We start from the raw sequence: 57,671 nt of genomic DNA on the forward strand, positions 1-57,671 counted from the left end.
CTCATTTCGTCGGTCACGCTGGGTTGCCTGTATGCGTACCTGACCTACCAGTCGACATGGCGCCGGGTGCTGTTCATCGTCGTCGCCCTCGCGCTTCCGGTGCTGGCCAACGGCTTGCGCGCCTACATGATCGTGATGATCGGCCACTCCAGCAACATGACGCTGGCCGTCGGCGTCGACCACCTGATCTACGGCTGGGCATTCTTCGGCCTGGTGATGCTGCTGCTGTTCTGGATCGGCAGCTTCTGGCGCGAGGAGGCGCCGGCCGTTGCCGCGTCGGCAAACGCGATCCCCCGGCTCTCGTCCGCGTCGCCGGCACGGGTCGCCGCGGCCGTGCTCGGCGTGGCGGTGTGCGCTGGCGTGTGGCCGGCCTACGGCTGGTATATCGAGCGCGGCAACGCAACGCCACCTGCGGCCGAGCTGGCGACGTTCGCGGCCCGGGCCCCTGCCGCGCCGGCATTCACCGAGTGGCAACCGGATTTCGCGCCAGCCAGCGCGACCTTGCGCAACTTCTACCAGGTCGGCACCCAGCCGGTGGGCTTCGTGCTCAAGTACTACCGCGACGGCAATGGGGGCAAGCTGATCAGTTCCACCAACCGGCTGACGGCGCAGCGCAGTGGCTGGCATGAGACCGGTATGGCGATCCGGACCGAAACCATCGCCGGCCGGCCGCTCGTCATGCGGGAAACCACGCTGATGGGACCTGGCGGACGCGTCGTCGTCTGGCAGTGGTATGACATCGGCGGACGCCCGACGACCAGCAACTACGTGGGGAAATTGTTGCAGACGAAACAAAAATTTCTGACTGGCAGTGACGATGGTGCAGCCTTGATGCTATTCTCGCCATACGACGAGGATCCGGCCACGGCGCGCCCCGCGCTGCGCACTTTCCTGCAGGCCCATCTCGCCTCGATCGACGCCGTGCTTGCCGCCAATGCGCGACAGTGAACCCATGAATGACGCTCCGCTCATCGTCCACCTGATCTATCGGCTCGATTTTGGCGGGCTGGAATCGCTGCTGGTCGAACGGATTAACCGGATGCCAGCCAGTGCCTACCGGCATGCGATCGTGTGCCTGACCGATTCCAACCCCGCGTTCGCCAGGAAAATCACCCGTGCCGGCGTGGCGATCCACGCGCTGCACAAGCAGCCCGGCCAATCGCCGGGAACGCACGTGGCACTGTGGCGCCTGCTGCGCGAACTGCGTCCGGCAGTGCTGCATTCATATAACCTGTCCGCTGTCGAATACGGCCCTGCGGCGTTGCTGGCCAGCGTCCCGGTGCGCATCAATGGTGCCCATGGCCGGGATCACGACGATCCGCACGGCACCAACCGGAAACACAATGCGCTGCGCCGGCTGATGGTGCCCTTCTATGACTGCTGCTATGCGAACTCGGCGGCCATGGAGCAGTGGAACCGGGACGTGATCCGCGTGCCCCCGCACAAGAGCCGGATGCTGGCAAACGGCATCGATGCCGAGCGGTTCCATCCCGGCCTGCCGGATGAGACGGTGCGGCCGGACGGCTGGCCGTTCGACCCGGCGCACTTCGTGATCGGCACGGTTGGCCGCGTGCAAGCCGTGAAGGATCATGCCACCTTGTTCGCCGCTTTTGCACTGCTGCGCGAGCGGCGCCCGGAGCTGCCGTTGCGGCTGGCGATCGTGGGCGACGGTCCGCTGCTCGAATCGATGCGCGCCAGGGTCGCGTCGCTCGGCCTGCAGGATGCGGTCTGGCTGCCGGGGGCGCGCACCGACATCGCGCAGGTTCTGCGCCGCCTCCACGTGTTCGCCATGTCGTCGATCGCCGAGGGCACGCCGGGTTCCGCGCTGGAAGCGATGGCAAGCGGCTTGCCGGTGGTCGGAACGCGCGTGGGCGGCATTCCGGAAGTGGTGGATGAAGGTGTCACGGGCCTGCTCGTGCCGCCATCCGATCCGGGCGCGATGGCGGCCGCATTCGAGCGATACGCCGGATCGCCTGAGCTGGCGGCACGGCACGGTGCCGCGGGCCGCGAGCGGGTGCTCCACAAATACAGCATGACGGCGATGGTCGCGGCCTACCAGGGCATGTACGACAGCCTGTGCGAACGAAAGATCAAGACCAGAGGGGCGGTGACATCATGTGCGGAATAGTGGGCATACTGGATACGCGTGGCCGGCGCGACATCGACGAAGCACTGCTGCGGCGAATGAACGATACCCAGTTCCACCGGGGGCCCGATGAAGGCGACATCTACCGCGAACCCGGCGTCGGTTTCGGCCACCGCCGGTTATCCGTGATCGACCTGTCGCTGGGCCAGCAGCCGCTCGGCAATGAAGACGGCAGCGTGATGGTCTGCTACAACGGCGAGATCTACAACTACCGCGAGTTGACGGCCGAGCTGAAAGCGCTGGGCCACGTGTTCAGGACGAACAGCGACACGGAGGTGATCGTGCACGCGTGGGAAGAATGGGGCGAGGCCTGTGTCGAACGCTTCCGCGGCATGTTCGCCTTCGGCCTGTGGGACCGCAACCAGCAGCTGATGTTCCTGGCGCGCGATCACATGGGCGTCAAGCCGATGTTCTACACGATGCTGCCGGATGGACTGTTCGCGTTCAGCTCCGAACTGAAAGCCCTGCGCTCGCTGCCCGGCCTGCCGCGCGAGATCGACCCGCGCGCCGTCGAGGATTATTTCGCCTACGGCTACGTGCCGGAACCGAAGACGATCTACAAGGGCGCATTCAAGCTGTCGCCGGGTTACCGGCTGGTGCAGAAGGTAGGGGCGCCGCTGGCCACGCCGCAGCGCTGGTGGGACGTGCCGTTCAAGCTCCACCATGCGATGACGGAAAGCGACGCGCAAGGCGAGCTGGTCGAGCGGTTGCGCGATGCGGTGCGCAGCCAGCTGGTGGCCGAGGTGCCGCTGGGGGCTTTCCTGTCGGGTGGCGTCGATTCCAGTGCCGTGGTGGCGATGATGGCTGGCCTGAACAATGCTCCCGTGAATACCTGTTCGATCGGCTTCCGCGACCGCGCGTTCGACGAATCCGCGTACGCGGCGCAAGTGGCGCAGCAATACCGCACCGACCACCATGTGCAGACAGTCGATACCGACGACTTCGGCCTGCTCGATACCCTGTCCGACCTGTACGACGAACCGTATGCCGACAGTTCGGCGATCCCCACCTACCGCGTGTGCCAACTGGCGCGCCAGCGCGTGACCGTGGCGTTGTCCGGCGACGGCGGCGACGAAAACCTGGCGGGTTACCGACGCTATCGCTACACGATGGCGGAAGAACAGGTACGTGGCCGGATTCCGTCCGCATTGCGCCGTCCGCTGTTCGGCACGCTGGGCCGCTATTACCCGAAGGCCGACTGGGCACCGCGCGTGTTCCGTGCCAAGAGCACCTTCGAATCGCTGTCGCGCGACCTGGTGGAAGGCTATTTCCATGGCGTGTCGATCATGACGGATGCGATGCGCTCGCAGCTGTTTTCAGACACGTTCCGCGCCGGCCTGCAGGGCTATCGCGCGATCGACGTGATGCGTGGCCACGCGAACAATTCGCCCACCGACGATCCGCTGTCGCTGATCCAGTACCTGGACATGAAGACCTACCTGCCGGGCGACATCCTGACGAAGGTGGACCGCGCCAGCATGGCGCATGCGCTCGAGGTCCGCGTGCCACTGCTGGATCACCAGCTGGTCGAGTGGATCTCGGGCCTGCCGCCGGAGATGAAGCTGAAAGGCAGCGAAGGAAAATACATCTTCAAGAAAAGCATGGAAAAGTACCTGCCGCACGATATCCTGTACCGGCGCAAGCAGGGCTTTGCGGTGCCGCTGGCCGCGTGGTTCCGCGGGCCGTTGCGCGAACGCGTGCGAACTTCGCTGCTGGGCCCGAACCTGGCCGCCACCGGGATGTTCAATGCCGCCTTCCTGGCCGAGATGGTGGAACACCACCAGTCGGGCCGCCGCGACTACAGTGCGCCGATCTGGACGCTGCTGATGTTCGAAGCCTTCCTGAAAAAAGAAATGCAGGCGTAACATGGGTACTTCCGACATTGCCGGTATCGCCGATATCGCCGCGCGCCCGCTGAAAATCCTGCACGTGCTGGATCATTCGATCCCGCTGCACAGCGGCTATACCTTCCGCACCCGCTCGATCCTGCAGCAGCAGCGCGCCCTGGGCTGGGACACGCACCACATCACCAGCCCGAAGCACGCGGCGGCCAACGGCAGCGCCGGCGACACACATGAAACCGTCGACGGCCTGTGCTTTTTCCGCACCGAGCCGGCGCACGGCATGCTGTCGCGCATGCCGGTGCTGAACCAGCTGGCCGTGATCGACCGGCTGGCCACGCGCCTGCTGCAGGTGGCGCGGGAAGTGAAGCCGGACATCCTGCATGCGCATTCGCCGGCGCTGAACGCTGTCGCGGCGCTGCGCGTGGGCCGCAAGCTGGGCATTCCCGTCGTGTATGAAATCCGCGCCTTCTGGGAAGACGCGGCGGTCGACCATGGCACCAGCAAGGAATGGGGCATGCGCTACCGCCTCACCCGTGCCATGGAAACCTGGGCATTGAAGCGTGTCGATGCGGCCACCACGATCTGCGAGGGATTGCGGACCGAGATCGTCGGCCGGGGCATTCCCGCGAAAAAGATCGCAGTGATCCCGAACGCGGTCGATATCGGCGATTTTTCGGTGGGCGGCGTGCGCGACGAGGCGCTGGCGCGCGAGCTGGGCCTGGAAGGAAAAACCGTGCTGGGCTTCATCGGCTCGTTCTACGCCTATGAAGGCTTGAACGTGCTGCTCGACGCCCTGCCGGCCATGCTGGCGCGGCGGCCCGACTTGCGCGTGCTGCTGGTGGGCGGCGGCCCGCAGGACGGGGCGCTTCGGGCGCAAGCCGGGGCGCTCGGCATCGGCGCGCAGGTGGTCTTCACGGGCAGGGTTCCGCACCAGGAAGTGCAGCGCTACTACAACCTGGTGGACGTACTCTGCTATCCGCGCCTGAAGATGCGGCTGACGGATCTCGTGACGCCCCTGAAGCCGCTGGAAGCGATGGCGCAGGGCCGCCTGCTGGCCGCCTCCGACGTGGGTGGGCACCGCGAACTGATCGAGGACGGGCGCACGGGCGTGCTGTTCACCGCGGGCGACGCAGCCGCCCTGGCGAAGCGCGTGCTGGACTTGCTGGCCGCACCGGAGCAGTGGCCGCAGCTGAAGGAGCAGGGCCGGCGCTTCGTCGAGAATGAACGCAACTGGACGGCCAGCGTGGCGCGCTACCGGAAGGTGTATGGCGACCTGGTCGCGGGAGAGCGCACATGACGGCATTGTCGATCGGCCTGGTAGGACCGCTGCCGCCGCCTTCCGGCGGCATGGCAAACCAGACCCTGCAACTGGCCGCGTTGTTGCGCGGCGAGGGCATCGAGGTCGTGACCGTGCAGGTCAACGCGCCATACCGGCCCGCCTGGACTGGCCGCATCAAGGGGCTGCGCGCCGTCGCGCGGCTGCTGCCCTACCTGGCCTGCCTGTGGCGCACGGCCGGCAGCGTGCAGGTGTTCCACGTGATGGCCAATTCGGGCTGGTCGTGGCACCTGTTCGCCGCGCCTGCGATCTGGATCGCCCGCCTGCGCGGCAAGCCCGTGGTCGTCAATTACCGGGGCGGCGAGGCCGACGAGTTCCTGGCCCGCGCGCGCCGCTGGGTGGCGCCGAGCATGGAGCGCGCGGATGCCGTCATCGTGCCGTCCGGCTTCCTGGAAACCGTCTTCGGCAAGTACGGCCTGGCGACACAGGTGGTACCGAACATCGTCAGCCTGGAGCGCTTTTCATCGGCGCGGGAAGTGCAAGCCGGTACCGGTCCCCGCCTGCTGGTGGCCCGCAACCTGGAACCGATCTACGACAACGCGTCCGCATTGCGCGCCTTTGCCCTGGTGCGCGAACGCCATGCGGATGCCACGCTGGTGATTGCCGGTTCCGGCCCGCTGCGCGCCGAACTGGAAGGGCTCGCGGCGGAGCTGGGTGTCGCCCAGGCCGTCACGTTCACCGGCCGCGTCGACAACGCGGCCATGGCGGCGCTGTACCGTAACGCGGACGTGATGCTCAATCCCAGCCTGGTCGACAACATGCCCAATTCCGTGCTCGAATCGCTGGCCTGCGGCGTACCGGTGGTCAGCACGAACGTCGGCGGCGTGCCCTATCTCGTCGAAGACGGCCGTACCGCATTGCTGGTACCGCCCCGGGCCCCCGAGGCCATGGCCGCAGCCGTCCTGCGGCTGGCGGCCGAGCCTGCGCTGGCGGCTTCCTTGCGCGAAGCAGGGTTGCGCCAGGTGCAGGCATACACGTGGGCGAGCGTGCGGCCGCGCCTGCTCGCTGTCTATCAACACGTGCTGGCCAGCCGTGCCGGCACCACCGCGGTGAGCCAGCCATGAGCATGCAGAACGTGCGCTATCGCCCGGCGCCCTACACGGCGCTCGTCACGAACCTGATCTTCCCCTTGCACGAACGGGTCAAGCAGCACAGCAGCGTCGCGGTGCGCAAGCAGCTCGAGGAATCGCAGTACTGGCCGGAAGAACGGCTGCGCGATCTGCAGCTGCAACGCCTGCGCTGCCTGCTGGATCGGGCGGCCACCTCGGTGCCGTATTTCCGCGACCTGTTCGCGCAGATCGGCTTCGACCCGGCGCGCGACCTGCACAGCCTGGACGACCTGGCCCGGCTGCCGTTGATGGACAAGGCCGTCATCCGGGCCAATGCCGACCGGCTGAAAGCCTCGGATGCGGTGGGCCTGGCCCGCTTCAACACCGGCGGCTCCAGCGGGGAGCCGCTGATCTTCTACATCGGCAAGGAGCGCGTCAGCCATGACGTGGCCGCGAAATGGCGCGCCACGCGCTGGTGGAACGTCGATATCGGCGACCCGGAAATCGTGGTGTGGGGCTCGCCGATCGAACTTGGTGCGCAGGACCGCGTGCGCGCACTGCGCGACCGGCTGCTGCGCACGCATCTGCTGCCGGCATTCGAGATGTCGGCGGCCAAGCTCGACGGATTCGTGGCGCGCATCCGTGCCCACAAGCCGCGCATGCTGTTCGGTTATCCGTCGGCGCTGTCGCACATTGCGCGCCATGCCCGGGACAAGGGGCAGCGCATGGACGACCTGGGCATCCGCGTCGCCTTCGTCACGTCCGAGCGCCTGTACGACGAGCAGCGCGCGCAGATTTCCAGCACCTTCGGCTGCCCGGTCGCCAACGGCTACGGCGGGCGCGATGCCGGCTTCATCGCGCACCAGTGCCCGGAAGGCGGCATGCACATCACCGCCGAGGATATCGTCGTCGAGATCCTCGGCGCCGACGGCAAGCCGGTGCCGCGCGGGCAGTCCGGCGAGATCGTCGTGACGCACCTGGCCACCGGCGACTTCCCGTTCATCCGCTACCGCACCGGCGACATCGGCGTGCTGGGCACGCAGCAATGCGGTTGCGGGCGCGGCTTGCCGCTGCTGCAGGAAATCCAGGGCCGCAGCACCGATTTTCTCGTCGCGCAGGACGGTACCGTGATGCATGGGCTGGCCCTCGTGTACATCCTGCGCGACCTGCCGCAGGTACAGGCGTTCAAGATCACGCAGGAAAGCCTGGACCTCACGCGTGTGCAGGTGGTGCTGGCCGCGCCATTGGAAACCCCGGCATTCGACACGCTGCGGCGCCAGATCGAGCGGGGCTTCAAGGCCCGCCTGGGTGCCGGCGTCGGCGTCGAGGTCGAACGGGTCGCCGAGATCGCTCCTGAAAAATCCGGCAAGTTCCGCTACGTGGTCAGCAAGGTTGCCACCGGGAGTATCGCCGCATGAGGGACGTCGTCATCACATTGCTGGTGTTCGGCTCGCTGCCGTATATCTTCAAGCGTCCCTCGCTGGGCATGGTCATGTGGATCTGGATCAGCGTGATGAACCCGCACACGCAAGGCTGGGGTTTCGCGCGCGATTTCCCCTTCGCCGCCATCATCGCCGTGACGACCGTGGCGGCCATGGCCACCAACGCGCACCGGAAATACCGCTATCCGCTGACCCCCGTTACCATCACGTTCGTGGTCTTCATCGCCTACATGTGCCTGACGGCCGCGTTCGCGATCCACCCGGACTACATCATGCCGCAGCTGATCAAGGTGCTGAAGATCATGGGCATGACGATCGTCGTGATGATGCTGCTACGCAAGCGCAAGCATGTCGAATGGCTGATCTGGACTGTCGTGATCTCCATCGGTTTCTATGGAGTCAAGGGCGGCATTTTCACGCTGCGCAGCGGCGGCCAGTACCGCGTGTGGGGGCCGATCGGCACCTTCATCGACGGTAACAACGAGATCGCACTGGCGCTGGTGATGACGATCCCCCTGATGCTGTACCTGTACACGCTGCTGGACAACAAGTGGGCCAAGCGCGCGATGATCGTGTCGATGGTGCTGTGCGCCCTGGCGTCGCTGGCGTCGTATTCGCGCGGCGCGGCGATCGCGATGGTGGGCATGCTGGCCTTCCTGTGGCTCAAGAGCCGCAACAAGGTCATGCTCGGCATGCTGCTGCTCCTTTGCGTACCGGTCGCGCTGGTATTCATGCCCGAGCAGTGGCACGCCCGCATCGACACGATCGACGAATACGAGCAGGATCTGTCGGCGATGGGCCGCATCAATGCCTGGTGGATGGCCTACAACCTGGCCAACGACCGGCCACTGGGTGGTGGCTTTGAGATCTATGATCCGCACGTGTTCCAGCTGTATGCGCCGATCCCCGAGGATGTGCATGCGGCGCACAGCATTTATTTCCAGGTGCTGGGCGAGCATGGCTGGGGCGGGCTGGTGATCTACCTGGCGCTCGGCATCTTCACCTGGCTGACCGGGTCACGCATCATCAGCCGTTCGGCCCGTTTCACCGAACTGGCATGGGCCGGCAACCTGGCGCGCATGGTCCAGGTCAGCCTGCTGGGCTTTGCCGTCGGCGGCGCTTTCCTCAGCCTCACGTATTTCGACGTACCGTATTACCTGATGGCGGCGATGGTGGCGACGCACCTGATCGTCGAGCGCGAGCGGAAGATGCTGGTGCCGAAGCCACTCATCAGTCCCCTTGCGCCGGAACCCGAGCCGCCGGATGAAACGGCTCCAGAAGAAGAGCTTCGCCATGAAACAGCCTGAATCCGGCGCTGACGCCGCCGTCCACGCCAGCACCGCACCGCTGCTGGAAAAAAGCCTGCTGTCGCTGCTGTCGCCGGGAGGCCGGCATGGCCTGTCGATCCTGATCTATCACCGCGTGCTGCCCCGCAAGGACCCGCTGTTTCCCAGCGAGGTCGATGCCGCCGAGTTCTCGGCCCAGGTCGGCATGCTGAAGTCGCACTTCCGCGTGCTGCCGCTGCTGGAAGCGGTCCGGCGCTCCCGGGAAGGCACGCTGCCGCCACGCGCGGCGGCGATCACGTTCGACGACGGCTATGCCGACAATGCCGAGGTGGCGTTGCCGATCCTTCAGCGGCATGGCCTGCACGCCACCTTCTTTGTCGCCACCGGCTTCCTGAACGGCGGGCGGATGTGGAACGACAGCGTGTATGAACTGGTGCGGCGTGCGCCGGACGGCGTGCTCGATGCCACGCCGCTGGGTCTCGGCACGCATCCCCTCCACACGGAGCCCGATCGCCGGCAGGCCATCCCCGCGCTGATCCGGCAGTTGAAATACCTGCCGATGGCCGAGCGGCAGCAGCAGGTCGACCGGCTGGTGGACCTGGCCGGCGCGGCGTTGCCGGAAGACCTGATGATGACGACGGCCCAGGTGCGGAAACTGCATGCGGCCGGCATGGGCATCGGCGCGCACACCGTCAATCATCCGATCCTGGCGCGCCTGCCGGACCATGAGGCGCGCCACGAGATCGCACAGGGCAAGCTGGCATTGGAAGACATGATCGGCGCCAGCGTGCCACTGTTCGCCTACCCGAACGGCAAGCCGGGCGAGGATTACGAAGCGCGCCACGTGGCGATGGCGCGCGAACTGCGTTTCGAGGGCGCCGTGTCCACGTCGTGGGGCGCCAGCCGCGGCCGGCCGGACCTGTTCCAGCTGCCCCGCTTTACACCATGGGACAGGAGCCGGTTGCGCTTCGTCCTGCGCATGGCACGCAACCTGACCACGAGCGCACAGCTGGCGTAACAAGGAACACCCCCGCATGTCATTGAAGAAGGACGTCCTGCACGGACTGAAATGGGTCGCCGGCGCCAAGTTCGCCAGCCAGATCATCAGCTGGGTCATCACGATCATCGTGATGCGCATGCTGGTGCCGGCCGATTATGGCCTGATGGCGATGGCTTCCGTGTTCCTGGCCTGGTGCGCCATGTTCGTCGAGATGGGTCTGGCGCCGGCGCTCGTGCAGGCCAAGGAAGTGTCCACCCAGAAGCTGCGCCAGGCCTATGGCCTGTTCACGCTCGTCAATTTCGTCGTGGTACTGCTGCTGGTGGCGTGTGCGCCGCTCGCCGAGCGCTTCTTCGCCGAACCGCACCTGGCCGACCTGATCCGGCTGATGTCGCTGCAATTCGTGCTGGCACCGTTCGGCCTGGTCTCCGAAGTGCTGCTGCAGCGCGGCCTGAATTTCCGCGCCCGCTCGCTGCTGGACCTGTCGCAGTCCGTGCTCACCGCCTTCGTCACGCTGGCGCTGGCATGGTGGGGCATGGGGGTGTGGTCGCTGGCGCTGGGCATCATCGTCGCCGCGCTCTACCGCACGATAGCGGTCAACGTCGTCGCGCCGTTCCCCCACTTGCCGCTGTTTTCGTGGCAGGGCATGCGTGCGCTGCTGACGTTCGGCGGCAAGGTATCGGCCTCGCGCTTCCTGTGGTTCTTCTTCACCCAGGCCGACACGGTGATCATCGGCCGCACGCTGGGCGGCGAAATCCTCGGCGTGTATTCGGTGGCGCTGCACCTGGCCAGCCTGCCGGTACAGCGGGTGTCCGGCATCCTGAACCAGGTCGCGTTCCCCGCGCTGGCGCGTTACCAGAACGACCGCGTCGCGATCGGCCGGCAATTGCTGAAGGCATTCGAGCTGGTGTCGCTGGTCGCGTTCCCGATCCTGTGGGGCATGGCGGCAACCGCCAGCGACATCGTGCTGGTCTTCCTCGGCGCGCACTGGCGGGAAGCAATCCTGCCGCTGCAGGTGCTGTCGCTGATCATGCCATTCCGCACCGTGGTGCAGTTCCTGCCCGCCGTCACCGATGCCGTCGGGCGCCCCGGCATCGCGCTGCAAAACGGCATCGTCGCGTGCACGGTGATGCCGCTTGCCTTCTATGCGGGAACGCACTGGGGCATCTTCGGCGTCGCCATGGCCTGGGCACTGGTCTATCCGTTCGTCCTGCTGATCAACATGCACCGCATGCTGGGCGTGATCGGGCTGACGATGGGCGAGGTGGCGATGCGGATGCTGCCGGCGATGCTGTCCGGCGCCGCCATGTGCGCGGCCGTGACGGGTGTGCACGGCCTGCTGGACCAGGTGGTGGACCGCCGGATCGCGCTGGCGATCCAGGTCGCGGCCGGTGCCGCCGGCTACCTGGCGGCGAGCTGCCTGCTCAATCGCGCGGCCGTCGTCGAAGTCTGGGGCATGCTGCGCCGCAAGCGGCAGGTCGCCTGATGGCGATGCACCGCGTTCGCGTCCTGCCGAAGGAATTCGCGTTCGATGCGCAGGAAGGCGAAACCCTGTTGCGCGCCGCCGAACGCGCCGGCATCCGCCTGCCCAGCTCCTGCCGCAACGGCACCTGCCGTACCTGCCTGTGCGGCAGCGACGGCGGCCCCGTGCGCTACCTCGTCGAATGGCCCGGCCTGTCGTTCGACGAGCGCCTCGCGCACGACGTGCTGCCCTGCGTGGCGGTGGCGGAAGGCGACATCACGCTGTTCGCCCCGGCGGCGCGCAAGCTGCCACCCGCCTAGTTTCGTTGCGCAAGCTGCCGTCGCCCCAGCTCCGGGGCGCGGTGCCGGCGCGGCCAGCCTAGCCGGCGCTGCCGCCATGGCGCAACCGGGCCAGCAGCGCCTCGGTCTGTTCATTCAGCGGCTGGCCATGGCGCCGCAGCAGCTGCACGTGCAGCACCAGGTTTTCCAGCACCAGCTTGGCGGAAACGGCCAGCAGCGTGATCTGGCGATCCGCCTCGCTGAACGATTCCATCTTGTCGGCCATCTCGCACAGGTGGCTGGCAACGAGGCTCCGCAAGTCTTTTTCGTCGAACGGCAAGTCGGCGAAATCGATCGGGTCCTCGAGCTCCACTTCCTGCATCAGGGTTTCCAGTTCCTGCTGGGTAATCGACATCGGCAGCTCCCGTGTTGCTTTCCATCCGTCATGCATTCATTGTAGGCCAACGGGCCCGGCAACCGCGCTAGAATCATTGCACCCCGGAGGCGATTCCCTTGGCGCTCATCATCTTCACACAACAACTGGCGCGTTTCCTGCCCGTGCCGCAGCTGGTCACGCAGGCAGCCACCTTGCGCGCCGCGCTCGACGAAGTGGCCGCCGCGGACCCGCGCCTCGGCGCATATGTGCTGGACGACCAGGGCCGGCTGCGCGCCAACGTGGTGGCCTTCATCGATGGCCGGCGCTGCCATGACCGCGCCTTGCTGGACGATCCCATCCGGCCCGATTCCACCATCCACATCCTGCAGGCACTTTCCGGAGGTTGACATGACGGCGCAAGCATTCATCGCTACCCGCAAGGGATTGTTCGAACTGGCCAGGGAGGAGGGCGCGTGGCGCCTGTCCGCACCGCACTTTCCCGGCGATCCGGTATCGATCGTGCTGCACGACGGGCGCGACGGCGCCACCTACGCGGCGCTGAACCTGGGCCACTTCGGCGCCAAGCTGCACCGGCGCGATGCCGGCAGCGCGGCCTGGACGGAAGTCGCCGTACCGGTCTATCCGCCCAAGCCGGAGGGCAGCGACGACAAGACCGACTGGACCATGAAGCAGATCTGGGCGCTGGAAGCCGGGGGTCCCGACCAGCCTGGTGTACTGTGGGCCGGCACCTTGCCAGGCGGCCTGTTCCGCTCGAACGACCGCGGCGACAGCTGGCAGCTGGTCGAATCGTTGTGGAACGTCCCCGGGCGGGCGCAGTGGTTCGGCGGCGGCTATGACACGCCGGGTATCCACAGCATCTGCGTCGACCCGCGCGACAGCGCCAGCGTGCTGGTCGGCGTTTCCTGCGGCGGCGCATGGCTGACCAGCGACGGCGGTGAAACGTGGTCGCTGCGCACGCAAGGCATGGCGGCGCGCTACATGCCGCCGGAACTGGTTCACGATGGCGCGGCGCAGGATCCACACCGCATCGTGCGCTGTGCCGGCATGCCCGATGTGCTGTGGTGCCAGCACCATAGCGGCATCTGGCGCTCGGTGGACAATGGCCAGCGCTGGGAAGAAGTGGAAGCGCCGGCGTCGTCGTTCGGCTTTGCCGTCGCCGTGCATCCCGCCGATGGCCATACGGCATGGTTCGTACCCGCCATTGCCGACCAGCAGCGGGTGCCGGTCGGGGCGGCGCTGGCCGTCAACCGCACGCGCGACGGCGGCACTACCTTCGATACGGCGCGCGATGGCCTGCCACAACGGGATTGCTACGATCTGGTCTACCGGCATGGCCTGGCCGTGGCCAGTGATGGCGCTACCTTGCTGATGGGATCGACGACTGGGGGATTGTGGCTGTCGGACGATGAAGGAAGCAGCTGGCAAGCCATCTCGGCCCACCTGCCTCCCATCTACGCGGCGAGGTTTGCGGACCTGCGCTGAGCGCGCGATCCGGCCGCGGCCAAGGCACTCCGCCTGGCTGCCAGGTGCTCACGCGCCCCAGTAGCACAGGAACATGTCGACGGCCGTCTCGACCACCGCCGTCTCCTGCGCCTCGTCCAGTCCCGGCTGGGCCATCGCCACCTGCGGCCAGAACGCAAACGTCTTCAGCTGGCCCTGCAGCACGGTGGCCATGAACGCTGGATCGCCCGCCTTCAGCTTGCCATCCGCCTGGGCAGCGCGCAGCAGCGCCGCCGCGCCTTCTTCCTTTTCCGACAGCTTCGCCACCATGCTGCGTGCCCGTTCGGGTGTATGGATCGCTTCGGCGATCGCCACGCGCGCCAGGTCGAGGAAATAGGGATCGCGCAGCAGCGCCACCTTCTGGCGCAGCAACTCCATCAGTTGCGTCCGCAGCGGCTGGTCGGCGCGGTACAGCGCCGGGGCGGCACTGGCGCTGCAATCCCACAGCTCTTCGAGAATCTGGGCGAACAGGTCGTCCTTGCTGGGGAAATGGTTGTACACGGTGCGTTTCGATACCCCGGCGGTGGCCGCCACGCGATCCATCGACGTGGCATCGAAGCCATTGGCACGGAATTCGGCGATCGCCGCCTGCACGATGGCGGCACGCTTGCGGTCGGTAAGGCGGGAAGTCGTCATGCCGCCATTTTACACCGGGTAGTTTACTTTTTACCGATCGCGGACTACACTGCAAACTACACTGTGTAGTGTACTTATTATGCCGGTGTAGTGAACAACGTAGTGCAATGTGCCAAGCCATTGTCCGCCCCTGCCAAAAGGATTCCCATGCAAACCACTACCGCCCACGTCTCGCCCCAGGTCCACAAGGGCCGTTTCCGAAACCCGGCGCGGATGCAGCGCGGCAGCCTGGGCAAGATGCTGGGGATCATGTGGCGGGCGCTGTTCAACAAGCCGGCCGGAACCATTCCGGCCATGCCGATCCCGGTACAGGCGATGACGCGGACCGCCATCGAAGCAGCCCCGGACCAGACCGTGTGGCGGCTCGGGCATTCGACCGTGCTGCTGAAGCTGGAAGGTGGGCTGTGGCTGACCGACCCCGTATTCGCGCGCCGTGCGTCGCCGTTCAGCTGGCTGGGCCCGGCCCGTTTCCATGCACCACCCGTGGCGCTCGACGACCTGCCGCCGCTGCAAGGCGTGATCCTGTCGCACGATCACTACGATCACCTCGACCGGGCCGCGGTCCTGGCACTGGCGGCCAGGACCGCGCACTTCATCGCACCGCTCGGCGTTGGCGACCGCCTCGTGAAATGGGGGATCCCGGCTGGCAAGGTACGGCAACTGGACTGGTGGCGTTCCATCAAGCTGGGCAATGTGGAGCTCACGTGCACGCCGGCACAGCATTTCTCCGGTCGCGGCCTGTCGGATGGCAACAGCACGCTGTGGTGCTCATGGGTCATCGCGGGCGCCACCCGGCGCGTCTTCTTCAGCGGCGACACCGGTTACTTCCGCGGCTTCAAGGCGATCGGCGACCGCTTCGGCCCGTTCGACCTGACGATGATCGAAACCGGCGCCTACGATGAGCAATGGCCGGACGTGCACATGCAGCCGGAGCAAACCCTGCAGGCGCATATGGACCTGCGCGGCAATGTGCTGTTGCCGATCCATAACGGCACGTTCGACCTGGCCTTCCACGTCTGGCAAGAGCCGCTGGAGCGGATTGCCGCGCTGGCGGACCAGCACGGCCAGTCGCTGGCCACGCCCGTCATCGGTGCGCCGCTGTCGCTCGAAGCGCCCCGCGCGCCACAGCGGTGGTGGCGTACCGTGCAGGAAAACGCCGCCGTGCTGTAGGGCGCCGGGTTCCGGACGTTTTCGCCTCGGGGTGGCGATCACGTATAGTGGCGCCGGCGACCCGCCGCATTCCCGTGCGGCGGCGCGAAATCGTCACGACCGACAGCAAGGAAACCCCATGGCGCACACCCCCAGCCCCGAACAGGCAGACATCCTCCATTCCCGGGCCGGCGTGGTGCACATCGATGCCGTGGCCGGCGCGGGCAAGACCACCACGATGGCCATGATCGCCCGCGACGCCTGCGCCCGCGGCCTGGCGCCCGCCGCGATCGCGTGCCTGGCGTTTTCGGCCGGTGCCCGCAAGCGTTTCGCACAAAAGCTCGCCGAAGAGGGCGCGCCAGCGGGGCTCGTCGTCAGTACCGTCAGCGACCATGCGCTGCGCCATTTGAACAAGCTCAAGAGCGCAGGCATGCTGGACTTGCCGCCCCGGATCACCGGGCGGGAGATGCGCGAGCGGCTCGTGCAGGCCGCCGAACAAGTCTGGCAGCGCTACGAGCGCGCCGGCATCGCCACCGACTTCGACTTCGGCATCGAGCACAGCACCGATCGCATCGATCACCTGCTGCAAGTGCTGCGGCAGTTGAAGGCGGCCCTGAAGACGCACCAGTTCACGGAAGACGATTTCCGTTCCGTCGACCTGCATGAAATCAGCGAAGAACATGATCTGCCGGTGCAACTGATCGAGATCTGCGCCGAGTACGAACGGCTGCGCGAACCGTCGCCCGGCGAGTTCGCCTGGCAGGCGGAAGACGACTTCGTGCCGGACCTCGTGCGCCTGCTGGCCCTGTATCCGGCCGCCCTGGATCACCTGTGGCACGCGGCGCTGTATCTCGTCGATGAATGGCACGACGTGAACGCCGCCGAGTTCAAGCTGATCGCCCTGCTGAAACGGCGCGGCAGGCTGGTCGTCGTCGGCGACCGCGACCAGGTCATCGACGAAGCGCGCGGCGCCGAGCTGCGCTTTTCCGCCGAGACGTTCCTGGCCGCGTATCCGGAAGCGGTGCGCTTCCCGCTGCGCAGATCGCGCCGCTTCGGACCAGCCGTGTCGCGTGCCGTTTCCCGCCTTACGTCCCGGCAGGTGGAGTCGTTCGAAGGGCTGCATACGGTGCAGCACAAGCTGCGCTACGTGCCACCGGTTCCCGGCAGCTGTGCGGCGGCGGTGATTGCGCACGCCAGGAAAGTGCACGAGGCCGAGCAGGGGGTGCAATGGTCCGACATCGCCGTGATCACGCGCGATGACGACCAGAGCATCGACATCGAAAACGCCCTGATCGATGCACGCATTCCGTACCGCTGCGAAGACGTGGTGTCCTACCTGCTGCGCCCGGAGATCCTGTTCATGCGCGCCTTGCTGCACATCGTCAGCGGCCACTACGACACGCTGGAAAAGGATGCATCGACCGTGCAGGCCATGGTGAGCGCGCTGGCGGCCTTCGTGTCGATGCCGGCCGACCGGCAGCAATTCGAGGTCGACTACATGAAGACGGGCCGGTCGCCACGCAAGACGCCATTGGAAGAAGCGATCGAGTCAGTGCAGGGGACACCGTCCGCGCTGCGATGGTTTTTCGACGGCATCGTGGCCACGCACCGGGAAACGGACAGCCAGCTCACCCGGAACTGGAAAGCCACCTTCGGAGCCTGCGTCGCGGAACTGACGGCGAACAGTGCCAGCCTGCCCACGGCGGCGGCGGCATTGCAGGCGGTCCAGCGGATGGTGGACTTGCCTGCCGCGGTCGGCAGGGCGGTGCCGAGGCGCAGCGAGGCCGATTCCGCGGTCAGGTCGATCCGCAGTTTCACCCAGTTCGCCGAGGCGTGCGGCAAGATGTCGATCGCGCAGTTCCTGACCGAACTGCGCAGCCGGCAGGGCAAGCTGTCGGCCCGCACGGATGCCCAGCGCCATCGTGCCCAGCTCGTGCTGACCACGGTGAGGGCGGCCAAGGGCCAGGAATGGGATCACGTCATCCTGCCGTACCTGGAGCGGGGCGAATTCCCCCGCACGGCGAACCTGGCCGAAGAGAAGCGCTTCCTGTATGTCGCGATGACGCGCGCCCGCGCCAGCCTGGCGCTCGCGGAACCCGATGACGGTCATCGCGAGCTGTGGAGCTCCCTGCTGCATGGCGTCGCCGCTCGCACGGCCGGCAGTGAGCCAGCGCCATAAAAAAAGCGGCCCGCGGGCCGCCAAAAGCGAGAACGAAGCGCGCGGCCTTGGATCCGCACAGGCTCCTGGGACAGTTCTCGATGAAAACGCTTAGAACCGGTACATGACCGACGCTTCCCACGTGCGGCCGAACAGCGGCCGGGCATTGATCGGGCCGCTGCCGCCCGTGGTCAGGCGCGAGTTGCCTTCGGTGAGGCCCAGTTCGTTCGACAGGTTGTTGCCGCTGACGCGGAACTCGATCTTCTCGCCCAGCCGGAACACGGCGCCGGCGTCGACGGTCTTGTAGGAAGGCAGGTATTGCAGGTTGGCCTGGTCCGCCCAGCGTTCGCCGATATACGTGTAGGTGCCATACACCCGCAGTTCATTGTCGCCCATCGGAATGCGGTACGACGGTGTGAAGCGTCCCTGCAGTTTCGGCTGCCGCTGCACGCGCTTGCCCGCCGTGACCGGATTGTCCTTGTATTCCGAATCCTGCCAGTTGCCCGTCAGCGTCAGCGTTAGGTCGCGTACCGGGCGCAGGCCCAGTTCGAATTCCACGCCATGGCCCTTCGAGCCGCTGACGGAGTTCAGCAGCGTCCCGTCGGCGAGGATCTGCTGGAAGGCGATGCCATCGAAATCGGTGCGGAAGTAATTCACGTACGCGCTGTACAGCGGGGTCGCCGTCTTGAAGCCGATCTCGAACTGTTCGATGGTTGGCGTCGGCAACAGGCCGCGGTCGTCGACGTTGGCCTGGGTGCCGGCATTGCGCAGGTCGTCGAACGCCACGAAGGTGTGGCCCTTGTTGGCGCGGGCGAACACGCTGGCATCGCGCCCCAGCTTGAAATTGCCGCCGATCGTGAAGGACGTGGCCGAATCGGTGCGCGTCAGCGCGGTATTCGCGCCGGTGGGCATCGACGTGCCGTTGTTGTACACGGTCAGCGGGTTGTTGTCCGTATCGCCGGTCGTCAGGCGCGACACCGTCGCATCGAGCTTTTGCCGCTCGCGGCGCAAGCCGCCATCGACCTTGATCCGGTCGTTGACCTTCCATTCGTTGGCGATGAACAGTGCGGTATTGCTGCCGTCATACGATGCGATGGGCGCGAAATTGACGGGACCTTCCTTGCCCTGGTTGGAGACGATCACGCCGTTGTCGAGCCGGACGTCGATCAGCCGGGCATTCGGCACGGCCGTCATCAGGTGGCTGTTGCCCAGGTACCAGACGTCATCCGACGAATAACTGGCAAAGTAGCCGCCGATCGTGACGGTGTTGTCCTTCATCCATTCGCGGCTGACACGGATCTCGTCGGTGGCCGATTGCAGCTGCTTTTCCACGGCCCACAGGCCCGCCTGCACCACCTGCTGGGTGTCCCCGACCGGCGTGCCATCCAGGTAGGTGGCGCTGGCGGCGGTGGCGGTGCGGCCCGGCACGGCGCCACGGTGCGTGGCCAGCGCGCTGGACAGGTAAGCGCCCATCGACAGCGGATTGTTCCCGGTAAACATGGCGATGGTGTTCAGGTCGCCATCGAAGTAATTGAATTTGTTCGACACGCTCCAGCCGGCGATGGTTTGCGCGAAATCGATGCCGAACACCGTCGACTTCAAGCCGCGGCCATCGCCCAGGTCATAGTCCAGCGTACGCCCTGGGCCGGCCTCGACCGTGAAGCGCCGCATCTCGCCGCTCATCAGCGTTCCCGTCAGCGGATCGAAGCCCGGGAATTCCGTGATGGTGCGGCCCTCGTTCGCCGAGATCAGCGGCACGCCCGTGTAGAACGCGTTCTTGTCGTCGGTGCGGCGCGCATAGAACGTGACTTCGCCCGCATCGAGCTTGCGCGTCAGCGTGGCCGTGATCTGGCTGCCCTTGTCCGCCGGGAAGCCGGCATCGCGCACGCCACGGGTGTTGCGGTAGAAACCGCCCACCGTGCCATACCAGTTGTCGGCAATCTTGCCGCCATAGAACATGTCCATGCGGCGCAGTTCGCCGGTGCCCGTCGAGAAGCGGATCGAGCCTTCCGGCGTGTCGGTGCCCTTTTTCAGGATGAAGTTCATCGTCGCGCCTGGCTGGCCGTTCGAGAAGATCGTGCTGGGGCCGCCACGCAACACTTCCACGCGCTCGACCGTGTCATCCAGGCGGAATGCCGAGGAACCTTCGAAGAACGACAGCGTCGGCACCGGGTAGATCGGGTTACCCATCAACTGCACCGACACGAAGGGCGAGTCGGAACCGGACGGGAAGCCGCGCACTTCGATATTGGCGCCGGACTGGCCGCCCGTGGCTTCGGCATACACACCCGGTACCAGCTTCAGGATATCGGCCGTACTGATCGGGGCGGCCTGCCGCAACTGTTCCTCGCTCGCGGTGGTGATCGAAAACGCCGAGTCGAGCTTGCGCACGCCGCCGGTGGCGACACCGGTCACCACCACCTGCTGGATTTCGGTCTGCACTGCATCGCTGCCCTGTTGCGCTCCGGCGCCCGAAGCACCGGCCGTGTCCTGCACGGCGGGCGGGGCCGGGGTCTCCTGCGGCGTGGCCGCGCGCGCCTGGCTGGCCAGCGCAAGAATGGCGAGGGAAATCGAGGACAGCAGGAATCTGTTGTTCATGGCGGGGTGCTTTCTTGTAGGGATTGTCGTCTCCGGACAATGCGCTGGCGGGAACCGGCGCTGCCGTGTATTCGTCAGGCCATCTGGCCATCGTGCAAACATTGAAACGCAAAAATGACATCGATGTCAATCGAAATGCTATCGATGTCATTTTGCGTGACAAGCGTGGCCGATCTGTCATAATGCGCCGACCTTTTCCTTCAGGACGACCCATGGCCACTGCGAAGACCGAGACCGGATTGACGATGGAAGACCTGGCCGCGCTGGCCGGCGTCTCCACGATCACCGTGTCGCGGGCATTGCGCAACAGCCCGCTGGTGACGGAAGCCACCCGCGAAAAAGTGCGGCGCGTGGCCGAAGAACAGGGTTACCGCTTCAATGTGAGCGCTCGCAACCTGCGCATGGGCCGATCGTATTCCGTCGCGGTTGTTGTAGAAATGACACCCGCGAAGGGCCGGCCGATGTCCGATCCCTATCCATTGGAGTTGCTGGGTGGCATCACCCAGGAGTTGACGACGGCGGGCTACAGCGTCGTGCTGACGTCGAAGCAGTTGCTGGACACGGCACCGGTGCAGGGCGCCGACGGCCTGATCCTGCTGGGCCAGGGGTCGCATGGCGAAGCAGTGACGGCGCTGAAGAAAACCGGCCGCCCACTGGTCGTCTGGGGCGCGCCCGAACCCGGTTCGGACACGGTGGTGGTCGGCAGCGACAACCGCAAGGGCGGCGCCAGCGCGGCGCAGCGCTTCCTCGAGCAGGGCCGCACCCGGCTGGTCTTCCTCGGCGATGTCGACCATGCCGAAGTGCAGGAACGCTGCGCCGGTTTCATCGATGCGCTGGGCGGCCAGGGCAGCGTGCACATCATGCGGCCCAAGGCATTTACCTTTGAAGCGGGCTTTGCCTGCATTTCCGCCCTGCTGAAGAAAAAAAACCAGCCCTTCGATGGCGTGTTCGCCGCCAGCGACCTGCTGGCGATGGGCGCGATCCGGGCATTGGCCGAGAAAGACCTGCGCGTGCCGGAAGTCGTCTCCGTCATCGGCTACGACGATACCCCGGGCGCGGCAAGCTTCATCCCGCCGTTGACGTCGGTGCACCAGTACCTGCGCGATGGCGGCGTGCTGCTGGCAAAGAAAATGCTGGACCTGATGAACGGCCAGCCTGCCGTCTCCGAAATGCTGCCCACGACCCTGATGGTGCGGCACACCTGACCTGATGTGACGATGTAACGAATGCGCTGCCGCACGGCGGATCGCCCGCTGTGGCGCAGTTATCCAAACCGGTTTGAATGAGTGAGGAGCCTGTGATCCAACCACCGAAGCAACGCTTTGCCCCCGACCCATGGTGCCTGCGCGAAACCGCGCCCGACCCTGCCACCCATTTCCTGCACGAGACGCTGTTCGCCCTCGGCAATGGCTATATCGGCGTGCGCGGCACGGCCGAGGAGGGCTGGAGCGGGCCCGCCGGCACCTCGCGCGACGGCACCTACCTGAACGGTTTCTATGAGTCGGAGCCGATCCACTATCCGGAAACGGCCCATGCGCTGGCGAAGACCAACCAGTTCATGTTGAACGTGCCCAACGCCAAGGGCCTGGCCATCTGGCTGGACGAGGAACGCTTCGACCCGCTGCAGGGCACGCTGGACGCCTACGAACGGTCGCTCGACCTGCGCCGCGGCGTGCTGGAACGGTCGCTGCGCTGGACATCGCCTTCCGGCAAATCGATCGCCGTCCACAGCCGGCGCGTGGTCTGCTTCGACAACAAGCACCTGCTGGCGCTGGAAGTCACGGTGATGCCACTGAACTTCTCCGGCACGCTGCGCATCGTTGCCGCCCTCGATGGCGCCGTGCGCAACCTGGAAGCGGGCGACGACCCGCGCGTGGGCTCGGCAGTGTCGGGGGCATCGCTGGAACTGCTGTCGGCCGAACAGGAAGACGGCTTCAGCGCGCTCGTGCAGCGCACCCGCAACAGCGGCTTCACGCTGGTCAGCGCCACCCTGGTGGACGCGCCGGGCACCGTCCGGTGCAGCCGTGCCGGCCTGCGTCTCGAAGACGCCTGCGAGGTGCCGGCCGTACAGGGCCAGCCGGTGCGCGCCACCAAGTACGTGTCGTATCACACGTCGCGCGATTATCCGGAAAGCGAGCTGCTGCCCCGCAGCCGCGCGCTGCTCGACGAAGCGCGGCGCGACGGGTTCGATGCCCTGGCAGCCCGGCAGGCCGGCTATCTGGCCGATTTCTGGCGCCAGGCCAACGTGGAAATCGATGGCGACGACCTGCTGCAGCAAGGCATCCGCTTCAACCAGTATCACCTGCTGCAATCGGCGGGGCGCGACGGCAAGACCAACATCTCGGCAAAGGGCGTGACAGGCGAGGGCTACGAAGGCCATTATTTCTGGGATACGGAAATCTACATCTTCCCCTTCTTCCTGTACAACAAGCCGGAAATTGCCCGCGCGCTGCTGGAGTACCGCTGGGCCGGCCTGGAGGCCGCACGCCGCCGCGCGCGGCAGATGTCGCACCCGAAAGGCGCGCTGTACCCGTGGCGCACCATCGCCGGCGAAGAATGCTCCGCTTACTTCCCGGCCGGCACCGCGCAATACCATATCAATGCCGATATCGCCTATTCGATCCGCCAGTACCTCGACGCCACCGGCGACGACGACTGGATGCGCGCGCACGGCGCCGAGATCGTCATGGAGACGGCGCGCATCTGGCTCGGCATCGGCAGCATCGACCGGTACGGCCGCTTCGTCATCAATGAAGTAACGGGGCCCGACGAATACACGGCCCTCGTCAACAACAACTACTACACGAATGCGATGGCGCAGGCGCACCTGGAATTCGCCGCCGCACTGGCCGCCCGCCTGGCGACCGAATTCCCTGCGGACTTCAGCCGTATCGCCAGCGCGATGGCGCTGGAAGCAGGCGAGCCGGAAGCGTGGCGCAGCGCCGCCGCGAAGATGCACCTGCCGTATGACGAGGCCTTGGGCATCCATGAACAGGACGACAGTTTCCTGTCCAAGAAGCGCTGGGATTTCGAGAACACGCCGGCGGAAAACTATCCGCTGCTGCTGCATTACCACCCGATGGTGATCTACCGCCACCAGGTGTGCAAGCAGGCCGACGTGGTGCTGGCGCTGCTGCTGCTGTCGTCCCGCTTCGGGCTGGACGACAAGCGCCGCGACTTCGACTACTACGAAGCGGTGACGACGCACGACTCGTCGCTGTCCTCCTGCATCTTTTCCATCGTGGCGGCGGAGGTGGGCTATGCCGGCAAGGCGTACGACTACTTCATGGAAACGGCGCGCATGGACCTCGACGACACCCACGGCAATACCTGCCATGGCGTGCACACGGCCGCCATGGCCGGTACCTGGCTGGGTGTCGCGCAGGGCTTCGGCGGCATGCGCACCGACGGCGGCACGCTGCGGTTCGCGCCCACGCTGCCGGCACGCTGGCGCGGCTACCGCTTCCGCATCCACCTGCGCGGCTGCCTGCTGGAAGTCGGCGTCGCGGCGGCCGGCACCCGCTACCGCCTGGTGCAGGGCGATGCCCTGCATTTTTCCCACCACGGCAAGGCGATCGCACTGACGGCCGCCCAGCCTGAACACATGGAGGCAGCATGACCAGCAGCATAACCACCAGCATGAGCCGTGGAATGAAGCGGTACCAGGCCGTGATCTTCGACCTCGATGGCGTGATCACCGACACCGCCCGCTACCACTACCTGGCCTGGAAACGGCTGGCCGACACGCAGGGCGTGCATTTCGACGAAGCGTTCAACGAACACCTGAAGGGGATCGACCGCATGGGATCGCTCGAACTGATCCTTGCCGCATCGCCGCGCCGCTATACCGATGCCGAAAAGCTGGCGCTGGCCACGGAAAAGAACGAGCATTACAAGGAGCTGATCGCCACGATGACGCCCGCCGACCTGCTGCCCGGCGCCACCGCGGCGCTCGACGCGGCGCGTGCCGCCGGGCTGAAGATCGGCCTGGCGTCCGTCAGCCGCAATGCCTTTACCGTACTGGACCGCCTCGGCATCACTGACCGCTTCGACTATGTCGTCGATGCCGGCACGATCGCCCGGGGCAAGCCGGATCCGGAGATTTTCCTGAAGGCGGCGCGAGAACTGGGCGTGGCGCCAGGCGATTGCTTCGGCGTGGAGGATGCGGTGGCCGGCGTCGCCTCCATCAAGGCGGCCGGCATGTATGCCGTGGGCGTCGGCGATCCGCGCGTGCTGGCCGCGGCGAATGTGGTGATACCGGACCTGACGGCGTTCCGTATCCCCTGAACCGCCATCACCGATAAAACAACGATAACAAGCAAATAACAAGCAAAACCAAGGAGACACCATGCAACGGCGCCGCATCCTGTTCATCCTGTTCCTGATCTACTTTGTCTTCGCGATCCTGTTGAACAGCGTGGGCACGGTGATCCTGCAGGTCATCAGCAACTATGGCGTCGGCAAGTCCGCCGCCAGCGTGCTCGAAGGGTTCAAGGACCTGCCGATCGCGATCGTGTCCTTCCTGGTCGCCTCGTTCCTGCCACGGCTGGGCTACAAGCGGGCGATGCTGATCGGACTGGCGATCGTCACCTGCGCATGCCTGGCGATGCCGCTGGTGCCGGGGTTCGCCACGGCCAAGCTGCTGTTCCTGTCGGTGGGCGTGGCGTTCGCGCTGACCAAGGTATCGGTGTATTCCACGCTGGGGCTGATCGCCACCAGCCGCAAGCACCATGCGGGCATGATGAACACGCTGGAAGGGTTCTTCATGGTCGGCGTGCTGTGCGCGTACTGGATGTTCAGCTTCTTCATCGATTCAAGCGATCCGGCGTCGCGCAGCTGGCTCAACGTGTACTGGCCGCTGGCCGCCCTGTGCGCCGTCACGTTCGTGCTGCTGGCCACCACCACGTTCGACGAACGGCTCGCCGCGCTGCCGGCCGAACGGTCGCCCGCGCAGGATTTCGCCGCGATGCTCAAGCTGTTTTTCAAGCCGCTGGTCTGCATCTTCGTCGTCACCGCGTTCCTGTACGTGCTGATCGAGCAGAGCGTCGGCACCTGGCTGCCCACGTTCAACAACGAGATCCTGAAGCTGCCCGCGGCAATGAGCGTGCAGGTGACGAGCATCTTCGCGGCGTGCCTGGCGGCGGGCCGGCTGTCGGCTGGCGTCCTGCTGCGGCGCGTGCACTGGTATCCGGTCATGAACGGCTGCCTGGTCGGCATGGCCGCCGTCGTGCTGCTCGCCCTGCCGCTGACACATGGCGTGGCCGCGAATCCGGATGTCACATGGTTCACGGCGCCGCCGGCGGCATTCCTGTTCCCGCTGATCGGCCTGTTCATGGCACCGATCTACCCGGGCATCAATTCAGTGATGCTCAGTTCGCTGCCGCCGCACCAGCATTCGGCGATGACCGGCCTGCTCGTGATCTTCTCGGCACTGGGCGGCACCACCGGTTCGCTGGTCACCGGCTATGTGTTCGGCGCCTTCAGCGGCCACTTCGCTTTTTACCTGACCCTGGTGCCGATCGCGATCGTGCTGGTGATGCTGTTCTTCTTCCGCCGTGCCGTCGAAGGGGCCAGCGGCGGCGAAGTATCTTCCATGAACTGTCCGCGATGAGCTGTCCGCTATGAAGTGTCCGCTATGAAGCGTCCGCTATAATCGGCGGCCAGCACTGACGGCCGCCCGGCACCATCCCCGCATGAACCTGAAAGCCCTGGCCGACGCGCTCGGCATGTCGAAGACCACCGTCAGCCGTGCGCTGAACGGCTACCCCGAAGTTTCCGAGACCACCCGCGAGCGTGTGCTGGCCGCGGCCGCGGCCAGCGGCTACCGCGCCAACCCGGTGGCGCGCCACCTCGCGGTCGGCCGCAGCAACGTGCTCGGCATCATTTACCCGCTGCTGCCGGCGGACCTCGGCGATCCGATGTTCCTGGACGTGGTGGGCGGTGTTTCCGCCGCACTGGAAGCCGCGGGCATGAACTTCATCATCGTGCCCGTGTCGCCCGCCAATGAACTGCGCTCCTACCAGCAGATGGTGCAGGGGCGCCGGGTGGACGGTCTGATCGTCAGCCGCACGCAGGTGAACGATCCGCGCATCGCTTATCTGCTGGAGGCCGGCTTTCCATTCGTGGCCCACGGCCGTACCGCGAGCGCCGCTTCGCACGCCTGGTTCGACTACGACAACGCCGCCGGAATCCGCTCTGCGGTCGATGCGCTGGTGGCGCAGGGCCATCGCCGCATCGCGCTGCTGGGCTCACCCGTCATGCTCAGTTTCGCGCGCCAGCGCCGCGACAGCTTCATTGCCAGCATGGCGGGCGCCGGCCTGCAGCCGGCACCCGGACACGTGATCGAAGCGGCGATCGACCGGCGCGGCGGCCATGAAGCGATGCGGCGGCTGCTGGCGACCGACCCGCCGCCCACCGCGGTCATCGTCGACAACCACTTGTCCGGTGTCGGCGCCGTGCGGGCCTTGCTGGACGCCGGCATCGCGATCGGCCGCGACATGTCATTGATCGTCTGGGGGCGCATGGCCGATGGGCTGGCCGGCCTCGATGTCACGACGATCGACCAGCCCGATGCGGGTGCGGCGGGAACGAAGATGGGAGAGATGTTGCTGGCACTGCTGAACGGCGTGCCGGCGACGCAATTGCAGGCCTTGTGGCAGCCGGTGCTGGTGCCCGGCGCAACGGTCGGGCGTGCGCCGGATTGAAGGATCAGGGTAGACGTTCGCGGGTTGGCGTTCGAGGGTTGACGTTCGAATGTTGACGTTCGAGTGTTGACGTCCGAGAGGCAGGGCTGGGCGCTGCTCAGCCCTTCCGGCGCCGGGACGGCGCGGTGCGATCCGGTTCGTCCACTGCGGCAAGGCCGTTGGCGGCATAGCCGCCGTGCTGCAACAGGTCGGAAAAGGTGCGCCGGCGGATTTCGTCGCGCAGCAGTTCGGCCACTACCTGCGATTTCAGCAGGCCCATCTCGCCGGCCTCTTCGGCCAGGTCGCGCGGCAGGTTGATTTCGATTGTCGTCATGGGCAGCAAGGTCTCTCGGTCAGGCCAGGATCAGGCGGTTGATGTAGGGGTCGAAAGGGAAGGGGCCGGCATACGGTTCCGGTTCATACACATAGGCATAGCTGCGAAACAGCGAGTACTGAATCTGCAGCATCAGGCGGGGCTTGCCGACGGGTGGTGACCCCTTGTGCACGCCGGCGGTATCCACGGCAAAGCCGAAGCCGCGCTCGCCGACCGCCATGATCAGCCGCTCCTCGCCGTATTCGCGGCTCACTTCGCCATCGGACTGGATCTTCAGCCGTACCGGTGCGCGTGTCCGGTGCGTGCCGCGCACATACACGTGCGGGCCGTCATCCGGTCCCACGTCGGTCAGGTAGACGATCACCTTGAAGTAGCGCCAGTCTTCGGAGTCGCGGTGGAACGTCTGCAGGTCCGAGCGCTGGCCGGCTGCGGGAAACGACCAGCGCACGCCCAGCTGGGAAATCGTGGGCTTGCAGCCGATGTAGCGCTCGGCCAGTTCGAGCAGCCGGCTGTCGTTGGCCAGCGCCAGGATATGCGGGCAGCGCACGATGTCGCGCAAGCTGTATTCCGCCAGCCGCGCCGCCGGCGGCACCCGGGCCAGCGTGAAGGTGGAGGTATCGTCCTGCCGGTCCGTGAGGATCTTGTCGGCCAGGTAAGCCCGGATGTCATCGCACTGGGCAGTGGTCAGCACGTTGCCCAGCGCCGCATAGCCTTCGGCGTGCAGGCCGTCCAGCAACTGCGTGCGTGCCGGCACGGGTGCGCGCTTACCGTGGCGCACCCGTATCCAGTTGCGGAACAGGCGCACGCACAGGCCGCGCAGGGGCGGTGAAACGATGATGCGCTGGAGGTAGTACAAGAAACTGTTGGCGGGCTTGAAGCCATGTCCTGGCGTCAGTCTTGCGTATCTCATATGGGGCTCCACCGGGGCCAGGGAATGAGATACGAAGTTAGCGTGGGGGAAGATTGCGGTATTGACGCTCAGCAGTACTGCGAAGCAGGACAACGGTTGGCGGGATGAGCGGATTGATGCAGATCAGCAGGGCCGCCACGCGTGCAAGCATGTGTGGCGGCCGAGGACAAGAGCCTACATATTGCGCCGGTACTGGCCACCGGTCTCGAACAGCGCATTGGTGATCTGGCCCAGCGAACAGACCCGCACCGCGTCCATCAGTTGCTCGAACACGTTGCGGTTGTCGATCGCCGCCTGCTGCAAGGCGGCCAGGGCAGCCGGCGCGGCATCCGCGTGGCGTGCCTGGAAGTCGGCCAGCCGGCGCAACTGCGACTGCTTCTCGTCGTCCGTCGAGCGCGCCAGTTCGATGGTCTGTGGCGCTTCCACGCCCTTGGGATTGCGGAACGTGTTGACGCCGATGATCGGCAGCGAACCGTCATGCTTCCGGTGCTCGTACAACAGCGACTCTTCCTGGATCTTGCCGCGCTGGTAGCCGGTTTCCATCGCCCCCAGCACGCCGCCCCGTTCCGCGATGCGCTCGAATTCCTGCAGCACGGCTTCTTCCACGAGGTCGGTCAGCTCGTCGATGATGAACGCGCCCTGGTTGGGGTTTTCGTTCTTCGCCAGCCCCCATTCGCGGTTGATGATCAGCTGGATCGCCAGCGCGCGGCGCACCGATTCGTCGGTGGGCGTGGTGATCGCTTCGTCGTAGGCATTGGTATGCAGCGAGTTGCAGTTGTCGTAGATCGCGATCAGTGCCTGCAGCGTGGTGCGGATGTCATTGAAGTCGATCTCCTGCGCGTGCAGCGAACGGCCGGAAGTCTGGATATGGTACTTCAGCTTCTGGCTGCGTTCGTTCGCGCCGTACTTGTCGCGCATCGTCACGGCCCAGAGGCGCCGTGCCACGCGGCCGAGCACGGTGTATTCCGGGTCCATGCCGTTCGAGAAGAAGAACGACAGGTTCGGCGCGAAGTCGTCGATGTGCATGCCGCGCGCGAGGTAGGCTTCAACGAAAGTGAAGCCGTTCGACAGCGTGAAGGCCAGTTGCGAGATCGGATTGGCCCCGGCCTCGGCGATGTGGTAGCCGGAGATCGACACCGAGTAGAAATTGCGCACGCCGTGATGGACGAAGTATTCCTGGATATCGCCCATCACCTTCAGCGAAAACTCGGTGGAGAAGATGCACGTGTTCTGTCCCTGGTCTTCCTTCAGGATATCGGCCTGCACCGTGCCGCGCACGTTCTGCAGCACCCACGCGCGGATCTTCGCCGCCTCGTCGTCGGTTGGCTGGCGGCCGTTCTGCGCCACGAACTTGTCCAGCTGCTGGTCGATCGCCGTGTTCATGAACATCGCCAGGATGGTCGGCGCCGGGCCGTTGATCGTCATCGATACCGAGGTGGACGGGTTGCACAGGTCGAAGCCGTCGTACAGCACCTTCATGTCGTCCAGCGTGGCGATCGATACGCCGGAGTTGCCCACCTTGCCGTAGATGTCCGGCCGCGGAGCCGGATCGGCGCCATACAGCGTCACGGAATCGAAGGCGGTCGACAGGCGTTTTGCGTCGAGCCCCTCGGAGACCAGCTTGAAGCGGCGGTTGGTGCGGAACGCATCGCCCTCGCCGGCAAACATGCGGGTCGGATCCTCGCCCTCGCGCTTGAAGGCGAACACGCCCGCCGTGTACGGGAACGAGCCGGGCACGTTTTCCAGCATCAGCCAGCGCAGCAGCTCGCCATGGTCTTCGTACTTCGGCAGCGCCACCTTGCGGATCTTCGTGCCGGACAGCGTGTGCTGCACGAGCCCGGTGCGGATTTCCTTGTCGCGGATTTTCACCACGTATTCGTCGCCCGCGTAGGCCGCCTGCATGTCCGGCCACATGGCCAGCAGTTTCTTGGCGCCGCTGTCCAGCGCGTGATCGCGCTCGGCGATCACGTCGTCGAAGTCGGCGCCCTTGCCGGCGGCCGCCAGCATGCGTTTCGCTTCCGTCAATTGCTGGCGTTCGCGTGCCAGCACGGCCTGCCGGCGCACCTGCTTTTGGTAGCCGCGCACGGTGTCGGCGATCTCGGCCAGGTAGCGCGCCCGGGCTGGCGGCACGATCACGTTCTTGCCGGACGAGAAGCGCACATCGACGCGCGGCAACTGGCCCGGCTGCGTGCGCAAGCCGAACTGCGCCAGCTTCGGCAACAGGCCGTGGTACAGCGCGGTCACGCCATCGTCGTTGAAGCGCGATGCCTGGGTGCCGAACACCGGCATCTCGTCCGGCTGGCTGGTCCACAGCTCGCGGTTGCGCTGGTACTGTTTCGCCACGTCGCGCAGCGCATCCTGCGCGCCCTTGCGGTCGAACTTGTTGATGGCGATGAAGTCGGCGAAATCGAGCATGTCGATCTTCTCGAGCTGGGAAGCGGCGCCGAATTCGGGTGTCATCACGTACATCGACACGTCCACGTGCGGCACGATCGCGGCATCGCCCTGGCCGATGCCGGAAGTCTCCACGATCACGAGGTCGAAGCCGGCCACCTTGCAGGCCCGGATCACGTCCGGCAGCGCCTGCGAAATCTCCGAGCCCGCCTCGCGCGTGGCCAGCGAACGCATGAAGACACGATGCCGCAGTTCGCCACCCTGGTGCCACGGATTGATCGCGTTCATCCGGATGCGGTCGCCCAGCAGCGCGCCGCCGGATTTGCGGCGCGACGGGTCGATCGAGATCACGGCGATGTTCAGGGCATCGTCCTGGTCGAGGCGGATGCGGCGGATGAGTTCATCGGTCAGCGACGACTTGCCGGCGCCACCGGTGCCGGTGATGCCCAGCGTGGGCACGCGCAGCGCATCGGCGGCTTCGGCCAGCTGCCGGCGCAGCGCCGCGTCGGCCTTGCCGTTCTCCAGCGCCGTGATCAGCTGGGCCAGCGGGCGGTGGCGCTCCACGATGGCGCCATCCTGGAGCGGTGCCAGCGACGTGGGCGAGTACTGCGACAGGTCGACGTCGCATTGCTGCACCATCCAGTCGATCATGCCTGCCAGGCCCATGCGCTGGCCATCTTCGGGGCTGAAGATGCGCGTCACGCCATACGCATGCAGCTCGGCGATCTCGGCCGGCACGATCACGCCACCGCCGCCGCCGAACACCTTGATGTGCGCGCCGCCGCGCTGGCGCAGCAGGTCGATCATGTACTTGAAGTATTCGACATGGCCGCCCTGGTAGCTGGAGATCGCGATGCCCTGCACATCCTCGGCCAGCGCGGCCGTCACCACTTCGTCGACCGAGCGGTTGTGCCCCAGGTGCACCACTTCCACACCGTGCGACTGCAGGATGCGGCGCATGATGTTGATCGACGCATCGTGCCCGTCGAACAGCGAGGCGGCGGTGACGAAACGTACCTTGTTGGCCGGCCGCGGCGGTTGCGCATCGGCGGCGAGGGTCTTGGCGGAAGTCAGATCGTTCATGGAGTTCCCTGAGAATTCTGGCGGATCGCGATGATCCGATTATATGTCGCAATGGAGTTACGTTGACGTAAACGTAAATTAGCGCAAGAAGTTGCCCGAAAACCGGTGACAGGCTCCGATTTCCGGGAAATATTTCCCGGAAAATGGTGACTGTCACCGTTTTTATGTAAATCGGAGCCTGTCACCGGTTTTATGTAAATCGGAGCCTGTCACCGGTTTTATGTAAATCGGAGCCTGTCACCGTTTTTGTAAATCGGCCTGTCACCGTTTTTGTCACCGTTTTTTGCCGGTCATGCGGCGTGCTGGTGCGAGCCGCCGAAGGCCGCCAGCAGGCGGGCCTGTTCGGCGTGGTAGGTCTCCACTGCCTTTTCCTTCACATGCCCGAAGCCGCGGATCTTTTCCGGCAGGGCCGCCAGTGCCACGGCGGTGTCATAGTTCTCCGGCGTCAGGCGTGCCAGCACGTCGGCCATCACCTGCCGGTACTGGCCGATCAGTGCGCGTTCCATCCTGCGCTCCGCGGTGCGGCCGAAGATGTCGAGCGGGCCGCCGCGCAAGCCCTTCAGGCGCGCCAGCACCTGGAAGGCCTTCCACGTCCACGAACCGTATTCGGCTTTCACCAGCCGGCCCTGGGCATCCTTCTTCGCGAACACCGGCGGCGCGAGGTTGAATTTCAGCGTGAAGTCGCCTTCGAACTGGCTCTTCAACTGTTCGACGAAGCGGCCATCCGTGTACAGCCGCGCCACTTCGTATTCATCCTTGTAGGCCATCAGCTTGGCCAGCGCTTTCGCCACCGCGATCGACAGCCGTTTCGACGGCATGCCCAGGGCGGCTTCGCGGTCGCGCACCTGTTCGACGAATTGCTGGTACAGGCCGGCATAGGCGGCATCCTGGTAGCCGGTCAGGAAGTCGACACGCTTGCGCAGGATGCTGTCCAGGCTTTGCGGCATCTGCACCACCACCGCCTGCGCGGGCGTGGCGATCGATTCCACACGTTTCACGTCCACTGCCGCGCGCCGTCCCCACAGGAAGCTTTTCTTGTTCGATTCGACGGCCACGCCGTTCATCTCGATCGCGCGCAGCAGCGCCGCCTCGGTGAGCGGAATGCGGCCGCGCTGCCACGCATAGCCCAGCATGAACAGGTTGGCGGCGATCGAGTCGCCCATCAGCCCGGTCGCCAGCCTGGTCGCGTCGACGAAATCGGCGGCACCGGCGCCGCCCACCGATTCCTCGATCAGCGCGCGCACATCCGCCACCGGGTATTCCCAGTCGGCATTTTGCGCGAACGTGCCGGGCGGCTGTTCGTGCAGGTTCACGACGGCCAGCGTGCGGCCCGGGCGCATCTTGGCGATGGCATCCGCCGCGCCCGTGGTCAGCATGTCGCAGCCCAGCACGAGATCGGCCTCGCCGGTGGCGATGCGCTGGGCGCGCAGGTGCGCCGGCGACTGCACGATCTTGACATGCGATGTGACGGAGCCGTTTTTCTGCGACATGCCCGTCATGTCCAGCACCGAGGCCCCTTTGCCCTCGAGGTGCGCGGCCATGCCCATCAGCGCGCCCACGGTGATCACGCCGGTGCCGCCGATGCCGTTGATCAGGATGTTGTAGGGCTGTTCGCACGCCGGGATCATCGGCTGCGGCAGGGCGCCCCAGTCTTCGGTGTGGGTCTTGTCGGCCTTCGATTTTTTCAGCGTGCCGCCTTCCACGGTGACGAAGCTGGGGCAGAAGCCTTTGACGCACGAGTAATCCTTGTTGCAGCTGGACTGGTCGATCGTGCGCTTGCGCCCGAACTCGGTTTCCTTCGGCAGGATCGACACGCAATTGGACTGGATGCCGCAATCGCCGCAGCCTTCGCACACCGCCTCGTTGATCACCATGCGCTTGTCCGGATCCACCAGCTCCTTCTTTTTCCTGCGGCGCCGTTTCTCGGCCGCGCAGGTCTGGTCGTAGATCAGCACGGTGCAGCCGGCAATGTCGCGCAGCTCGCGCTGCACCGCATCCATCTCCTTGCGGTCGTGCAGCGTCACGAACGCGGGCAGGTTCGAGCGGTCCGCATAGCGGGACAGGTCTTCCGTCACCAGCGCGATGCGCTTCACGCCCTCGGCGGCCATCTGCTGCGCGATCATCGGCACCGACACCGTGCCGTCGACCGGCTGGCCGCCCGTCATGGCCACCGCATCGTTGTACAGGATCTTGTAGGTGATGTTCACCCTGGACGCCACCGCCGCGCGAATGGCGAGATAGCCGGAGTGGAAATAGGTGCCGTCGCCCAGGTTCTGGAACACGTGCGGGACGGAGGAAAACGCCGCTTGCCCGATCCACGGCGCGCCTTCGCCGCCCATGTGCGTGGTCAGCTTGTTCATGTCCGGGTAGATCGACGTGGCCATGACATGGCAGCCGATGCCGGCCAGCGCGAAGCTGCCTTCCGGTACCTTGGTCGATGTGTTGTGCGGGCAGCCGGAGCAGTAGAACGCGGGCCGGAACGGCGTGCTGATGGCCTTCTGCAGCACGGCATCCTTGGCATCGAGGAACACTAGCCGCGCCTTGATCTGGTCGCGGACATGCGGATCGGCCACATAGCGCTCGATGCGCGAGGCGATCACCCGGGCCACCTGGGATACCGAGAAATCGGCCTTCGGCGGCAGCAGCCATTCGCCGCGAGGCGCCACCCATTCGCCCTTGTCGTCGAACTTGCCGATCACGCGCGGGCGCACGTCGTCGCGCCAGTTATACAGCTGTTCCTTCAGCTGGTATTCGACGAACTGGCGCTTTTCTTCCACCACCAGGATCTCGTCCAGCCCCTGGGCGAATTCGCGCACCGAATCCGGTTCCAGCGGCCAAGGCATCGAAACCTTGAACAGGCGCAGGCCGACCCTGGCCGCCATCGCCTCGTCGATGCCCAGTTCTTCCAGCGCCTCCAGCACGTCCAGGTAGGATTTGCCGGAAGCGATGATGCCCAGCTTCGCATCGGGGTTGTCGATCGTCGTGTGATTCAGCTTGTTTTCGCGCGCGTAGGCCAGTGCCGCATAGATCTTGTAGTCCTGCATCAGCGCTTCCTGGTTGCGCGCCTGCCGGCCCAGCGGCACGTTGGACAGCCGCGCATTCAGGCCGCCTTCGGGCATGTGGAAGTCCTGTGGCAGTTTCACCTGCACGCGGAAGGGATCGGCATCCACCGACGAGGAGGATTCGACCGTATCGGCCAGCGCCTTGAAGGCCACCGCGCAGCCGGAAAAGCGCGACATGGCCCAGCCATGCACGCCGAGATCGAGGTATTCCTGCACATTGCACGGGTACAGCACGGGGATCATGCAGGCCGAGAAGATATGGTCTGACTGGTGCGGCAGTGTCGACGAATAGGCGCCGTGGTCGTCGCCCGCCACCAGCAGCACGCCGCCGTGCCGCGCCGTGCCGGCATGGTTCATGTGCTTGAAGACATCGCCGCAGCGGTCCACGCCCGGGCCCTTGCCGTACCACATGGCGAACACGCCATCGTATTTCGCCGGACCGACCAGGTCGACCTGCTGCGAGCCCCAGACAGCCGTTGCCGCCAGGTCTTCGTTCACCCCCGGCACGAACTGGACATGGTGCGCCTCGAGGTGCGGCTGCGTCTTCCACAGCGTTTCATCGAGACCGCCCAGCGGCGAGCCGCGATAGCCGGAAATGAAGCCAGCCGTGTTCAAGCCAGCAGCCATGTCGCGTTTGCGCTGCATCAAGGGCAGGCGCACGAGGGCTTGTATGCCGGAGAGGAAGATCTTGCCGGAAGTGGCGGTGTACTTGTCGTCCAGGCTGACGTCGTTCAGGCGGACTGGCTGCGGGCCGTTCGCGCCGGGAAGCGGGGCGGCGGCACCGGGACCTTTGACCGAGGTATCGGGCATGGCTTGTCTCCAAAATCTTGTTTCGGTTGCGCCTGTGCCATCGCACTTCGGGTAGAAACTGTCCGGCCCAGGCCACTGTCGGATCCGTGCGGTCTTGTGCCGCTCTTTGCCGGATCCGTTGACCGCCCTGGTAGGCAGTCATCGAATCAGTGTACGCCGGGGTTGACGTATGCGGAAATAGGGTTTGGGGATGGGGGTATAAGAAAAAGTGATGGCTATGCCACCACGGCACGGCATTACCGCAGCTGGGCGCCCGGCCATGCGCCGCTGGTGCACAAGCGGTGCACCACGTCGAGCGCCAGCCGGCTGATCGCCGTGGCGGCCGTGGTCGGCGGCAGGTTGCGGGAAGCACACAGCACCACCGTGCGTGAAATCGCCGGCTCGCCAATGTCCAGCCAGCGCATCTGGCCGCGCTCGATTTCCGGCAGTACCGGCGCCACGGGCAGGATGGTGGCGCCCATGTCCGCCATCAGGGCCGACTTCAGGATCGCGATCGAGTTGATTTCAATGACGCCCGCGGTCGCCAGCCCGGCGGCATGGGCCACGGCCTCGATCCGGGGCCGCACGCCATGCTGCAGTCCGGGCAGGATCAGTGTGGTGCCCAGCGCCTCGGCGAGTGACACGGCGGTGCGACCCGGGAACCACGGTGCATCCGCGCGGCAGATGTAACGCAGCGCCTCCTCGGCCAGCGGGATGGTGGCGAAAGGCGTCAGCTGGCCGTCATCGAACAGCACGGCCAGGTTGACCCGGCCGGACTTCAGCTGCTCGGCCAGGTGGCCGGTCAGTTCTTCCGTCAATTGCAGCGTGATGTCGGGATACTGCTCGCGTGCCGCCGCCAGCAGCGGCAATGCCAGGGCGGCTGAGATGCTGTGCGGCAGTCCCAGCGTGACCGTGCCGGACGGCCGGGCGGAGTGGCTGACGGCGGAACGGGCATCCTCGACCTGCTTCAGGATCGCCTGCGCATGCTCGTAGAACACCTTGCCCGCATCGGTACTGTGCACGCCCTGGGCGCTCCGGTGCAGCAGCAGGGCGCCCAGCTCTTCTTCGAGCTGGCGCAATTGCTGGGTCAGCGCCGGTTGCGCCACGTGCAGTACCCCGGCGGCCCGGGACAAGGAGCCGTGTTCCACTATTGCAACAAAATACCGCAACTGGCGCAGTTCCATGTTTCTCGCAGGGTTATATTAATACTTTTCAGAAACGTTTTGCTATACTGGGCTGTAACCAACCCTCAACCAGTCCGATCGCAGCCAGATGCTGAAGAAAGTCGAATCATCGCAGTTAAAGCCGGGCATGTACATCCATGAGCTGTCGTGCGACTGGATGGACCACCCTTTCCTGCGCAATCGCTTCCTGCTGGCGAACGACGCTGAAATCCAGCGGATTCACGCGGCCGGCATCCGCATCGTGATCATCGATACGGCCAGGGGCCTCGATGCCGATGCGCCCACGGTCGAACAGGCGGCCGCAGCCACCGAAGTGGAAATGCAGGACATCGCCGCACGCACGGTACGCCCGGCCAGGGTGCCGCTCGGCGAAGAACTGGAACGGGCCACGCGGATCCGGCGCCAGGCCGCGGACCTGGTCAAGAACGTCATGACCGATGCGCGCCTGGGCAAGGCCATCGAGGTAGGGCCCGTGCGGCCGGTGGTGCAAAGCATTACCGAATCGATCCTGCGCAATCCGGGGGCGTTGACGGGGCTGCTGCGCATCAAGACCAAGGACGACTACACCTTCCTCCACTCGGTCAGCGTGTGCACGCTGCTGGTCGCGTTCTGCCATGCGCGGGGCATGGATGACGGCATCGTACGCGAGGCGGGCCTGGGCGCGCTGCTGCACGATACCGGCAAGGCGCTGGTACCGGATGCCATCCTGAACAAGCCGGGACCGCTGACGGACGAGGAATTCGCGATCATCCGCCGCCATCCGGAAGATGGCTACAACATCCTGCGCCGCTCGCCCGACATCGGCGAGATCGCGCTCGACATCACGCGCCACCACCACGAGCGGATCGACGGCTCAGGCTATCCGGACAAGCTGGCCGGCGGCGAGATCGGCGAACTGCCGAAAATGGCGGCCATCGTCGATGTCTACGATGCGATCACGGCCGACCGCTGTTATCACAAAGGGATTCCGGCGGCGGCGGCATTGCGCAAGCTGCACGAATGGAGCAAATTCCATTTCGATCCGGCCCTGGTGCAGGCGTTCATGCGCTGCGTGGGCATCTATCCGGTGGGCACGCTGGTGCTGCTGGAATCGGGGCGGCTCGGTGTCGTCGTCGAGCCGCATGAAAGCAATTTGCTGGCACCGAAGGTCAACGTGTTCTTCCATACCAGGCGCAACGTGTACATCCGGCCGGAACTGGTGGACCTGTCGCGCGGTTTCGGTGCCGGTGGCGCGGACAAGATCGTCAGCCACGAGAACCCGGTGCGCTGGAATGTCGACCCGGCGCGCTTCATGACGCCGGCGTAACGGCGGATCGCCGACACTACTACAAGACCTCGGCGATCGCCGGCACTACCTCAGGACCTCGGCAGCCCGCCGGTTCCGCTTCACAATCAGAAGAACTCGGCGGTATCGTTCGATTCGACGGTCTGCAGCAGGCCGCCGCTGACCAGCTCGTCATAGTGGCAGGCCATGTTGCGGCCGTGGCTCTTGGCAAAGTACAAGGCCTGGTCGGCGCGGCCCAGGATCACCACCGGCGCCTCATAGGCGCTGATCGCCACGAAGCCGACGCTGACGGTGACCTTGCCCACCTGGGGGAAATCGTGCTGCTCCACGTTCATGCGGAAGCGGTCGATGATCATCTTGGCATTGTCCAGCGTCGTCGAGCGCAGCAATACCACGAATTCCTCGCCGCCGAAGCGGAACACCCGGTCCTGCGCGCGGAAGGACGAAGTCAGCAGGTTGGCGATCAGGATCAGCACCTCGTCGCCGTACAGGTGGCCGAAGCGGTCGTTGACGTGCTTGAAATGGTCCACGTCCACCACGGCCAGCCACTGCTTTTCCTCTTCCGTGCGCTGGCGGCGCTCCGTTTCGCCCGGCAGCAGCGTCAGCGCATCCTGTTCGGCGCTGGAGGCCAGCAGCATCTTGTTCAGCTGGTCGTCGAAGGTCTTGCGGTTCAGCAGGCCGGTCAGCGAGTCGCGCTCGCTGTAGTCGAGCAGGTTCTGGAAGTTCTTGTACACGCTGACGATGCCGCGAATGACGTGGATGGTGTCGGGCGTGTACGGGGTCGGGTTGACGATCTGCAGGCAGGTGTCGGCCTTGGCACCCAGCCAGATCGGCAGCCACAGCGTGTGCTTGCCGTCCTCGTCGACCTCGTCGGCGGACGCTTCATGGTGGGCGATGCACCGCTCCAGCGCGGGGAAATGCGCGATCGGTTCGCCCGGGCTGGCGGGATCGCTGGCTTCCTCCATCCTGGCCGCCTGCCCCGCGACCACCAGCGCGCGCGGCCGCACGTACAGGTGGCCACGGACATTGGCCAGCGTCAGGACGCGGGCACGGCTGGCGCCTGCCAGTTCCTGCACCGCCGAGATCACCGAGATGTCCAGCATCGTGTGATCGCGGTGGCCGGTCATGTCCACCATGTGTTTCAGTAGGGAATCCATACTCTCGTCTAGATGATTACGGCATCTGCTTCCAAATCGATAAGGCACACAGTGACGCAGAGCACGAGGCCTTTCCCAAGGACAGTTGATCAGGATAAATGGTTTTTATAACAGGAGCAATTATCCACGGTGAAAATAGTTGGAAAACGCAACGATTCTACTCTGAGTAGCATCTTGGCAGCGCCATTCCGGGCGCTGTCGGCGGCTCGCCACACATGTTGCGCGCTTCGACGTTCCCTTGGGCAAGCTTGCGCTATCTCAATCTTGCCCGCTGGCACAAAACCTATAGTTACCTCACTGGCGCAGCACACAGCACCAGAATCCAACCCACCACAAGGTACCTACAGGAGGAATCATGAAAGCACTGATCAATGCAGCCCGCCAATTCGCCAAGGATGAAGAGGGTATCACCGCCATCGAATACGGCCTGCTGGCCGCGGTGATCGTATCTATTATCGCTGGAGCGTTCACGGCCCTCGGTGAAGAAATCAAAGGCGCCTTTGAAAGGATCGGATCCGAGCTGAAAGCAGCACTGCCTGCACCCTAATAGAGTTTTTCCGCCGGCCCGTCCGGCCGGCGGCTCTTTTCGTCACTGGTACCTGCAATGAACCAGGCACTTCAAATCATCCTCCTGTGGCTGGTGCTGCAGGCAGCCGTGACCGATCTGGCGTTACGGCGTATTCCCAACGTCCTGGTGCTGTGCGGCTTGCTGCTGTCGCTCGTGCTACATGGGGTCGCCGGTCCCATGAGCGGCCTGCTCGCGACCTGGCTTGCCGGGCTGGCCACGGGATTTTGCGTTTTCCTGCCCTTGTATTTGCTGCGCGGCATGGCTGCCGGCGATGTCAAGCTGATGGCGATGGCGGGTGCCTTTGTCGGCCCCGCACTTGCCCTGGAGATCGCCGTCCTGTCGTACCTGATCGGCGGCCTTCTCGCGCTGGTGATGGTGGCCTGCAATGGCCGCTGGCGCATCCTCGCCGGCAACCTGAAAACCCTGCTGTGGCCGATGCTGGGCCGGCTCGCAGGCTATCCGATGCAGCCGGTAACGGTTACCCGCGAAGCCAGTGCCGGTGGCATTCCCTATGGCGTGGCGATCGGCCTGGCCACCGCTGTCGTGGTGTTCCGGACACACGGTTTTACTTTTGCCTGAGGTCAATATCCGTCGGGAAACCCCCGCCTAAAATTGCTCCTCCACAACGCAGGAGCGCGACGATGGACCTTCAAATCTCTGCAGGTGAAACGACCGGCGGGCAGTGCCAGCTGCCCCCCCAGCCGAAGACGGTGCGCGAGACAGGGCTGGAGCTGACCCTGCTTGCCGAGCTGGCATCCAAACAACTGTTCGGCTCTGGAAAGACGCACTTGCCCGTCCTCACGACACGGTTGCGCCTGTCGATCAACGTATTGCGCGAAGTCCTCGACTTCATGGTGGCCGAGCAGCTGGCCGAAGTCGCCTGGCGCGGCGATACCGATATCGACGTGCAGTACCAGCTCACATCGGCCGGCCGGCAACGTACCGTGGCCTGGCTCGAACGCAGCCCGTACACGGGGCCGGCGCCGGTGCCGCTGGAAGCCTACCGCGCGCTGGTGCAGCGCCATTCGGCCTTGCTGCCGGCGGTGGCGGCACACGATGTCGCCAGCGAATTCGCCGACGACTGCCTGCCCGCCGCCGTGCGCGAACTGGCCGGTGCCGCGCTGCATGCCCACCGCTCGCTGCTGCTGCATGGGCCGTCCGGCCGCGGCACGACCACGCTGGCGCGCCGGCTCGGCCGCCTGCTGCACGGCACGGTGGGGGTACCGTACGCGATCCTGATGGGCGAGGAAATCGTGCAGGTATTCGACAGCGCGATCCATCATCCGCCGTCCGCGGCGGCACAGGGCCGCGCGATCGGCGAACGGCGCAGCACCGACAGCCGCTGGGCATTGTGCAACCGCCCCGTGCTGCACATGGGCGCGGAACTGGCGCTGGACATGCTGGACCTGCGCCACGACCCGTTTTCCGGCAGCTACCAGGCACCGCCGCACATGAAGGCGACAGGCGGGCTGTTCATCGTGGATGACCTGGGCCGGCAGCGCGTGCCGGCTGCCGAATTGCTGAACCGTTTCGCGCAGCCGCTCGACACGGGGGCCGAGTACCTGGCGTTGCAGGGCGGCCGCAAGTTCGCCGTGCCGTTCGACGTGACGATGATTTTCGTCACCAACCTGGAGCCGCAGGCGCTGCTCGATCCATCGTCGCTGCGCCGGCTGGGCTACAAGGTGCATGTGGGGCCGATCGGCGAAGGCGCCTACCGCACGCTGTTCCGCCAGCAGTGCCGCGCGCTGGGCATCGCGCCGGATGAAGCGGCGCTGGCTTACCTGATCAACGAACTGCACCGCGACAGCGGCCAGCCGCTGCTGGCCAGTGTCCCGCGCGACATCCTGTCGCGCATTGCCGATTTCGCCGCATTCACGGGCCTGCCGCCGGTCATGTCGGTGGCTGCCCTCGATCAGGCCTGGTCGAGCATGTTTGCCACCACGGGCATGCAGTTCACCGCTGCCGCCGATACCACCTTCTTCGAGAGGATTGCATGAAAAACCGCCGTGCTTACACGATGATGGCCTTTGCCATCGTGCTTGGCCTGGCCGCGGTCGCCCTGGCCTCGCGCTGGCTGTTGCGGCAGGCGCCGAGCACCGCTGCCCACGTCGTCGTCGCCACTGCCGACGTCAACCTCGGGCAGCGCCTCGGTCCGGAAACCGTGAAACTGGCCGAATGGCCCGCCGACAGCCTGCCGGCTGGCGCGCTGACCGATCCGCTGAAGCTGTCCGGCAGGGTGTTGAAGACCAGCGTGCTGCGTGGCGAACCGCTGACGGAAGCGAAGCTGGCCCCGGCCGGCACGCTGGGTGGCCTGTCCGCCCTGATTACCGAAGGCAAGCGCGCCATCACCGTCCGCGTCAACGACGTGGTCGGCGTGGCCGGTTTCGCGCTGCCCGGCAATTTCGTCGACATCCTCGTCAGCACGCAGGCCGATACCAGCACTGCCGAGGACCGTGAAGCCATTTCGAAGATCGTGCTGGAGCGCATCCTCGTCCTGGCGGTCGCGCAGGAAGTCGGGCGCGACGATACCAAGCCGCGCGTCGTCAATGCCGTGACGCTGGAAGTGTCGCCGGAACAGGCCGAAATGCTGGACCTGGCACGCAGCGTCGGCAACCTGTCGCTGGTGCTGCGCAACCAGATCGACCCGCAACCCGGCACCACGGCCGGCGCGACCAAGAGCAGCCTGCTGGGTCTTGCCGCGCCGAAAGCGGTCGAGGCCGCGATTGCCGCCCCGGCCCGCCGTGCACCGGCACGGCAAGCCAGCGCCGCCCCGTACCGCCACTGCATCGGTGCCATCGATGGCTTGCGCAGCCGTAAAGAATGCCTGTGAGGAAGATGACATGAAACTCCATTCCGCAATGCTGCTTGCCGGGCTGTCGGCCGCGCTCCATGCCCATGCCGCTCCGGCCCTGCCGGCCGTGTCCACGACGGCGGCCGTGATCGACGCACCGGTGGCGGACCCCGGCCGCCGCAAGCCGGCGGCCCCCGAACGGGCCGACGGACCGCGCTGCCGCGGCCAGGCCGCCGCGCCCGGCCAGCTCGCCCTGCAGCTCGGCAAGTCCACGCTGATGCGCTTGCCGGAAACGATCGTCAACCGCAGTGTCGGCAATCCGGCCGTGCTGCAGGCGATGGCGGTGGCACCCGATACCCTGTACCTGGCCGGCGCCGATGTCGGCAGCACCAACATGATCGTGCAGGTGAAGAGCGGTGCCTGCAGCGTGATCGAAGTGACCGTCGCGATGGATGTCTCCGCGTTGCAGGCAGCCCTTGCCGCGCTGCTGCCCGACGAAAAGGAAATCCGCGTGAGCGCCGCCGCCGATACGGTGGTATTTAGCGGTACCGTGTCGGACGGTGTCACGCTGGCACGCGTCGTGGAACTGGCGCAAGCCTACGTGCGGCGGCCGGCCAGGCCGCTCGCCGGCGGCAGGGATGGCGAAGGCGGTACCGGCGCCAGCAAGGCGGACAGCGCCAGCGGCGGCGCCCAGAACGGCGCCAGCGCGCGCATCGTCAACATGCTGGGCGTCAGCGCACCGCAGCAGGTGATGCTGGAAGTGAAGATTGCCGAAGTATCGAAGACCCTGCTGGACAAGCTGGAAGCGGGTACCGCCCTGCGCCTGCGCGGCGGCGAATGGACCGCGTCCGTGGTGTCGAACTTCCTCTCCGAGACCTTGAGGGGCGGGGCGCAGGTGGCGAAGTCGCCGTTCAACGCCTTGCGGCTCGATGCCCAGCGCGACCATGGTTTGGTGCGCCTGCTGGCCGAACCCACGGTGATGGCGATCAGCGGCCAGGAAGGCAGCTTCCTGGCGGGCGGCAAGATCTTCATCCCGGTCGCCCAGGACAACAACAAGGTGACGCTGGAAGAAAAGGAATTCGGCGTCGGCTTGCGCTTCACCCCCACGGTGCTGGCGGGCGGCCGGATCAGCCTGAAAGTGGCACCGGAAGTATCGGAACTGTCGCGCGAAGGCATCGGGCTGACCGCCAACGGCATCAATGGCGCCGCCATCATGCCCCTGATTACGACCCGCCGCGCCACCACGACGGTACAGCTGTTCGACGGCCAGAGCTTCGCGATCGGCGGCCTGATCCGCAATAACCAGGTCAGCAATATCGGTGCCTTGCCGGTGCTGGGCGAAGTGCCGGTGCTCGGCACCCTGTTCCGCAGCACCGATTTCCAGCAAGACCGCACCGAGCTGCTGTTCGTGGTCACGGCGCACCTGGTCAAGCCCTTGCCGCCGGGTGTGGCATTGCCGACCGATGCGCTGCAGTCGGCCCGCGGCAACAATCTCTTCATCGGCGGCAAGATGGAAGCGACGGTGCCTGCCATCCGGCCAGTACCGACCGCGCCGTCTTCCGCGCCATCTTCCTCGCCGTCGTCCCAATTCCAGCTGAAGTAAGGAGATTCCCATGAAAACCAGCTTGCTCATGGCAACGATGCTTGCCGCGCTGTCCGGCTGCGGCGAAGCCATCGTGCGCACGACCCCGCAGTGGGACGCCCGTTTCGGCGACGCGACACGGGCCGCGTTCGCGCGGCAGGTGATCGATCCGGGCGCCGGCCGCGACAACCGGCCGGCGAACGGCCTGGATGGCCACAGCGCGGCCGCGGCCCAGCAGCGCTACCAGAAATCGTTCGCCGCGCCGCAGCCCGCGCAATCCGTGTTCACCATCGGCGTCAGTGGTGCGCAATGAAACCCTCAGTGAAGCCCGCGATGAAGCCTGCTTTCAAGCACGCACGCAAGCCGGTCCCCGAACTCGCGCGGCGCCCGCGCGGCGTGATCCTGATCATGTACGCGGTGATGCTGACGCTGCTCCTGGGCTTCACCGGCCTGGTGCTCGACCTGGGATTGGTGTATCTGCGGCGCGCCCAGCTGCAGGCCGCTGCCGACACGATGGCCATCACCGCGGCATCCATGCTGAACGGCACGGCGGCCGGACTGGAAAACGCTGTCAGCGAGGTCAAGAAAAAAGCGCAAACGCTGCGTGGCGTCGCTGCCGGCGATGCGGTGACGGATGTGCTGCGGTTCAGCGCCCATCCCCATGCGCCGGCGGCGGCCTGGCTGCCGGCAGGAAGCGTCGGGGCTGGCGCGGTTGCCGACATGCTGTATGCCCGCATCGATATCGGCGCGCTGGGCGCCGGCGTGCGCGAAGTACCACTGCTGCTGATGGGTATTTTCGGCGCCATGGCGCCATTCGATGTGCGCCCGGTTGCCGTGGCAGGGCGCCGCTCGCTGAACGTGACACCGCTTGCCATCTGCGCGCGCTCGGCGGTTGTCGGCGGGGTTCGCTCCAACAAGACCGGTATCCTGGAGCGGGTAAGCTACGGCTTTCGCTATGGTATTACCTATAACCTGCTGAGGCTGAATCCGAATGGCCCGGACCCGGTGTTCTACTACGTGGATCCGCTCATGGCGCCCGGCCTGGGCAATGAACCGGCCGCGACGAAAAACACCATCATGGCGCCGTTCATGTGCTCGGGTACGATCGCCTATCCGCGCATCGGCACCGGCAGCCTGAGGATCGCCAGGCAGGCGACATTCGGCCTGGCAACGCAGCTCAACTCGCGCCTCAACGTGTACGGCGGCGGGAACGCTGCCATGGACTGCACGCGCGACGCGGCGCCGCCCGACACCAACATCAAGAACTACGCGCAGGCAGGAGCGAACTGGCACTATGAAACGCCGGTCAATACCAGCGCCGAGCCAAGGGTGGTCAACGCGGGCCTGAGCACGGTCGCCGACCTCTCCCCGGTGGAATTGGAAGCAGTGAAACCGGCACCCACCGCATACGGGGTACGGTGGGCCTACCGGATTCCCCGCAGGCCCACCAATGTCAAGATCACCGGTTCCTGGGATTCCCTGTATCCCTCCACGTCGCTGCACGCGGGGCCAAAGAACTATCCAGCGGACGCGCCGTATTTTTCCACCAACGGCACGACCTACGATACCAATCCCGTTCCCCTGACGCCCGCCCGACAAGGGCGCCGGCTCATGTATATCCCGTTGCTGGAATGCCGGCCGGCGGACGGTCCGGACATCACCAGGGCAAACGTGCTTGCCTACGGCGTATTCTTCCTGACCGCCCCGGCCAGTGCCAGCGAGATACCTGGCGAATTCACCGGCTTCGTCACCCTTGCCGACGAGGGCACGCTGCTCGGCGACGTGGAGCTGATCCGATGAAACGCCAGCCGCACCGCGAACGCGGGATCGCCACCATCGAAATGGCCGCCGTGGTCACGCTCACCATCGTCATCCTGGCGATGATCGTGCTGTCCGGCCGCCTGACCTGGCACGCCATCGCGCTCACGAAAGGTGTCGCGAACACCAACCGCATCGTCGCGACGTTGCCGAGAGCGACCATCGTTGACGATCCGGATGTCCTGAAGGAATTCGTGAAGAATACCGTGTACGACGCCACCCGGTCGGCCGGCCTCGACATCCAGCCGCGCGCGAACATGTTCCTGGTGACGTGTGGACTTTTCAATTGCACCGATATCGATTTCAGTTCCGTCACCGTTTCGGCGGCGATCTACTTTCACGACACGATCTTCGGCAGCGCTTACCAGCAAGTCCTTCCGGAAAATTTGACCATTCCTGCCGCAGCCACGCAAACCTATGCGACCACTACACCCAAAGTGCTGGACAATAAATGACGCCCGCGGTCTCGTCACCATCGAACTGGCGCTCGTGCTCGGCACCTTCCTGCTGCTCGTGCTGGGCACGCTCGAGGTTGCCCGCGTGATGTACGTGCTCAACACCGTGCAGGATGCCACGCGCGTGGCGGCCCGTGCCGCCGCGGTGACGGACTTTGCCAACGCCGCCGCGATGGACGCGCTCCGCGCCCGGGCGCTGCTCGGCTCCGCCAACGGCACGCTGCCGCTGGTGCCCGAGCTGGGTACCGCGAACGTGCACATCGAGTATCTGGGCCAGTCGGCCAACGGCACCGTGACCACGATCACCCGGCCGCAGTGCCCGGCGCAAAACGTCGTGAACTGTGCCATCAGCCCGCATGCGGGGTCGTGCATCCGCCTCGTGCGCGTCAGCATTTGCGGCGCGACCGGTGCTGGCGGGGCCTGCACGCCGCTGAACTATCAACCGATGACCGGGATCGTTCCCGGCCTGGCATCGCTGTCCATCCCCCCCTCGGCAACCCTCGTCAAGGCCGAGTCGCTGGGTTACGTCCCGGGCGAGAACAACTGTCTCTGAACAAGGAAAAACGCCATGAAAGCTTTGATGATCAGCAAGGATAGCCTGTTGCATGCGGAAATCGCCGCGCAGGGGTCGGCGCGCATGCCGGCACTGCAACTGGTGGCGTCGCGCCAGGGTCTGCGCGATGCGGCCGAACGGCCACTGGCCGACCCGCCCGACCTGGTGATTTTCGATGCCGGCGGCGTCGAGCCGGGCGACTGGGAAATCGTCGAAAGGCTGGCCCGGCAATATCCGAACGCGCGCTTCATGCTGCTGGCGCGCGAGGCACACCAGGAGCTGCTGATCCGCGCGATGCGCGCCGGCATGCGCGAAGTGCTGCAGCTGCCGCTGGTGCACCGGGCGTTCCATGAAGCGATGGACCGCATCGAGATCGAGACCGGCGTCACGCGGATGCGCGACGGCAAGGTGCTGGCCTTCATCGCCTGCAAGGGCGGCAGCGGCGCGACCTTCCTGGCCACCAATTTCGCCTATGCGCTGGCGGCACTGGCCGACAAGAAAGTGCTGGTGATCGACATGCACGGCCAGTTCGGCGATGCCACGCTGTACGTGTCGGACCAGAAGCCGGCGATGACGCTGGCCGATGTCTGCGCGCAGATCAACCGCATCGATGGCGCCTTCCTCGACTCGTGCCTGGTGCATGTGACGGCGAACTTCGGCGTGCTGGCCGGGGCCGACGATCCGGCCAAGGCGGCCGACATGAAGCCCGAACACATGGAAGCGATCTTGCGCGTGGCGCGCCAGCACTATGACTTCATCGTGCTCGACGTGGGCCGCCAGATCGATGCGCTGTCGCTGCGCGCGCTCGACAATGCCGACACGATCTACCCGGTGCTGCAGCTGGCGCTGCCGGACATCCGCGACGGGCGCCGCCTGCTCGACATCTTCCGCTCGCTGGGCTATCCGATGGAGCGCACGCGGCTGATCGTCAACCGCTACGAGAAGGGCGGCAAGCTGCGCCTGGCGGACCTGGAACAGGCGCTGGGCGCCGAGGTCGTGCATACCGTGCCGAACGATTACCTGTCCGCCACCGACTCCGTCAACCAGGGCATCCCCGTGCTGCAGCTCGCGCGCGGCAGCCACGTCGCGCGCAGCCTGGCGGACCTGGTCGAGGTGGTGACCGAGCGGCGCGTCACGGAATCGAAAGGCCTGTTCGACAGGCTGTTCGGCCGCAGCCTGGCCGAAGCCTGACCCCCGCCCCCGAGGAGAACCGAGATGAGCCTGCGCGAACGCCTCGCCTTGGCGGAAGAACCCCGCCACATGGCCGCCGTGCTGCCTGCCCCGTCGCAGGCCGCCTACCGCGAGCTGAAAGCCATGATGCACCAGCTGATCCTGGACCGCATCGACCTGGAGCGCCTGAAGCGGCTGACACCCGACCAGTTCAAGCACGAGCTGGCGCTGCTGGTACAGCGCATCATCGAAGACGAGCGGATCGTGCTGAACCAGACCGAGCGCCACAACCTGGTGCTCGACATCCAGCATGAAATGCTGGGCTTCGGTCCGCTGGAACGCCTGCTGTCCGACAACAGCATTTCCGACATCCTCGTCAACACGCATGCCAAGGTGTACGTGGAGCGCGCCGGCCGGCTCGAGCTGACGGACGTCACATTCAACGACAACGCCCACCTGATGAAGATCATCGAGAAGATCGTCTCGCGGGTCGGCCGCCGGGTGGACGAATCGAGCCCGATGGTCGATGCGCGGCTGCCGGATGGCTCGCGCGTCAACGCGATCATTCCGCCGCTGGCGGTGGATGGCCCGATCCTGTCGATCCGGCGTTTTTCCGTCAATCCGCTGACGATGCAGAACCTGATCGAGAACAAGAGCCTGACGCCGCCGATGATGCAGGTGCTGCAGGCATTGGGGCACGCCAAGATCAACATCCTGGTCTCGGGCGGCACCGGCAGCGGCAAGACCACGCTGCTCAATGTGCTGTCCGGCTATATCCCGCCGAACGAGCGGATCGTGACGATCGAGGATGCCGCCGAACTGGCCATGCGCCAGCCGCACGTGGTGCGCCTGGAAACACGGCCGTCCAATATCGAGGGCAAGGGCGAGGTGAACCAGCGTGCGCTGGTGCGCAACGCGCTGCGGATGCGGCCCGACCGCATCATCCTGGGCGAGGTGCGGGGCCCCGAGGCGCTCGACATGCTGCAGGCGATGAACACCGGCCATGAAGGCTCGCTGGCGACGATCCACTCCAACACCCCGCGCGACGCGCTGACACGGCTGGAAAACATGGTGGGCATGTCGGGCGTGAACCTGACGCCGCGCGCCGCGCGCCAGCAGATCGCCTCGGCGGTGACCGTGGTCCTGCAGGTATCGCGGCTGACGGACGGCGCGCGCAAGCTGGTCAGCCTGCAGGAAGTGACCGGCATGGAAGGCGAGGTGATCGCGATGCAGGAGATTTTCCGCTTCGAGCAGACCGGCGTCGATGCCAAGGGCAAGGTGCAGGGTCACTTCTTCGCCACCGGCGTGCGGCCCCGCTTCGCGGAACGGCTGGCCATGTTCGGCGTGCCGGTAGCCGAGAACGCATTCGATCCGGACCGCGTGTTCGAATAGGAGCCACCGATGGACATGGTATTCACCGCGTTCGCGGTACTGGTATTTGCCGCCGTGATCTTCATGGTGGAGGGGGCATGGATGTGGTGGGGCACCAGCCATGGCCGAAGTGCGCGCCGCATCGCGCACCGGCTCGACCTGATGTCCGGCCGCGCCGAAGGCGGCGAACGGATCAGCATCCTGAAGCAGCGCCGCTATGCCGCATCGCCTGGCCTGGAACATTGGCTGCGCGGCATGCCGCAACTGGCACGATTCGACCGGCTACTGTTGCAGGCCGGCGGGCGCTGGCAAGTCGCGCAATTTCTCGGCTGGTCGTGCGCCTTGCCGTGTGGTGCGCTGCTGGTGCTGGCCTTACTGAAGCCGCCGCTGCTGCCGGCGTGCGCGCTGATGGCCAGCGCCATTGGCGGGCCGTACTGGGTATTGCTGCGGGCCCGCGGCAAGCGCCTGAGGAAAATCGAGGGACAACTGCCGGAGGCCGCCGACTTCCTGGCGCGCGCGCTGCGTGCCGGCCACTCCTTCGCCAACGTGCTGAAAATGGTGGGCGACGAGATTCCCGAGCCGATCGGTGCCGAATTCAAGGCCGCCTATGAAGAGATCAACTATGGCGCACCGATGAACGAGGCGCTGCATGGCCTCGCCGAGCGGATCCCGCTGACCGACCTGCGCTACTTCGTGCTGGCCGTGCTGATCCAGCGCGAGTCGGGCGGCAACCTGGCCGAGCTGCTGAACAATATCAGCAGGCTGGTGCGGGCACGGCTGAAGCTGCAGGGCCAGGTGCGCGTCCTGTCGGCCGAAGGGCGCATGTCGGCCTGGGTCCTGGGCTTGCTGCCGCTTGTCATGCTGGTCCTGATGAGCGTGGTCAACTACAAATACATCAGCCTGCTGTGGACCGATCCGCTCGGTGTGAAGATGCTGTGGTCCGCCGGCGGCGCGATGGCCATCGGCGCCTTCTGGATGCGTAACGTCGTGAGGATTCGCGTATGAACGGGAACCAATTGTTATTCCTGGTGATCGTCTTCATCGCCGCGGCCGGGGTGGTGCTGGCCGGGATCGCGATCTTCTCGCCGATCCCGTTGCGCGAGCGCTTGCGTGAGTTCCGCGGCGCGGCGGAGGAGGAGCCGGTCAAGCGCGGCGAAGGCGAATGGGTGGAACGCGTGGCGCGGGTTGCCAAGCCGCTGACGAAACTGTCGCTGCCCGAGGAGGGCTGGGAACGTTCGCCGCTGCGCACGAAATTCATCAACGCGGGCTGGCGCAGTGCGTCGGCGCCCACGCTGTACTTCGCCGCGAAGACCCTGCTGTCGCTCGGCGCGCCGGCCCTGCTGGCGCTGCTGGTGGTCGGCAGCATGTCGGGCGCGCGCAACGGCTTCATGCTGTTGCTGTTTTCCAGCGCGGCACTGGGCTACTACTTGCCGAACATCCTGTTGTCCCGCACCGCCGAGCGGCGCCAGCGCGAGATCTTCGAGAACATCCCCGATGCCCTCGACCTGATGACCGTGTGCGTCGAAGCAGGGCTGTCGATGGAACGGGCGCTGACGAAGGTAGCGGCCGAGATCGACATCAAGAGCACCGTGCTGGCGCAGGAGTTCCAGCTCGTGCTGATGGAAATGCGCGCCGGCTTTTCCAAGGAGAAGGCGTTGCGCAACTTCGCGCTGCGCAGCGGCGTGGACGATGTCGACACCCTGGTGGCGATGCTGATCCAGGCCGAACGGTTCGGTACCAGCATGGGCGACTCGTTGCGGATCCATTCGGACAACCTGCGGCTCAAGCGCACGCTGCTGGCGGAAGAAGCCGCTGCCAAGATCGGCTTGAAGCTGCTGTTCCCGCTGATCTTCTGCATGTTCCCGTCACTGATACTGGTGCTGATGGGGCCGGCAGTGATCCGCCTGGTGACCGTGGTATTTCCGGCGATGTCCGGCCAGAATTGAATGGAGGCGATATGAATGGCACCAAGGTAAATACCAGGCTACTGTCTCAAATCCCGCGCGCCGGCCGGATGGCGGCTGCCGCCTGCGCCGGGGCGCTGCTGCTGGCCTGCGGCCAGCGGCAGATCATCCCGGAACCGACGCGGCACGCCGTGCCGGTACCGGCCGTGGGGGCGGATGGATACTACGCGATCGGCCGTGCCGAGCATGCCGCGCGCCGCTTCGACGCCGCGCAGCGTGCGTGGGACGCGGCATTGCGGCTCGATCCGCGCCATGCCGATACCCGCAATGGCCTGGCCGTGCTGCTGGCCGAGCGCGGCAACCTCGGCGCGGCGATTGCGCTGTGGCGCACGCTGGTCGAGGAAGCCACGGCCCTGCCGCCGGCCGGGCAGGCTTTCCTGCTCGGGAACCTGGGCTATGCGCTGCACCTGCGCGGTAACCATGGCGAGGCGGTAACGCTGCTGAAGAAAGCCTGCCTGCTGGACCCTTACCACCCGCGTGCATGGGAGCACCTGGCCAGCGTGCTCGAGGCGCTGGGGCAGCAGGACCGCGCGCTGCAGATGCGGAAACAGGCGCGCACGCTGCGCTTGCATGATATCCGCTACGACTACGAACTGACCGGTGCGCGCCCGCCCCAGGCGGCGGCGCCCGCGGCACCGGTACCGGACCCGTGGCCGGAAAGTTTCGCCCGCACGGAACTGCGCCAGGCCGGCGCCGTGATCGAAGTGCACCAGGTGGCGGCCGCGACGCAGCCGGCGCCACCGCGCCTCGCGAAAGGCAAGCGCGAGGATGACCTCGGCGGCCACGGCGACCACGCAGGTGTCCGGCTTGAAATCAGCAACGGCAATGGCGCGCGCGGCATGGCGGCCGCCTGGAAGCACCGGCTGGCGGGGCCGGAGTGGCAATCGGTACGGCTGACGAACGAGAAGCCCTACGCGGTGGTCTCGACGCGCATCGAGTACCGTGGCGATTCCGGGACTGGCGTGGCGGCGCGTGCGCTGGCTCATCGTCTCGGCCTGCCTGCGCCGCGCGAACTGGCGCACCGCGGCGTCGCCGCCGGCGGAGCCGACGTGCGCATCGTGCTGGGATGGGATCAGCGTGGCGTGTCCGTGGCCGCAGGAAGGGGCACCGCACAGGGCGCCCTGCAGGCACCCTGATGCGAAACCGGTAGGGTCGTCGCGCTGGCGGCCCGGTTACCGGCTCAGGGCGAGCTCAGTGCCAGCTCAGGGCCAGCTCAGTGCCCGCTTGGTGATCCTGGTGCCAATCGCGGTGCCAATGCCGGACTCAGTTCCAGTTCACATGGCCCAGGCCACTTGCGCTGGCGTTGCGGGTCGCGGGCCGGCCATACACGGTGGCCGAACCCAGGCCGGTCAGGCGCAGGCTGGCGGAAGTCCTGGCAAAGACCGTCGCGCCACCCAGGCCCGTCATGTCGACGTCGACGCTGTCCGTTTTCAAGCCTTGCGCATCGAGGTTGCCGACGCCGCCGAGGCGCGCATGCAGCTTGCGGCTTTCGCCGCTGACCACCATCTGGCCGGCGCCGCGCAGGTTCAGCGCCACGCTTTCCGCCAGCCCCGTATTGACGGTCATGCTCCCGGCCCCGTTCAGGTTGGCGTCCAGGTTGCGGTAGTGCGCCTGCATGCGCACGGCGCCCGCGCCATCGAGCGCCACGCGCAGCCGCTCGCCGGAGAAACCATGCACGTCGGCGGAACCGACACCGGCCGATACCAGCTCGGAAAGGTTGGGCAGCGTCAGTTCGGCGCGCAGCTCCGGACGGCCGAAATGCATGCCTTTCAGGTCCGTGCCGATGCGCAGCGTGTCGCCGCGCTGCGTGACCATCACCTTCGGCAGGTAGCGGCGCTCACCCGAAATCACCAGCGCCGCTTGCGGGCCCTGCTTGAGCTTCAGGTCGATCACGCCATCGAGTACCACCTTCACGGTGCGCGCGTCGACGGCGCGGGACTCGCTGATGATGTCGGCCGCCTGGGCGATGCCGCCCGCATTGGCGTACAGGGCCACGGCCATCATCGTTGCGTTGATAAACTTGTTCATCAGGGTCTCCGTTCGCTCGGCTGGGAAAGGCGCTTACAGGGCGGCTTTTTCCGCGGCGCTCAGGCGTTTCGCGCTGACCTTCACGACCGCCATCGGCGCGCCTTCGACCGCCACGGCATACACTTTCGGCTCGGGTGCGGCGTGGCCGATGCGGGCGGCGGCGGCGCTTGCAATGCCGGTCGCGCCGACGATGACGACGGTGGCGAGGAAGATGGTTTCCATGTGTTTGGCGATGTTCATGATGCGCTCCTTTGAGGTGTTCAGTCAGTGCTGCGTTGGTATTGTGTGCTGCGGTGATTGAACTATAGGGAGCCCGCGGTTCGTCCACCACGCGGATGCGACGAACGGCGCTTTTCGCGCGATGAACTGCATGGGTGGCGGGGCGTGCGCGCGCCGGAGGAAGTGTGCCGATGAGCCGGCCAGGCGGCCGGCCATGGTGGATCAGGTGCGCATGTGGATCAGGTGCGCACGTGGATCAGGTGCGCACGTGGATCAGGCGTGGATCGGATGCGGGCGCGGATCAGATCAGCGCAGCGATGGCTTCCCCCACCTGCGTGGTGGAAGCCTGGCCGCGCATGTCCGGCGTATGCGGCCCGTCGCGCAGCACCTGTTCGATGGCGGCCATGATGGCGTCGTGCGCCGCCTGGTACGGCGCGGCGCCGTTGCCGAGGAAGTCCAGCATCATCGCGCCGCTCCAGATCATCGCCACCGGGTTGGCGATGTTCCTGCCGTAGATATCCGGTGCCGAGCCATGCACCGGTTCGAACAGCGATGGCAGCGTGCGCTCGGGGTTCAGGTTGGCCGATGGCGCGATGCCGATCGTGCCGGTGCAGGCGGGCCCCAGGTCGGACAGGATGTCGCCGAACAGGTTGGAGGCCACCACCACATCGAAGCGCTCCGGGCTCAGCACGAAGCGGGCGCACAGGATGTCGATGTGGTACTGGTCCCATGTCACATCGGCATACGAGGGTGCCATGGCTTTCACGCGCTCGTCCCAGTACGGCATGCTGATCGAGATGCCGTTCGACTTGGTGGCCGAAGTCAGGTGCTTCTTCGGGCGCGACTGCGCCAGTTCGAATGCGTACTTCAGTATCCGGTCCACGCCTTTGCGGGTGAACACGGCTTCCTGCAGCACGGTCTCGCGTTCGGTGCCCTCGAACAGGCGCCCGCCGACGGCCGAGTATTCGCCTTCGGTATTTTCGCGCACCACATAGAAATCGATGTCCCCCGGCTGCTTGTTGGCCAGCGGGCATGGAACACCCGGCATCAGCCGCACCGGGCGCAGGTTCACGTACTGGTCGAACTGCCGGCGGAACTGGATCAGCGAGCCCCACAGCGAAACGTGGTCCGGCACCGTGTCCGGCCAGCCGACCGCGCCGAAATAAATGGCGTCGAAATCCTTCAGCCGGGCGAACCAGTCGTCCGGCATCATCTTGCCGTGCTGCCGGTAATAGTCGCAGTTGGCCCACTCGAACGTGGTGAATTCCAGCGGCAGGTTGAAGCGCCGCGCCGCTGCCTGCAGCGTGCGCAAGCCCTCCGGCATGACTTCCTTGCCGATCCCGTCGCCGGCAATGACGGCGATGCGTTGAGTTTTCATGTAATCCCCCTGGTTGAATATCTCCCAGCATAGAGTATGTACGGATTGGATATAATCGGCATTTTCGTTACTCCACTGTTCACGAATCGTGAAGAATCTTCCGGCGCTGGATGACTTGCACCTGTTCTGCACCGTGGTCCGGCTGAAGAGTTTCGCCGCCACGGCCCGCGTGCTGGGCGTTTCCAATGCCCTGGTCAGCAAGCGAATCGGCGTGCTGGAGGCGTCGCTCGGGGTGCGCCTGCTGCATCGCACCACCCGTACCGTGGCGCTGACCGAGCAGGGGCAGGTGGTCCACGGCTGGGCGCTGCGCATCCTGGACGATGTGGAACAGATGGGCGATGCGGTCGCCACGGAGCAGGCCGCGCCTGCCGGCCTGCTGCGTATCTGCACCAGCTCGGGCTTCGGGCGCAATCGCGTGTCGCCAGCCCTGTCCGCACTGGCGAAACGCTACCCGGCACTGGAAATCCAGCTGGAGCTGCTGGACCGCCCGGTCGACCTGATCGGCGAAGATTTTCACCTCGACATCCGCGTCGGCCAGGCCCACGAACCGCACCTGATCTCGCGCCGCATCGCCCACAATGCCCGGGTCCTGTGCGCCGCGCCCGCCTACCTGGCCGGGTACGGTACGCCGGCCGCATTGGCCGGCCTGGCATCGCACCGCTGCATCGTGATCCGCGAGCGCAACGAGGAGTTCGGGCGCTGGACCCTGCAGGGGCCGCGCGGGACGGAAACGGTGAAGGTGAGAGGGCCGCTCTCGGCCAGCAACGGCGAAGTGGTGCATGGCTGGGCGCTGGATGGCCACGGCATCATCCTGCGCTCGCTGTGGGACGTGGGTCCGTCGCTGGCGCGGGGCGAACTGGTGCGCGTGCTGCCGGACTACCAGCAGCCCGCGGATGTGTGGGCGATCTATCCGTCGCGCCTGTCGACGTCGGCGCGGCTGCGGGTATGCGTCGAGTTCCTGGAAGAATGGCTGCGCAGCCAGTAGCGACGTTCACGGGCTCCAGTTTCCGGCAACATTGACCGAAAAAACGTCGTCCGCCGCCAGGGCTGTCAGGCGGCCGCACCGTCCTCTTCATCCACCCTGGCGGCCCGCATCCACTGCACCAGCGGCAGGGCATCCCTGAAACCGCCGGCGATCATCGGCACCAGCGCATCCGGATCGTTCAGGTCCAGGTCCACGTCGGTCCACACGAAAAAGCTTTTCAGCTTGATGAACTCGATGTGCTCATGCGCGGGGTCGAAGCCTTTCGGCGGGCGCTGCAGCTTGCCTTCGTTCTGGATCGTGCCGTAGGTGGCCTTCAGGCCACGGCTGGCGAGCGCCTTGCGAAAGCCCGCCGCGTCTTCCACCATATGCCGGCGCAGCGCGCGCAGCCGGTGCGGCGGCGGCATGTATTCGCCGGCACCGAACTGCAACTGGCCGAGGCCGTTCAGCTGGAAATAATAGGTGGGCCCGCCGGACTGGCTCGGGCGGCGCAAGTCGCTGGGGGCCAGCGCGGCCGAGAAGTTGGTCTTGTACGGGCTCTTGTCGTGGGCGAAACGCACGTCGCGGTTGATGCGGAAGATCGCCTTCTTCGGATTGCAGAACTTGACCTCGCGGTCGAATTTGCCCGTTTCGGCGATCACCTGCGTCACGAGTTCGAGGAACTCTTCGCGGAGGATGTCGTAGCGCGGCTTGTTCATCACGAACCACGGGCGGTTGTTGTTCTCGGCCAGCTCTTGCAGGTAGCCGTTCAGGTCACGCAAATGCATCGGGTTCTCTTTATCTTTCGCGGGTGTCTTGGCTTGTTTCTCGGCTTGTTTCTCGGCTTATTTCTCGGCTTATTGCTTGGGGACGGGGCGCTTGCCCACGGTAATGGCAAGGTCCGACTCGCGATTCTTGCGCAACACGCGCATGGTGGCCTTGCCGCCCGGCTGCAGCTGGGCAATCAGGTTCAGCATCTCGTTGGTGTCGCGCACCGGCTTGCCGTCGACGGAGAGCAGGATGTCGCCCGGTTTCATGCCGGCCTTGTCGGCCGGGCCATTGCGCACCACGCCGGCGATGATCGCCCCGCTTTCGCGCTGCAAACCAAAGCTTTCCGCCAGCTCCGGCGTGATCTCCTGCGATTCGACGCCGATCCAGCCGCGCACCACGTGGCCGCTCTTGATGATCGATTCCATCACCGTTTTGGCCGTGCTGACGGGGATCGCGAAGCCGATGCCCACCGAGCCGCCCGTTTGCGAATAGATCGCCGAATTGATGCCGAGCAGGTTGCCGTTGGTGTCGATCAGCGCGCCCCCCGAGTTGCCGAAATTGATCGCCGCATCGGTCTGGATGAAGTTCTCGAAATGGTTGATGTGCAGGTTGTTGCGGCCGAGCGCCGAGATGATCCCCATCGTCACGGTCTGGCCCACGCCGAACGGATTGCCGATCGCCAGCACCACGTCGCCCACCTTGGCGCCATCCACGTTGCCGAGGATGATCGCCGGCAGCTGCTTCAGCTCGATCTTGATGACGGCCAGGTCGGTTTCGGGATCCGTGCCCACCAGCTTCGCGGACGACTTGCGGCCATCCGCCAGCACCACTTCGATCTCGTCCGCCGCTTCCACCACGTGGTAATTGGTCAGGATGTAGCCGT

Annotated in this window: 49 protein-coding genes (2 of these 49 only partly in view); 35 read left to right on the forward strand and 14 right to left on the reverse strand. The window is 65.8% G+C overall.

What is annotated here, in order from left to right:
• The 10 genes in view from xrtA to OU994_RS02820 are tightly spaced (at most 49 nt apart) and all read left to right on the forward strand, a layout consistent with a single transcriptional unit that may run on beyond the window.
• Nucleotides 1-948 carry the 3' portion of an exosortase A gene (gene xrtA, locus OU994_RS02775; RefSeq protein WP_281609541.1) on the forward strand. 606 nt of this gene lie to the left of the window's left edge, so the window shows 948 of its 1,554 coding nt (coding positions 607-1,554); its start codon lies off the left edge, out of view; it ends in the stop codon at nt 946-948.
• 4 nt (nt 949-952) lie between these two features.
• Nucleotides 953-2,128, forward strand: coding sequence for a TIGR03088 family PEP-CTERM/XrtA system glycosyltransferase (locus OU994_RS02780; protein ID WP_281609542.1), 1,176 nt, complete (start codon nt 953-955; stop codon nt 2,126-2,128).
• A complete protein-coding gene (locus OU994_RS02785; RefSeq protein ID WP_281609543.1) occupies nt 2,116-4,011 on the forward strand; it encodes an XrtA/PEP-CTERM system amidotransferase in 1,896 nt (631 codons plus the stop codon). Before OU994_RS02780 ends, OU994_RS02785 begins: the two co-directional genes overlap by 13 nt.
• Before the next feature lie 49 nt (nt 4,012-4,060).
• A complete protein-coding gene (locus tag OU994_RS02790; RefSeq protein WP_281611567.1) occupies nt 4,061-5,287 on the forward strand; it encodes a TIGR04063 family PEP-CTERM/XrtA system glycosyltransferase in 1,227 nt (408 codons plus the stop codon).
• Nucleotides 5,284-6,390, forward strand: a complete 1,107-nt coding sequence (locus OU994_RS02795) for a glycosyltransferase family 4 protein (protein WP_281609544.1) — start codon at nt 5,284-5,286, stop codon at nt 6,388-6,390. The genes OU994_RS02790 and OU994_RS02795 overlap by 4 nt, the downstream gene beginning before the upstream one ends.
• On the forward strand, nt 6,387-7,793 hold the full coding sequence (locus OU994_RS02800) for a phenylacetate--CoA ligase family protein (protein WP_281609545.1): 1,407 nt from the start codon (nt 6,387-6,389) through the stop codon (nt 7,791-7,793). The genes OU994_RS02795 and OU994_RS02800 overlap by 4 nt, the downstream gene beginning before the upstream one ends.
• Nucleotides 7,790-9,124, forward strand: a complete 1,335-nt coding sequence (locus OU994_RS02805) for a putative O-glycosylation ligase, exosortase A system-associated (protein WP_281609546.1) — start codon at nt 7,790-7,792, stop codon at nt 9,122-9,124. The genes OU994_RS02800 and OU994_RS02805 overlap by 4 nt, the downstream gene beginning before the upstream one ends.
• The gene (locus OU994_RS02810; protein WP_281609547.1) at nt 9,111-10,121 is read left to right on the forward strand and encodes a polysaccharide deacetylase family protein; all 1,011 of its coding nucleotides are present in this window, start codon (nt 9,111-9,113) and stop codon (nt 10,119-10,121) included. Before OU994_RS02805 ends, OU994_RS02810 begins: the two co-directional genes overlap by 14 nt.
• A 16-nt stretch (nt 10,122-10,137) precedes the next feature.
• Nucleotides 10,138-11,586, forward strand: coding sequence for a lipopolysaccharide biosynthesis protein (locus tag OU994_RS02815; RefSeq protein WP_281609548.1), 1,449 nt, complete (start codon nt 10,138-10,140; stop codon nt 11,584-11,586).
• The gene (locus OU994_RS02820) at nt 11,586-11,882 is read left to right on the forward strand and encodes a 2Fe-2S iron-sulfur cluster binding domain-containing protein (protein WP_281609549.1); all 297 of its coding nucleotides are present in this window, start codon (nt 11,586-11,588) and stop codon (nt 11,880-11,882) included. The genes OU994_RS02815 and OU994_RS02820 overlap by 1 nt, the downstream gene beginning before the upstream one ends.
• A 58-nt stretch (nt 11,883-11,940) precedes the next feature.
• On the opposite strand, the gene OU994_RS02825 is transcribed toward OU994_RS02820, so the two are convergent.
• Nucleotides 11,941-12,255 (reverse strand): hypothetical protein, encoded by a 315-nt coding sequence (locus OU994_RS02825; RefSeq protein ID WP_281609550.1) that lies wholly within the window; start codon nt 12,253-12,255, stop codon nt 11,941-11,943.
• A 98-nt stretch (nt 12,256-12,353) separates the two neighbouring features.
• Here OU994_RS02825 and OU994_RS02830 point away from each other — a divergent pair, with 98 nt between their 5' ends.
• Together OU994_RS02830 and OU994_RS02835 are read left to right on the forward strand one after the other, a co-directional pair.
• On the forward strand, nt 12,354-12,623 hold the full coding sequence (locus tag OU994_RS02830; protein ID WP_131148250.1) for a MoaD/ThiS family protein: 270 nt from the start codon (nt 12,354-12,356) through the stop codon (nt 12,621-12,623).
• A 1-nt stretch (nt 12,624) separates the two neighbouring features.
• The gene (locus OU994_RS02835; RefSeq protein WP_281609551.1) at nt 12,625-13,719 is read left to right on the forward strand and encodes an exo-alpha-sialidase; all 1,095 of its coding nucleotides are present in this window, start codon (nt 12,625-12,627) and stop codon (nt 13,717-13,719) included.
• A 48-nt stretch (nt 13,720-13,767) separates the two neighbouring features.
• Here OU994_RS02835 and OU994_RS02840 read toward each other — a convergent pair whose 3' ends face one another.
• Complete coding sequence (locus OU994_RS02840; RefSeq protein WP_281609552.1) at nt 13,768-14,373, reverse strand: TetR/AcrR family transcriptional regulator; 606 nt, start codon at nt 14,371-14,373, stop codon at nt 13,768-13,770.
• A gap of 147 nt (nt 14,374-14,520) precedes the next feature.
• Between OU994_RS02840 and OU994_RS02845 the strand changes: the two genes are divergently transcribed.
• Together OU994_RS02845 and OU994_RS02850 are read left to right on the forward strand one after the other, a co-directional pair.
• Nucleotides 14,521-15,543, forward strand: a complete 1,023-nt coding sequence (locus OU994_RS02845) for an MBL fold metallo-hydrolase (RefSeq protein WP_281609553.1) — start codon at nt 14,521-14,523, stop codon at nt 15,541-15,543.
• Nucleotides 15,544-15,661: 118 nt separating this feature from the next.
• Complete coding sequence (locus tag OU994_RS02850) at nt 15,662-17,701, forward strand: 3'-5' exonuclease (protein WP_281609554.1); 2,040 nt, start codon at nt 15,662-15,664, stop codon at nt 17,699-17,701.
• Between the two features lie 90 nt (nt 17,702-17,791).
• Here the strand turns inward: OU994_RS02850 and OU994_RS02855 are convergent, their stop codons facing one another.
• A complete protein-coding gene (locus OU994_RS02855; RefSeq protein ID WP_281609555.1) occupies nt 17,792-20,278 on the reverse strand; it encodes a TonB-dependent receptor in 2,487 nt (828 codons plus the stop codon).
• 212 nt (nt 20,279-20,490) lie between these two features.
• On the opposite strand from OU994_RS02855, the gene OU994_RS02860 reads away from it, so the two are divergent.
• The 5 genes from OU994_RS02860 to OU994_RS02880 all read left to right on the forward strand — a co-directional run bounded on the left by OU994_RS02860 (nt 20,491) and on the right by OU994_RS02880 (nt 26,982).
• Nucleotides 20,491-21,483 carry a LacI family DNA-binding transcriptional regulator gene (locus OU994_RS02860; RefSeq protein ID WP_281609556.1) on the forward strand — a complete coding sequence of 331 codons (993 nt, stop codon included), beginning with the start codon at nt 20,491-20,493 and terminating at the stop codon, nt 21,481-21,483.
• A gap of 92 nt (nt 21,484-21,575) precedes the next feature.
• The gene (locus OU994_RS02865; RefSeq protein ID WP_281609557.1) at nt 21,576-23,897 is read left to right on the forward strand and encodes a glycoside hydrolase family 65 protein; all 2,322 of its coding nucleotides are present in this window, start codon (nt 21,576-21,578) and stop codon (nt 23,895-23,897) included.
• The gene (pgmB, locus tag OU994_RS02870) at nt 23,894-24,565 is read left to right on the forward strand and encodes a beta-phosphoglucomutase (RefSeq protein WP_281609558.1); all 672 of its coding nucleotides are present in this window, start codon (nt 23,894-23,896) and stop codon (nt 24,563-24,565) included. Before OU994_RS02865 ends, pgmB begins: the two co-directional genes overlap by 4 nt.
• Before the next feature lie 61 nt (nt 24,566-24,626).
• Entirely contained in the window at nt 24,627-25,889 is a 1,263-nt protein-coding gene (locus tag OU994_RS02875) for a sugar MFS transporter (RefSeq protein WP_281609559.1), read from the forward strand.
• Between the two features lie 82 nt (nt 25,890-25,971).
• Nucleotides 25,972-26,982 carry a substrate-binding domain-containing protein gene (locus OU994_RS02880; RefSeq protein ID WP_281609560.1) on the forward strand — a complete coding sequence of 337 codons (1,011 nt, stop codon included), beginning with the start codon at nt 25,972-25,974 and terminating at the stop codon, nt 26,980-26,982.
• Nucleotides 26,983-27,079: 97 nt separating this feature from the next.
• Here OU994_RS02880 and OU994_RS02885 read toward each other — a convergent pair whose 3' ends face one another.
• The 5 genes from OU994_RS02885 to OU994_RS02905 form a co-directional block, all read right to left on the reverse strand.
• On the reverse strand, nt 27,080-27,295 hold the full coding sequence (locus OU994_RS02885; protein ID WP_281609561.1) for a hypothetical protein: 216 nt from the start codon (nt 27,293-27,295) through the stop codon (nt 27,080-27,082).
• 19 nt (nt 27,296-27,314) lie between these two features.
• Nucleotides 27,315-28,205: a phytanoyl-CoA dioxygenase family protein gene (locus OU994_RS02890; RefSeq protein ID WP_281609562.1), complete on the reverse strand. Its 891-nt coding sequence runs from the start codon at nt 28,203-28,205 to the stop codon at nt 27,315-27,317.
• A 174-nt stretch (nt 28,206-28,379) separates the two neighbouring features.
• Entirely contained in the window at nt 28,380-31,682 is a 3,303-nt protein-coding gene (gene icmF / locus OU994_RS02895) for a fused isobutyryl-CoA mutase/GTPase IcmF (protein ID WP_281609563.1), read from the reverse strand.
• Between the two features lie 290 nt (nt 31,683-31,972).
• Nucleotides 31,973-35,554 carry an indolepyruvate ferredoxin oxidoreductase family protein gene (locus OU994_RS02900; RefSeq protein WP_281609564.1) on the reverse strand — a complete coding sequence of 1,194 codons (3,582 nt, stop codon included), beginning with the start codon at nt 35,552-35,554 and terminating at the stop codon, nt 31,973-31,975.
• 236 nt (nt 35,555-35,790) lie between these two features.
• A complete protein-coding gene (locus OU994_RS02905) occupies nt 35,791-36,717 on the reverse strand; it encodes a LysR substrate-binding domain-containing protein (protein WP_281609565.1) in 927 nt (308 codons plus the stop codon).
• Nucleotides 36,718-36,805: 88 nt separating this feature from the next.
• Here OU994_RS02905 and OU994_RS02910 point away from each other — a divergent pair, with 88 nt between their 5' ends.
• The gene (locus tag OU994_RS02910) at nt 36,806-38,023 is read left to right on the forward strand and encodes an HD-GYP domain-containing protein (protein ID WP_131148235.1); all 1,218 of its coding nucleotides are present in this window, start codon (nt 36,806-36,808) and stop codon (nt 38,021-38,023) included.
• 86 nt (nt 38,024-38,109) lie between these two features.
• Here the strand turns inward: OU994_RS02910 and OU994_RS02915 are convergent, their stop codons facing one another.
• Entirely contained in the window at nt 38,110-39,159 is a 1,050-nt protein-coding gene (locus OU994_RS02915) for a GGDEF domain-containing protein (RefSeq protein WP_281609566.1), read from the reverse strand.
• Between the two features lie 355 nt (nt 39,160-39,514).
• On the opposite strand from OU994_RS02915, the gene OU994_RS02920 reads away from it, so the two are divergent.
• The 14 genes from OU994_RS02920 (at nt 39,515) to OU994_RS02985 (ending at nt 52,567) form a co-directional block, all read left to right on the forward strand.
• On the forward strand, nt 39,515-39,706 hold the full coding sequence (locus tag OU994_RS02920) for a Flp family type IVb pilin (RefSeq protein WP_281609567.1): 192 nt from the start codon (nt 39,515-39,517) through the stop codon (nt 39,704-39,706).
• A 57-nt stretch (nt 39,707-39,763) separates the two neighbouring features.
• Complete coding sequence (locus OU994_RS02925) at nt 39,764-40,306, forward strand: prepilin peptidase (protein WP_281609568.1); 543 nt, start codon at nt 39,764-39,766, stop codon at nt 40,304-40,306.
• Between the two features lie 62 nt (nt 40,307-40,368).
• Nucleotides 40,369-41,724, forward strand: coding sequence for an ATP-binding protein (locus OU994_RS02930; protein WP_281609569.1), 1,356 nt, complete (start codon nt 40,369-40,371; stop codon nt 41,722-41,724).
• Nucleotides 41,721-42,557 (forward strand): Flp pilus assembly protein CpaB, encoded by an 837-nt coding sequence (cpaB, locus tag OU994_RS02935; RefSeq protein WP_281609570.1) that lies wholly within the window; start codon nt 41,721-41,723, stop codon nt 42,555-42,557. The genes OU994_RS02930 and cpaB overlap by 4 nt, the downstream gene beginning before the upstream one ends.
• A gap of 10 nt (nt 42,558-42,567) precedes the next feature.
• Complete coding sequence (locus OU994_RS02940) at nt 42,568-44,121, forward strand: type II and III secretion system protein family protein (RefSeq protein WP_281609571.1); 1,554 nt, start codon at nt 42,568-42,570, stop codon at nt 44,119-44,121.
• A gap of 10 nt (nt 44,122-44,131) precedes the next feature.
• The gene (locus OU994_RS02945) at nt 44,132-44,413 is read left to right on the forward strand and encodes a hypothetical protein (RefSeq protein WP_281609572.1); all 282 of its coding nucleotides are present in this window, start codon (nt 44,132-44,134) and stop codon (nt 44,411-44,413) included.
• A 20-nt stretch (nt 44,414-44,433) separates the two neighbouring features.
• The gene (locus OU994_RS02950; protein ID WP_281609573.1) at nt 44,434-45,900 is read left to right on the forward strand and encodes a pilus assembly protein TadG-related protein; all 1,467 of its coding nucleotides are present in this window, start codon (nt 44,434-44,436) and stop codon (nt 45,898-45,900) included.
• The gene (locus tag OU994_RS02955; RefSeq protein WP_281609574.1) at nt 45,897-46,373 is read left to right on the forward strand and encodes a hypothetical protein; all 477 of its coding nucleotides are present in this window, start codon (nt 45,897-45,899) and stop codon (nt 46,371-46,373) included. Before OU994_RS02950 ends, OU994_RS02955 begins: the two co-directional genes overlap by 4 nt.
• Nucleotides 46,336-46,926: a TadE family protein gene (locus OU994_RS02960; protein WP_281609575.1), complete on the forward strand. Its 591-nt coding sequence runs from the start codon at nt 46,336-46,338 to the stop codon at nt 46,924-46,926. Before OU994_RS02955 ends, OU994_RS02960 begins: the two co-directional genes overlap by 38 nt.
• Before the next feature lie 15 nt (nt 46,927-46,941).
• Nucleotides 46,942-48,117 (forward strand): AAA family ATPase, encoded by a 1,176-nt coding sequence (locus tag OU994_RS02965; RefSeq protein WP_281609576.1) that lies wholly within the window; start codon nt 46,942-46,944, stop codon nt 48,115-48,117.
• Nucleotides 48,118-48,141: 24 nt separating this feature from the next.
• Nucleotides 48,142-49,488: a CpaF family protein gene (locus OU994_RS02970; protein WP_281609577.1), complete on the forward strand. Its 1,347-nt coding sequence runs from the start codon at nt 48,142-48,144 to the stop codon at nt 49,486-49,488.
• Between the two features lie 9 nt (nt 49,489-49,497).
• Complete coding sequence (locus OU994_RS02975) at nt 49,498-50,472, forward strand: type II secretion system F family protein (protein WP_281609578.1); 975 nt, start codon at nt 49,498-49,500, stop codon at nt 50,470-50,472.
• A complete protein-coding gene (locus OU994_RS02980; protein ID WP_281609579.1) occupies nt 50,469-51,413 on the forward strand; it encodes a type II secretion system F family protein in 945 nt (314 codons plus the stop codon). The genes OU994_RS02975 and OU994_RS02980 overlap by 4 nt, the downstream gene beginning before the upstream one ends.
• An 11-nt stretch (nt 51,414-51,424) precedes the next feature.
• The gene (locus OU994_RS02985) at nt 51,425-52,567 is read left to right on the forward strand and encodes a LytR C-terminal domain-containing protein (RefSeq protein ID WP_281609580.1); all 1,143 of its coding nucleotides are present in this window, start codon (nt 51,425-51,427) and stop codon (nt 52,565-52,567) included.
• Nucleotides 52,568-52,694: 127 nt separating this feature from the next.
• Here OU994_RS02985 and OU994_RS02990 read toward each other — a convergent pair whose 3' ends face one another.
• The 3 genes from OU994_RS02990 to OU994_RS03000 form a co-directional block, all read right to left on the reverse strand.
• Nucleotides 52,695-53,459, reverse strand: coding sequence for a GIN domain-containing protein (locus tag OU994_RS02990; protein ID WP_281609581.1), 765 nt, complete (start codon nt 53,457-53,459; stop codon nt 52,695-52,697).
• 33 nt (nt 53,460-53,492) lie between these two features.
• Complete coding sequence (locus tag OU994_RS02995; RefSeq protein ID WP_131148218.1) at nt 53,493-53,699, reverse strand: hypothetical protein; 207 nt, start codon at nt 53,697-53,699, stop codon at nt 53,493-53,495.
• A 280-nt stretch (nt 53,700-53,979) separates the two neighbouring features.
• Entirely contained in the window at nt 53,980-55,056 is a 1,077-nt protein-coding gene (locus OU994_RS03000) for a tartrate dehydrogenase (RefSeq protein WP_281609582.1), read from the reverse strand.
• 88 nt (nt 55,057-55,144) lie between these two features.
• Between OU994_RS03000 and OU994_RS03005 the strand changes: the two genes are divergently transcribed.
• Nucleotides 55,145-56,041 carry a LysR family transcriptional regulator gene (locus tag OU994_RS03005; RefSeq protein ID WP_281609583.1) on the forward strand — a complete coding sequence of 299 codons (897 nt, stop codon included), beginning with the start codon at nt 55,145-55,147 and terminating at the stop codon, nt 56,039-56,041.
• Nucleotides 56,042-56,106: 65 nt separating this feature from the next.
• On the opposite strand, the gene OU994_RS03010 is transcribed toward OU994_RS03005, so the two are convergent.
• Both OU994_RS03010 and OU994_RS03015 read right to left on the reverse strand, forming a co-directional pair.
• Entirely contained in the window at nt 56,107-56,805 is a 699-nt protein-coding gene (locus OU994_RS03010; protein ID WP_281609584.1) for a DUF2461 domain-containing protein, read from the reverse strand.
• A 69-nt stretch (nt 56,806-56,874) separates the two neighbouring features.
• Nucleotides 56,875-57,671, reverse strand: the 3' portion of a protein-coding gene (locus OU994_RS03015; protein ID WP_281609585.1) for a Do family serine endopeptidase. The gene runs 367 nt beyond the window's last position; only the last 797 of its 1,164 coding nucleotides appear in the window; its start codon lies off the right edge, out of view; it ends in the stop codon at nt 56,875-56,877.

The organism is Pseudoduganella sp. SL102, assembly GCF_027856995.1.
GTDB classification, from domain to species: domain Bacteria; phylum Pseudomonadota; class Gammaproteobacteria; order Burkholderiales; family Burkholderiaceae_D; genus Rugamonas; species Rugamonas albidiflava.

Excerpts from the sequence above, each read along its gene's own strand:
- OU994_RS02780 (WP_281609542.1), top strand. The coding sequence starts at position 953 with ATGAATGACGCTCCGCTCATCGTCCACCTGATCTATCGGCTCGATTTT.
- OU994_RS02785 (WP_281609543.1), top strand. The coding sequence starts at position 2,116 with ATGTGCGGAATAGTGGGCATACTGGATACGCGTGGCCGGCGCGACATC.
- OU994_RS02795 (WP_281609544.1), top strand. The coding sequence starts at position 5,284 with ATGACGGCATTGTCGATCGGCCTGGTAGGACCGCTGCCGCCGCCTTCC.
- OU994_RS02800 (WP_281609545.1), top strand. The coding sequence starts at position 6,387 with ATGAGCATGCAGAACGTGCGCTATCGCCCGGCGCCCTACACGGCGCTC.
- OU994_RS02805 (WP_281609546.1), top strand. The coding sequence starts at position 7,790 with ATGAGGGACGTCGTCATCACATTGCTGGTGTTCGGCTCGCTGCCGTAT.
- OU994_RS02810 (WP_281609547.1), top strand. The coding sequence starts at position 9,111 with ATGAAACAGCCTGAATCCGGCGCTGACGCCGCCGTCCACGCCAGCACC.
- OU994_RS02815 (WP_281609548.1), top strand. The coding sequence starts at position 10,138 with ATGTCATTGAAGAAGGACGTCCTGCACGGACTGAAATGGGTCGCCGGC.
- OU994_RS02820 (WP_281609549.1), top strand. The coding sequence starts at position 11,586 with ATGGCGATGCACCGCGTTCGCGTCCTGCCGAAGGAATTCGCGTTCGAT.
- OU994_RS02825 (WP_281609550.1), bottom strand. The coding sequence starts at position 12,255 with ATGTCGATTACCCAGCAGGAACTGGAAACCCTGATGCAGGAAGTGGAG.
- OU994_RS02835 (WP_281609551.1), top strand. The coding sequence starts at position 12,625 with ATGACGGCGCAAGCATTCATCGCTACCCGCAAGGGATTGTTCGAACTG.
- OU994_RS02840 (WP_281609552.1), bottom strand. The coding sequence starts at position 14,373 with ATGACGACTTCCCGCCTTACCGACCGCAAGCGTGCCGCCATCGTGCAG.
- OU994_RS02845 (WP_281609553.1), top strand. The coding sequence starts at position 14,521 with ATGCAAACCACTACCGCCCACGTCTCGCCCCAGGTCCACAAGGGCCGT.
- OU994_RS02850 (WP_281609554.1), top strand. The coding sequence starts at position 15,662 with ATGGCGCACACCCCCAGCCCCGAACAGGCAGACATCCTCCATTCCCGG.
- OU994_RS02855 (WP_281609555.1), bottom strand. The coding sequence starts at position 20,278 with ATGAACAACAGATTCCTGCTGTCCTCGATTTCCCTCGCCATTCTTGCG.
- OU994_RS02860 (WP_281609556.1), top strand. The coding sequence starts at position 20,491 with ATGGCCACTGCGAAGACCGAGACCGGATTGACGATGGAAGACCTGGCC.
- pgmB (WP_281609558.1), top strand. The coding sequence starts at position 23,894 with ATGACCAGCAGCATAACCACCAGCATGAGCCGTGGAATGAAGCGGTAC.
- OU994_RS02875 (WP_281609559.1), top strand. The coding sequence starts at position 24,627 with ATGCAACGGCGCCGCATCCTGTTCATCCTGTTCCTGATCTACTTTGTC.
- OU994_RS02880 (WP_281609560.1), top strand. The coding sequence starts at position 25,972 with ATGAACCTGAAAGCCCTGGCCGACGCGCTCGGCATGTCGAAGACCACC.
- OU994_RS02885 (WP_281609561.1), bottom strand. The coding sequence starts at position 27,295 with ATGACGACAATCGAAATCAACCTGCCGCGCGACCTGGCCGAAGAGGCC.
- OU994_RS02890 (WP_281609562.1), bottom strand. The coding sequence starts at position 28,205 with ATGAGATACGCAAGACTGACGCCAGGACATGGCTTCAAGCCCGCCAAC.
- icmF (WP_281609563.1), bottom strand. The coding sequence starts at position 31,682 with ATGAACGATCTGACTTCCGCCAAGACCCTCGCCGCCGATGCGCAACCG.
- OU994_RS02900 (WP_281609564.1), bottom strand. The coding sequence starts at position 35,554 with ATGCCCGATACCTCGGTCAAAGGTCCCGGTGCCGCCGCCCCGCTTCCC.
- OU994_RS02905 (WP_281609565.1), bottom strand. The coding sequence starts at position 36,717 with ATGGAACTGCGCCAGTTGCGGTATTTTGTTGCAATAGTGGAACACGGC.
- OU994_RS02910 (WP_131148235.1), top strand. The coding sequence starts at position 36,806 with ATGCTGAAGAAAGTCGAATCATCGCAGTTAAAGCCGGGCATGTACATC.
- OU994_RS02915 (WP_281609566.1), bottom strand. The coding sequence starts at position 39,159 with ATGGATTCCCTACTGAAACACATGGTGGACATGACCGGCCACCGCGAT.
- OU994_RS02920 (WP_281609567.1), top strand. The coding sequence starts at position 39,515 with ATGAAAGCACTGATCAATGCAGCCCGCCAATTCGCCAAGGATGAAGAG.
- OU994_RS02925 (WP_281609568.1), top strand. The coding sequence starts at position 39,764 with ATGAACCAGGCACTTCAAATCATCCTCCTGTGGCTGGTGCTGCAGGCA.
- OU994_RS02930 (WP_281609569.1), top strand. The coding sequence starts at position 40,369 with ATGGACCTTCAAATCTCTGCAGGTGAAACGACCGGCGGGCAGTGCCAG.
- cpaB (WP_281609570.1), top strand. The coding sequence starts at position 41,721 with ATGAAAAACCGCCGTGCTTACACGATGATGGCCTTTGCCATCGTGCTT.
- OU994_RS02940 (WP_281609571.1), top strand. The coding sequence starts at position 42,568 with ATGAAACTCCATTCCGCAATGCTGCTTGCCGGGCTGTCGGCCGCGCTC.
- OU994_RS02945 (WP_281609572.1), top strand. The coding sequence starts at position 44,132 with ATGAAAACCAGCTTGCTCATGGCAACGATGCTTGCCGCGCTGTCCGGC.
- OU994_RS02950 (WP_281609573.1), top strand. The coding sequence starts at position 44,434 with ATGAAGCCTGCTTTCAAGCACGCACGCAAGCCGGTCCCCGAACTCGCG.
- OU994_RS02955 (WP_281609574.1), top strand. The coding sequence starts at position 45,897 with ATGAAACGCCAGCCGCACCGCGAACGCGGGATCGCCACCATCGAAATG.
- OU994_RS02960 (WP_281609575.1), top strand. The coding sequence starts at position 46,336 with ATGCGACCACTACACCCAAAGTGCTGGACAATAAATGACGCCCGCGGT.
- OU994_RS02965 (WP_281609576.1), top strand. The coding sequence starts at position 46,942 with ATGAAAGCTTTGATGATCAGCAAGGATAGCCTGTTGCATGCGGAAATC.
- OU994_RS02970 (WP_281609577.1), top strand. The coding sequence starts at position 48,142 with ATGAGCCTGCGCGAACGCCTCGCCTTGGCGGAAGAACCCCGCCACATG.
- OU994_RS02975 (WP_281609578.1), top strand. The coding sequence starts at position 49,498 with ATGGACATGGTATTCACCGCGTTCGCGGTACTGGTATTTGCCGCCGTG.
- OU994_RS02980 (WP_281609579.1), top strand. The coding sequence starts at position 50,469 with ATGAACGGGAACCAATTGTTATTCCTGGTGATCGTCTTCATCGCCGCG.
- OU994_RS02985 (WP_281609580.1), top strand. The coding sequence starts at position 51,425 with ATGAATGGCACCAAGGTAAATACCAGGCTACTGTCTCAAATCCCGCGC.
- OU994_RS02990 (WP_281609581.1), bottom strand. The coding sequence starts at position 53,459 with ATGAACAAGTTTATCAACGCAACGATGATGGCCGTGGCCCTGTACGCC.
- OU994_RS02995 (WP_131148218.1), bottom strand. The coding sequence starts at position 53,699 with ATGAACATCGCCAAACACATGGAAACCATCTTCCTCGCCACCGTCGTC.
- OU994_RS03000 (WP_281609582.1), bottom strand. The coding sequence starts at position 55,056 with ATGAAAACTCAACGCATCGCCGTCATTGCCGGCGACGGGATCGGCAAG.
- OU994_RS03010 (WP_281609584.1), bottom strand. The coding sequence starts at position 56,805 with ATGCATTTGCGTGACCTGAACGGCTACCTGCAAGAGCTGGCCGAGAAC.